The organism is Colwellia sp. RE-S-Sl-9, from assembly GCF_048296855.1.
Classification (GTDB): Bacteria; Pseudomonadota; Gammaproteobacteria; order Enterobacterales; family Alteromonadaceae; genus Pseudocolwellia.
Genome location: NZ_CP182631.1, coordinates 865,072 through 922,742 on the forward strand (window position 1 = coordinate 865,072; position 57,671 = coordinate 922,742).

50 protein-coding genes (2 of these 50 only partly in view) are annotated in these 57,671 nt (G+C 35.7%); 19 read left to right on the forward strand and 31 right to left on the reverse strand.

Annotation, left to right across the window (positions count from 1 at the left end; translation table 11 throughout):
- Together ACM9HF_RS03755 and ACM9HF_RS03760 are read right to left on the reverse strand one after the other, a co-directional pair.
- Positions 1 to 1,381: the 5' portion of a beta-galactosidase gene (locus tag ACM9HF_RS03755; protein WP_473614369.1), read on the reverse strand. 989 nt of this gene lie to the left of the window's left edge; 1,381 of the gene's 2,370 nt are visible here — the first part of the coding sequence; its start codon is at positions 1,379 to 1,381; its stop codon lies off the left edge, out of view.
- An 87-nt stretch (positions 1,382 to 1,468) separates the two neighbouring features.
- Complete coding sequence (locus tag ACM9HF_RS03760) at positions 1,469 to 2,980, reverse strand: winged helix-turn-helix domain-containing protein (protein WP_473614370.1); 1,512 nt, start codon at positions 2,978 to 2,980, stop codon at positions 1,469 to 1,471.
- A gap of 232 nt (positions 2,981 to 3,212) precedes the next feature.
- Between ACM9HF_RS03760 and ACM9HF_RS03765 the strand changes: the two genes are divergently transcribed.
- Complete coding sequence (locus tag ACM9HF_RS03765; protein WP_473614371.1) at positions 3,213 to 6,599, forward strand: ATP-binding protein; 3,387 nt, start codon at positions 3,213 to 3,215, stop codon at positions 6,597 to 6,599.
- Between the two features lie 3 nt (positions 6,600 to 6,602).
- Positions 6,603 to 7,526, forward strand: coding sequence for a response regulator (locus ACM9HF_RS03770; protein ID WP_473614372.1), 924 nt, complete (start codon positions 6,603 to 6,605; stop codon positions 7,524 to 7,526).
- On the opposite strand, the gene ACM9HF_RS03775 is transcribed toward ACM9HF_RS03770, so the two are convergent.
- From ACM9HF_RS03775 to ACM9HF_RS03835, 13 genes are all read right to left on the reverse strand, one after another.
- Positions 7,523 to 8,512 carry a hypothetical protein gene (locus ACM9HF_RS03775; protein ID WP_473614373.1) on the reverse strand — a complete coding sequence of 330 codons (990 nt, stop codon included), beginning with the start codon at positions 8,510 to 8,512 and terminating at the stop codon, positions 7,523 to 7,525. The genes ACM9HF_RS03770 and ACM9HF_RS03775 overlap by 4 nt on opposite strands.
- Positions 8,513 to 8,689: 177 nt before the next feature.
- Entirely contained in the window at positions 8,690 to 10,072 is a 1,383-nt protein-coding gene (locus tag ACM9HF_RS03780; RefSeq protein ID WP_473614374.1) for a hypothetical protein, read from the reverse strand.
- 340 nt (positions 10,073 to 10,412) lie between these two features.
- Complete coding sequence (locus ACM9HF_RS03785; protein WP_473614375.1) at positions 10,413 to 11,792, reverse strand: ATP-binding cassette domain-containing protein; 1,380 nt, start codon at positions 11,790 to 11,792, stop codon at positions 10,413 to 10,415.
- A 38-nt stretch (positions 11,793 to 11,830) separates the two neighbouring features.
- Positions 11,831 to 12,289, reverse strand: coding sequence for a hypothetical protein (locus ACM9HF_RS03790; RefSeq protein ID WP_077342878.1), 459 nt, complete (start codon positions 12,287 to 12,289; stop codon positions 11,831 to 11,833).
- A 107-nt stretch (positions 12,290 to 12,396) separates the two neighbouring features.
- Positions 12,397 to 12,939: a hypothetical protein gene (locus ACM9HF_RS03795; RefSeq protein ID WP_473614376.1), complete on the reverse strand. Its 543-nt coding sequence runs from the start codon at positions 12,937 to 12,939 to the stop codon at positions 12,397 to 12,399.
- 106 nt (positions 12,940 to 13,045) lie between these two features.
- A complete protein-coding gene (locus tag ACM9HF_RS03800; protein WP_473614377.1) occupies positions 13,046 to 13,852 on the reverse strand; it encodes a sterol desaturase family protein in 807 nt (268 codons plus the stop codon).
- Complete coding sequence (locus tag ACM9HF_RS03805; protein WP_473614378.1) at positions 13,845 to 14,537, reverse strand: CDP-alcohol phosphatidyltransferase family protein; 693 nt, start codon at positions 14,535 to 14,537, stop codon at positions 13,845 to 13,847. Before ACM9HF_RS03805 ends, ACM9HF_RS03800 begins: the two co-directional genes overlap by 8 nt.
- Before the next feature lie 5 nt (positions 14,538 to 14,542).
- Positions 14,543 to 15,181, reverse strand: a complete 639-nt coding sequence (locus tag ACM9HF_RS03810; RefSeq protein ID WP_077342886.1) for an ATP-binding cassette domain-containing protein — start codon at positions 15,179 to 15,181, stop codon at positions 14,543 to 14,545.
- 10 nt (positions 15,182 to 15,191) lie between these two features.
- Positions 15,192 to 16,952: an ABC transporter permease gene (locus ACM9HF_RS03815; protein ID WP_473614379.1), complete on the reverse strand. Its 1,761-nt coding sequence runs from the start codon at positions 16,950 to 16,952 to the stop codon at positions 15,192 to 15,194.
- On the reverse strand, positions 16,949 to 18,265 hold the full coding sequence (locus ACM9HF_RS03820) for an ABC transporter substrate-binding protein (RefSeq protein ID WP_473614380.1): 1,317 nt from the start codon (positions 18,263 to 18,265) through the stop codon (positions 16,949 to 16,951). Before ACM9HF_RS03820 ends, ACM9HF_RS03815 begins: the two co-directional genes overlap by 4 nt.
- Entirely contained in the window at positions 18,252 to 19,088 is an 837-nt protein-coding gene (locus tag ACM9HF_RS03825) for a DUF547 domain-containing protein (protein WP_473614381.1), read from the reverse strand. Before ACM9HF_RS03825 ends, ACM9HF_RS03820 begins: the two co-directional genes overlap by 14 nt.
- Before the next feature lies 1 nt (position 19,089).
- A complete protein-coding gene (locus ACM9HF_RS03830) occupies positions 19,090 to 21,261 on the reverse strand; it encodes a dihydrolipoyl dehydrogenase family protein (protein WP_473614382.1) in 2,172 nt (723 codons plus the stop codon).
- A 95-nt stretch (positions 21,262 to 21,356) separates the two neighbouring features.
- The gene (locus ACM9HF_RS03835; protein WP_473618250.1) at positions 21,357 to 23,708 is read right to left on the reverse strand and encodes a TonB-dependent receptor; all 2,352 of its coding nucleotides are present in this window, start codon (positions 23,706 to 23,708) and stop codon (positions 21,357 to 21,359) included.
- Positions 23,709 to 24,324: 616 nt separating this feature from the next.
- On the opposite strand from ACM9HF_RS03835, the gene ACM9HF_RS03840 reads away from it, so the two are divergent.
- The gene (locus ACM9HF_RS03840; protein ID WP_473614383.1) at positions 24,325 to 25,050 is read left to right on the forward strand and encodes a VOC family protein; all 726 of its coding nucleotides are present in this window, start codon (positions 24,325 to 24,327) and stop codon (positions 25,048 to 25,050) included.
- Positions 25,051 to 25,466: 416 nt separating this feature from the next.
- On the opposite strand, the gene ACM9HF_RS03845 is transcribed toward ACM9HF_RS03840, so the two are convergent.
- The 5 genes from ACM9HF_RS03845 to apbC all read right to left on the reverse strand — a co-directional run bounded on the left by ACM9HF_RS03845 (position 25,467) and on the right by apbC (position 30,695).
- A complete protein-coding gene (locus ACM9HF_RS03845) occupies positions 25,467 to 26,105 on the reverse strand; it encodes a 2-dehydro-3-deoxy-6-phosphogalactonate aldolase (RefSeq protein ID WP_473614384.1) in 639 nt (212 codons plus the stop codon).
- 4 nt (positions 26,106 to 26,109) lie between these two features.
- Positions 26,110 to 27,021, reverse strand: a complete 912-nt coding sequence (locus ACM9HF_RS03850) for a 2-dehydro-3-deoxygalactonokinase (RefSeq protein ID WP_473614385.1) — start codon at positions 27,019 to 27,021, stop codon at positions 26,110 to 26,112.
- 544 nt (positions 27,022 to 27,565) lie between these two features.
- Entirely contained in the window at positions 27,566 to 28,909 is a 1,344-nt protein-coding gene (locus ACM9HF_RS03855) for a hypothetical protein (protein WP_473614386.1), read from the reverse strand.
- Positions 28,910 to 28,952: 43 nt separating this feature from the next.
- Positions 28,953 to 29,546: a dCTP deaminase gene (gene dcd / locus ACM9HF_RS03860; RefSeq protein ID WP_473614387.1), complete on the reverse strand. Its 594-nt coding sequence runs from the start codon at positions 29,544 to 29,546 to the stop codon at positions 28,953 to 28,955.
- Positions 29,547 to 29,597: 51 nt separating this feature from the next.
- Positions 29,598 to 30,695 (reverse strand): iron-sulfur cluster carrier protein ApbC, encoded by a 1,098-nt coding sequence (gene apbC / locus ACM9HF_RS03865; protein WP_473614388.1) that lies wholly within the window; start codon positions 30,693 to 30,695, stop codon positions 29,598 to 29,600.
- Between the two features lie 136 nt (positions 30,696 to 30,831).
- Between apbC and metG the strand changes: the two genes are divergently transcribed.
- The 4 genes from metG (at position 30,832) to ACM9HF_RS03885 (ending at position 35,917) form a co-directional block, all read left to right on the forward strand.
- Positions 30,832 to 32,952, forward strand: coding sequence for a methionine--tRNA ligase (gene metG / locus ACM9HF_RS03870; RefSeq protein WP_473614389.1), 2,121 nt, complete (start codon positions 30,832 to 30,834; stop codon positions 32,950 to 32,952).
- A 107-nt stretch (positions 32,953 to 33,059) separates the two neighbouring features.
- Positions 33,060 to 33,455 (forward strand): Rcs stress response system protein RcsF, encoded by a 396-nt coding sequence (gene rcsF / locus ACM9HF_RS03875; protein ID WP_441004050.1) that lies wholly within the window; start codon positions 33,060 to 33,062, stop codon positions 33,453 to 33,455.
- A 4-nt stretch (positions 33,456 to 33,459) separates the two neighbouring features.
- The gene (tsaA, locus tag ACM9HF_RS03880; protein WP_473614390.1) at positions 33,460 to 34,209 is read left to right on the forward strand and encodes a tRNA (N6-threonylcarbamoyladenosine(37)-N6)-methyltransferase TrmO; all 750 of its coding nucleotides are present in this window, start codon (positions 33,460 to 33,462) and stop codon (positions 34,207 to 34,209) included.
- A 595-nt stretch (positions 34,210 to 34,804) separates the two neighbouring features.
- On the forward strand, positions 34,805 to 35,917 hold the full coding sequence (locus ACM9HF_RS03885; RefSeq protein WP_473614391.1) for a DUF3083 family protein: 1,113 nt from the start codon (positions 34,805 to 34,807) through the stop codon (positions 35,915 to 35,917).
- Positions 35,918 to 35,983: 66 nt separating this feature from the next.
- Here ACM9HF_RS03885 and ACM9HF_RS03890 read toward each other — a convergent pair whose 3' ends face one another.
- A complete protein-coding gene (locus ACM9HF_RS03890; protein WP_473614392.1) occupies positions 35,984 to 36,904 on the reverse strand; it encodes an FAD:protein FMN transferase in 921 nt (306 codons plus the stop codon).
- A 75-nt stretch (positions 36,905 to 36,979) separates the two neighbouring features.
- Positions 36,980 to 37,483 carry a hypothetical protein gene (locus ACM9HF_RS03895; protein WP_473614393.1) on the reverse strand — a complete coding sequence of 168 codons (504 nt, stop codon included), beginning with the start codon at positions 37,481 to 37,483 and terminating at the stop codon, positions 36,980 to 36,982.
- A 273-nt stretch (positions 37,484 to 37,756) separates the two neighbouring features.
- On the opposite strand from ACM9HF_RS03895, the gene ccoN reads away from it, so the two are divergent.
- From ccoN to ccoP, 4 genes are read left to right on the forward strand one after another with little or no spacing between them, the layout of a single operon-like run.
- Positions 37,757 to 39,181: a cytochrome-c oxidase, cbb3-type subunit I gene (ccoN, locus tag ACM9HF_RS03900; RefSeq protein ID WP_077341785.1), complete on the forward strand. Its 1,425-nt coding sequence runs from the start codon at positions 37,757 to 37,759 to the stop codon at positions 39,179 to 39,181.
- A gap of 10 nt (positions 39,182 to 39,191) precedes the next feature.
- The gene (gene ccoO / locus ACM9HF_RS03905) at positions 39,192 to 39,836 is read left to right on the forward strand and encodes a cytochrome-c oxidase, cbb3-type subunit II (RefSeq protein ID WP_076419112.1); all 645 of its coding nucleotides are present in this window, start codon (positions 39,192 to 39,194) and stop codon (positions 39,834 to 39,836) included.
- A 4-nt stretch (positions 39,837 to 39,840) separates the two neighbouring features.
- Complete coding sequence (locus ACM9HF_RS03910; protein ID WP_077341783.1) at positions 39,841 to 40,038, forward strand: cbb3-type cytochrome oxidase subunit 3; 198 nt, start codon at positions 39,841 to 39,843, stop codon at positions 40,036 to 40,038.
- Entirely contained in the window at positions 40,038 to 41,012 is a 975-nt protein-coding gene (gene ccoP, locus ACM9HF_RS03915) for a cytochrome-c oxidase, cbb3-type subunit III (RefSeq protein ID WP_473614394.1), read from the forward strand. Before ACM9HF_RS03910 ends, ccoP begins: the two co-directional genes overlap by 1 nt.
- 530 nt (positions 41,013 to 41,542) lie before the next feature.
- Here the strand turns inward: ccoP and ACM9HF_RS03920 are convergent.
- The 3 genes from ACM9HF_RS03920 to ACM9HF_RS03930 are packed head-to-tail and all read right to left on the reverse strand — an operon-like array spanning position 41,543 to position 44,342.
- Positions 41,543 to 42,478 (reverse strand): aldo/keto reductase, encoded by a 936-nt coding sequence (locus ACM9HF_RS03920; RefSeq protein WP_473614395.1) that lies wholly within the window; start codon positions 42,476 to 42,478, stop codon positions 41,543 to 41,545.
- A gap of 9 nt (positions 42,479 to 42,487) precedes the next feature.
- Positions 42,488 to 43,318, reverse strand: coding sequence for an amidohydrolase family protein (locus ACM9HF_RS03925; RefSeq protein ID WP_473614396.1), 831 nt, complete (start codon positions 43,316 to 43,318; stop codon positions 42,488 to 42,490).
- Positions 43,319 to 43,328: 10 nt separating this feature from the next.
- Entirely contained in the window at positions 43,329 to 44,342 is a 1,014-nt protein-coding gene (locus ACM9HF_RS03930) for a zinc-binding alcohol dehydrogenase family protein (protein WP_473614397.1), read from the reverse strand.
- Positions 44,343 to 44,694: 352 nt separating this feature from the next.
- On the opposite strand from ACM9HF_RS03930, the gene ACM9HF_RS03935 reads away from it, so the two are divergent.
- Entirely contained in the window at positions 44,695 to 45,378 is a 684-nt protein-coding gene (locus ACM9HF_RS03935; protein WP_473614398.1) for a putative glycoside hydrolase, read from the forward strand.
- Positions 45,379 to 45,473: 95 nt separating this feature from the next.
- Here the strand turns inward: ACM9HF_RS03935 and ACM9HF_RS03940 are convergent, their stop codons facing one another.
- Positions 45,474 to 46,250 carry an IclR family transcriptional regulator gene (locus tag ACM9HF_RS03940; protein ID WP_473614399.1) on the reverse strand — a complete coding sequence of 259 codons (777 nt, stop codon included), beginning with the start codon at positions 46,248 to 46,250 and terminating at the stop codon, positions 45,474 to 45,476.
- A 303-nt stretch (positions 46,251 to 46,553) separates the two neighbouring features.
- On the opposite strand from ACM9HF_RS03940, the gene ACM9HF_RS03945 reads away from it, so the two are divergent.
- Positions 46,554 to 48,182 carry a sulfatase family protein gene (locus ACM9HF_RS03945; RefSeq protein WP_473614400.1) on the forward strand — a complete coding sequence of 543 codons (1,629 nt, stop codon included), beginning with the start codon at positions 46,554 to 46,556 and terminating at the stop codon, positions 48,180 to 48,182.
- Between the two features lie 223 nt (positions 48,183 to 48,405).
- A complete protein-coding gene (locus tag ACM9HF_RS03950) occupies positions 48,406 to 48,819 on the forward strand; it encodes a hypothetical protein (RefSeq protein ID WP_473614404.1) in 414 nt (137 codons plus the stop codon).
- 63 nt (positions 48,820 to 48,882) lie between these two features.
- Here ACM9HF_RS03950 and ACM9HF_RS03955 read toward each other — a convergent pair whose 3' ends face one another.
- Complete coding sequence (locus ACM9HF_RS03955) at positions 48,883 to 50,016, reverse strand: S-(hydroxymethyl)glutathione dehydrogenase/class III alcohol dehydrogenase (RefSeq protein ID WP_473614408.1); 1,134 nt, start codon at positions 50,014 to 50,016, stop codon at positions 48,883 to 48,885.
- Positions 50,017 to 50,179: 163 nt separating this feature from the next.
- Here ACM9HF_RS03955 and ACM9HF_RS03960 point away from each other — a divergent pair, with 163 nt between their 5' ends.
- Together ACM9HF_RS03960 and ACM9HF_RS03965 are read left to right on the forward strand one after the other, a co-directional pair.
- Positions 50,180 to 51,046, forward strand: a complete 867-nt coding sequence (locus tag ACM9HF_RS03960) for a LysR substrate-binding domain-containing protein (protein ID WP_473614411.1) — start codon at positions 50,180 to 50,182, stop codon at positions 51,044 to 51,046.
- Positions 51,047 to 51,178: 132 nt separating this feature from the next.
- Positions 51,179 to 51,901, forward strand: coding sequence for a 3-keto-disaccharide hydrolase (locus ACM9HF_RS03965; RefSeq protein WP_473614415.1), 723 nt, complete (start codon positions 51,179 to 51,181; stop codon positions 51,899 to 51,901).
- 134 nt (positions 51,902 to 52,035) lie between these two features.
- On the opposite strand, the gene ACM9HF_RS03970 is transcribed toward ACM9HF_RS03965, so the two are convergent.
- The 3 genes from ACM9HF_RS03970 to ACM9HF_RS03980 form a co-directional block, all read right to left on the reverse strand.
- Positions 52,036 to 53,193: a DUF1501 domain-containing protein gene (locus tag ACM9HF_RS03970; protein ID WP_473614419.1), complete on the reverse strand. Its 1,158-nt coding sequence runs from the start codon at positions 53,191 to 53,193 to the stop codon at positions 52,036 to 52,038.
- 2 nt (positions 53,194 to 53,195) lie between these two features.
- The gene (locus ACM9HF_RS03975; RefSeq protein ID WP_473614422.1) at positions 53,196 to 54,566 is read right to left on the reverse strand and encodes a DUF1800 domain-containing protein; all 1,371 of its coding nucleotides are present in this window, start codon (positions 54,564 to 54,566) and stop codon (positions 53,196 to 53,198) included.
- Positions 54,567 to 54,697: 131 nt separating this feature from the next.
- Positions 54,698 to 55,405, reverse strand: coding sequence for an esterase/lipase family protein (locus ACM9HF_RS03980; protein ID WP_473614426.1), 708 nt, complete (start codon positions 55,403 to 55,405; stop codon positions 54,698 to 54,700).
- Between the two features lie 159 nt (positions 55,406 to 55,564).
- On the opposite strand from ACM9HF_RS03980, the gene ACM9HF_RS03985 reads away from it, so the two are divergent.
- The 3 genes from ACM9HF_RS03985 to ACM9HF_RS03995 all read left to right on the forward strand — a co-directional run bounded on the left by ACM9HF_RS03985 (position 55,565) and on the right by ACM9HF_RS03995 (position 56,617).
- Positions 55,565 to 55,804, forward strand: coding sequence for a type II toxin-antitoxin system ParD family antitoxin (locus ACM9HF_RS03985; RefSeq protein ID WP_473614429.1), 240 nt, complete (start codon positions 55,565 to 55,567; stop codon positions 55,802 to 55,804).
- A complete protein-coding gene (locus ACM9HF_RS03990; RefSeq protein WP_473614433.1) occupies positions 55,804 to 56,097 on the forward strand; it encodes a type II toxin-antitoxin system RelE/ParE family toxin in 294 nt (97 codons plus the stop codon). Before ACM9HF_RS03985 ends, ACM9HF_RS03990 begins: the two co-directional genes overlap by 1 nt.
- A 133-nt stretch (positions 56,098 to 56,230) precedes the next feature.
- Positions 56,231 to 56,617, forward strand: a complete 387-nt coding sequence (locus ACM9HF_RS03995; RefSeq protein ID WP_473614436.1) for an RNA-binding S4 domain-containing protein — start codon at positions 56,231 to 56,233, stop codon at positions 56,615 to 56,617.
- A gap of 102 nt (positions 56,618 to 56,719) precedes the next feature.
- On the opposite strand, the gene ACM9HF_RS04000 is transcribed toward ACM9HF_RS03995, so the two are convergent.
- Positions 56,720 to 57,671: the 3' portion of a DUF3422 family protein gene (locus ACM9HF_RS04000; RefSeq protein WP_473614439.1), read on the reverse strand. Its footprint extends 293 nt past the window's final position; the window shows 952 of its 1,245 coding nt (coding positions 294–1,245); its start codon lies beyond the right edge, outside the window; it ends in the stop codon at positions 56,720 to 56,722.

Genomic DNA, 57,671 nt, shown 5'->3' on the forward strand with positions numbered 1-57,671 from the left:
CTTCTTCAGACCAGTTTCCTAAAGATGTGTAACCCCAATCTAACATTCTGCGTAAGGTAACTTCGCGCCATGTATCTAAGTACGATTCTTTATAAGTTTCGCCGTAACGTCGCTCAAGGTTAGCGCTATAAAAGCTAAAGGTTTCACCATGTTTTAATGGTCCACTTTGTGTTTCTCTACGGTACCCAAAGTGATTACCTAGCGGCTCATCATATTTAGGTAACCATTCGTATAAGTTAGTGCGCGTTTCGTTAGCAACAAAGCGTGTAGGTAGTGCTTCGTCATTCACGCGGTTTAATGGTTGATCATCTTCTGCAATGGTCATATCGGAGGTACGTTTAGCGATAAAGTTTTGCTCGAAGTCGTAACCCGTTATGGTTGATGAGTTTGATAAACGAATAATATCAATGCCCGTTGAAAAGTATAAGTACCCTTCTGGATCTATTAATGCCCATTTACCTTCTATTTTTTGCGTGCGGAAAAAACCTGTTGCTTCAAAACGTGGGCCATTTGCCCAACCATGAAACTTTGAGCGGTCGCTAAGCTTTTCACCTTTTAACGTTGATAGTTCGTTAGATACTAATTCTTTTAGGTGTTTATCTGACTTAACTTTATTAGGATAATCAACTTTTGCATTTTGTCCGTATTTATCAATTAATCCTGTTAAAAAGTTTTTGTCCATTTCAGGGTTAGGACGTAATCGAATATTATCTATAGTGAACTGACGATCGCTTAACAAACCATTTGCGTTAAAACTTAACGCGACAATTCCAGATAAATCTAATTGTTTGTTACCCCAAAAAGAATAAACTTGTTTGTCGTTTGACTGCCAAGTTACAGGGTTTGAGCGAAAACCAGATTCAAAGTTAAATTCTGTTTTGTTGGCCCATGGTGGATCTTTTTGATCATGCCCATCCATTTTAGCGTAGTGCGTTGTGGTTTTGCCAACAGGTACAACTAAACCTCGGGTGTAAAATCCACCACTTTTATCGCTAATGGTTAAATCTAATTGAACAGATTCGGTACCATTATTTGTTAAATCGAATGCTAAATTAAAGTCTGCATAATTACTCCAATCAAAAGGAGTTTCTGGGCGAATAACAAAGTTAGCGCTATTATTTTTTTGTGTGTTTAGCTTAACTAATAATGAATGTTTACCCGCGATTGAAGATGAGCTATCGGTGAGGTTAGCTATACCGTTATTAACCTTAATTTCGGTAGGTGTTTTTTCGCTTTCAAAGTCATAGAGGATGATCTCTGACTCTATTTTTTTTGAGGTGATTTCGTCTGCGTTTTTTGTTACTTCACAGCCCATTAAAGAGAGTGCAAAAAGTGGACTTAGCCCAACCCAGTGAATATTTTTTTTTACGTGTTTTATCATTGATACACATTCCTTTTAATTTATTTACAGTAAAGGTAATGTTTTAATGAGTAAATAGGTCTTAAAATTTTCTATAAAAAACTATAATTACATTTTAAGGTCAATTTTAAACTTTGGAAGTAGGTTTTCTATTTCGTACTCTCTTACTACTTTTTTAGCTAATTCAATATGTTGCTTACTTTTTTCACTATTACCCGCAACTTTTTCGGTTTCTGCTAATAAACAATGAATACTTGTCATACCTATCGAAAAATAGATACTTTCAAACTGTTTTAAGGATTGAGTAAACGATTTTCTCGCTTCAACTAAGTCGTTTTGTACAAGATGTAACTCGCCTTCAAGTTGTAAAACGAAGCCGTTATAGTATGGGTTATTTTCAATTTTTAATTGCTTATTTATAAGCGAAGTATAAAACCATGCTTTATCTAAATCACCCAACCTGAACAAGTTATAAGCATGGCGATAATATATACCCGCTTTATCAATATTGAGCTTGTCTGCAACTCCAATTAAACGTTCACTAATGGTTAACGCTTCTTGAAAATTTTCTCGGTATTGTAGCCAATCAATAAGGACTTTTTGAGCTTGTACATTGTTTGGCTCAATGGCGATTAAACCTTTTATTAATTGAATAGCTGCGTTGGATTTTCCTGATTGAGAAAGAGCGATGGCTTCAACAAAAATCTCATGGTTAAACTTTGTTGAACTAACAGGAGTTCGTTCTACTTTATTTTCAGTTTTATATTCTGTAATACTCGCTATTATGTTTGATAATTTACTCACTAATTCATCAACCGAATTGCCAAATATAACTTCTCTAATGATTTGGTCGGTAAAATGTAATTTATATATAAGTTGATATTGGTCAAGCGTTCGTGAGATTTCAGACTCAACCACTATCCCTGCGGCTGTAATTTTAAATAAGCGAGATATTTGCTCAGTGGTATAATCTCTGTCCATATTCACATTACGCATTGATAATAATACGTAGTCTAAAGGCATCACTTTAGAATGATCTGCAGCTTGAGTGATTAAGGTATCCATAATACCAATAGAAACCCAATCAAATTTTTTGTCTTGAATATTATTTTTTGTGGGTAAAATAAAAATGGTGTTTTGTGCTTGCGCTGAATGTTGAGCCGTAGTGGCTTGCATAACATAATAAACAGACGAGCTAACCACGGCCGTTAATAATAATAAAGAGATTAACAGTAGCTTGAGCTTAAAGGGATATTTAGATGTATTGGCATCGGAATTAATATGTTGTTCTATTGGCGAAGTTACTGTGCTGCTATTTGATAACTCAATAGGCTCTACCCAGCTATAGCCTTTTCTAGGGTGTGTTTGAATCACTTTTTTCCCAGAAAACACCTTACGTATTTCTGCAACAGATTGAAAGATAACTTGTTCGTCAACATTTACGTCATGCCATATGTTATCTAGCAACGACGATTTATCAATTATATTGTCTTTATTTTCAATTAACGTTAGTAATAACTGGAAAGTTTTTGGTCTAACATCAAACCGTTGCCCTTCAACTGTTACACTATGTTCATGACAATCAATAACAAAACCATCACCAACATATTGAATATTCAAGATTTTACACCATAAATTTAATCATAAAAAAGTCGTTACCGACTAAAAGAACAAATATTATAACAACATCTATAATATGCTCAGCAATAATTTATCAATTAAAACAAAACTACGTCTATTTACGCATATGTTTTTGTTTTATTTAGCTTTAGAATATTACAAATAAAAAACGATTTATATATCCATTTTAAGAATACAAATAGTAATTATTAGCTACTTTGTTGGGAAATTAATGCAGTCTAATCAAAAAATATTACCCACACGCAGAACTTACAATAAGCTTGTTGCCAACGAGATGATGGAAGATTTTGCCTTGCGCTTTACTGCTAAACGCGCACGTCATCATTCCTTCAGTAAAATAGCAATTACCGCTTTAGGTATTGTTTCTTTTTTAGTATTAGAAGCCATAGGTGGTGCGATAACCCTAAATTATGGTTTTGTAAATTCGGCATGGGCAATATTAGCCGTTGTATTAGTTATATTTTTTAATGGTTTACCGATTAGTTATTACTCAGCAAAATATGGTGTAGATATAGACTTACTCAGCCGTGGTGCGGGTTTTGGTTATATTGGTTCAACTATCGCCTCATTGGTTTATGCGTCGTTTACTTTTATATTTTTTGCGCTTGAAGCGGCAATTATGTCGATGGCGCTTTATCTGTTGTTTGATCTTCCCTTATATATTGGCTACGTAATTAGCGCTGTTGCGGTTATTCCTTTAGTTACCCACGGTATCGCTTATATCAGTAAGTTTCAGGTATGGACTCAGCCTATTTGGGCGGTATTACAAGTACTGCCGTTATTTTTTGTTTTTAATCATGCCGATACTGACTTTCAAGCATGGTTTAATTATACCGGCAATGCAGGTGAAGCAGGTTCGTCGTTCAATCTATTATTGTTTGGTTCAGCCTCTGCTGTGTTGTTAGCTCTGGTTGCTCAAATTGGTGAACAGGTCGATTTTTTACGATTTTTGCCTGAAAAGCCTAAAAAAAGCCCATGGAAATGGTGGATAGCCTTAGTATCTGCAGGCCCAGGGTGGATAATATTTGGTGGCTTAAAACTACTATTAGGATCGTTTTTAGCTTACTTTGCTTTGCAGCAAGGGATTTCATTTGCGTTGGCTGGCGATCCCGCTCATATGTACAATTTAGCTTTTAGCTATGTGTTCGACAATGCCAACATCAGCCTGATTGTTGCTTGTAGTTTTGTGATAATTTCGCAATTAAAAATCAATGTGGCGAACGCCTATGCAGGCTCTTTGGCTTGGTCTAATTTTTTCTCGCGCGCCACGCATAACCACCCTGGTCGTGTTGTGTGGATGCTGTTTAATTTAGCCATTGCTTTGCTATTAATGGAGCTAGGCATTTATCAAACTATTGAAAAAATGCTAACGGTTTATTCAGTAATCGTATTAGCTTGGCTTAGTTCGGTTGTGGCTGATTTAATTATTAACAAACCTTTAGGTATTAGCCCAAAAGGTATTGAATTTAAACGTTCGCGCTTACACGATATAAACCCTGTTGGTGTTGGCTCAATGATTATTGCGACCGTTGTGGGTTTTACTGCGCATTTTGGTTGGTACGGCGAAACCGTTAAAGCATTAGCGTCGTTTATTGCTTTTGGTTTACCTTTTGTTACGGTGCCATTAATTGGTATGTTAACTAAAGGTAAGTTTTATCTGGTTAACAACAATATGCCTGTGATTAAGCAATCAACAAAATGTCATATTTGCGAGAACGAGTTTGAACAAGAAGACATGACCTACTGCCCTGCTTACAACAATGCCATATGTTCACTGTGTTGTAGTCTTGACGTTAGATGTGGCGATAAATGTAGGCCAGAAGCCACTATTGCCAAGCAATCCCATCATTTTTTCAATCGTTTTTTAACCACTTCAATACTTCGAAAACTCACTACTCCGTTGATGCAATTTGTAGCGGTAACCTTAAGTTTAAGTTTTGTTGGTGCTGGCATATTATTTCTTATTTATTTACAGGTGCCCTTAGAGGATGAAGGCATAAAAACGGTTTTTGCGAACACCTTAATTAAAATATTTTTCTTATTGCTGATTATTATTGGCATAGTCAGTTGGCTATTTATTTTAGCGCGCAGCGGTAACCGTGCAGCATTAAAAGAGCTAAGATCGCAAACTAATGCGTTAGCCAAAGAGATTGACGCCCATAAAGAAACCTCTCTTGAATTACAAAACTCAAAAGAAGTAGCAGAGTCAGCTAACGAAGCTAAAAGCCGATATTTAGCCGGATTAAGCCATGAATTACGAACACCGCTTAATGTATTACTTGGTTATGCTCAGCTATTAAGTCAAGACAGTGAAATACCTACAAGACAACGAGAAACCTTATCGATTGTAAAAAGAAACGGTGAACATCTAGCTGATTTAATTGAAGGTTTACTTGAAATATCTAAAATTGAAGCAGGAAGAATTACCCTGCAAAAAGACGATTTTAATCTGTATTCAATACTGATGCAGTTAGTTGAAATGTTTCAAATGCAAGCCAGCCAAAAAGGCATTAAATTTACTTATAACATTAGTAAAAACTTACCTGTTTACGTGGCTACAGACAAACAGCGCTTTCGACAAATTTTAATTAACTTAATATCAAACGCCATTAAATACACTGAAAAAGGTTCGGTAAATGTTGATGTGTCGTACCGAAATAATGTAGCTCAGTTCAGTATTACCGATACAGGTGTTGGTATATCACAAGCGAACCAAGAATTGGTTTTCAAACCTTTTGAACAAATACGAAACGCCCATACACAAGCTATTGGCGGCACAGGTTTAGGGTTAACTATCTCGCGTTCATTAGCTGAGTTAATGGGCGGAGAAATCACCTTAACCAGTGTTATTGGGCAAGGTTCTACCTTTAAATTACGTTTATTGTTATCGCAAACGAAAGAAAACCAAAAACAGCCTGAATACGCTATTACTAAAGCTGTGTCTTATACGGGAGCAGAAAAAACGATATTGGTGGTAGACGACGATGCAAACCAACATCGATTAATGCAAGACTTGCTTCAGCCATTAGGTTTTAAAGTGTTACTCGCGCCCAATGCAGCAGCAGGCTTTACCGTACTCGAAAATAACACCGTTGATTTAATGTTACTTGATGTAAGAATGCCAGAAACAAATGGTTGGCAAATGGCAAAACAAATTAGGCGACAAAAATATGTACTACCTATTATTATGGTTTCCGCTAATGCCAGAGATATAGAAGCTAGCCAACAAGCTAAAGCTTTTCATAACGGCTACATAGCTAAACCCGTTAACATAGATTCATTATTAGGAAAAATAGCCCAGTGTTTATCTATAGAATGGCAATACGAAAACATTCAAAATAACACTGAAAACAACGATAATGACCCAGCGATAAAAGTTAACTCCACAGTAAATGCAGAGCATTACCAGTCTTTAATCGCCATTGCTGAAATAGGTTATTTATCAGGATTTAAAGAACAAATGACCAAAATAGACAATGAGTTTTTTTTACCCAATAACGTAAAATCACAGTTGAATGAATATGTTGCACAGTGTAACTTTCCTAAAATAATTCAATATCTTAATGAGCTCATTAACCAAACTAATGATAAGAAGTAAGTAATGAACAATAAAATGAGTGATGTAGTATTAGTGGTTGACGACTCACCAGAGTCATTAGGCATGTTAAATGTGGCGCTGAATACTCAAGGCTATACCGCGTTAGTCGCACTTAATGGCTTGCAGGCGCTTTCTATTGTTGAAAAAGTACAGCCAGACGTTATTTTACTTGATGCCGTAATGCCTGAAATGGACGGCTTTGAAACCTGTAAAAAATTAAAAGAACTACTCCCCAACACCCCTATTATTTTTATGACGGGTTTAACCGATGTTGAAGATGTAGTAAAAGGCTTTAACGCAGGCGGTGTTGATTATGTGACTAAACCTATATCTCCCGATGAAGTTATTGCGCGCATTAAAACACATGTAAATACCGCGAAATTAGCGCTAAGTGCACAAGATGCGTTAGATCATGCAGGTAAAAACGTGTTTTGTGTAAGTAACGAAGGTCGTTTAGCTTGGGCAACGCCACAAGTACACGAAATAATAGACGAGCTTGCACAAGACGATATGACACCTTGGAGCACACTCGCAGAAACCATTAAGGTTTGGCTAAACACCACGGTTGCCACAAACCTTCCCGACAGTTCGGCTGACAACACAAACAACAACTTGTTGATTAACTGTTTTGCATCACCTTTTAATATTTCGTATGAACGCGAGCAAGACAACTTACATTTATTAAGAATTGTTCAAGCCAACGTACAAAAATCACCTGAAGATTTAAAAGCTAAACTACCGATTACCAAGCGTGAATCAGAAGTGCTTTATTGGGTGTCGTACGGTAAAACCAGCTGGGAAATATCGCAAATATTAGCAATGAGCCCACGTACAGTTAACAAACACTTAGAGCAAATATTTAAAAAACTAGGTGTTGATAACAGAACCTCAGCCGCAGCTATTTCAATTAGAATATTAGAGGGTTAATTTATTTCGCCAACAGCCTCGATAATTCGCTCTTTTAGTTCAGTGTTGGTTACTGTTTCAATCCAATTAATGTAAACATCAGGGGTTTGTTTAGCAAGCTCTTGAGCAGTACCATAAACAGCCATAAAACGCTGTTCATTATCTTTTATTGCTAATGCCAACTCCATCACCTTTTCAGGGTTTTGATCTTTATATTGATGTACATATTGGCTCACAACCCTGTCGTATGCAGGCCTATGTTCATGTAAATCAAGGTATTCAAGTAAACTGTCAGGATCTTGTTTCAACCACTGTTCTAATGCCCCATAAAGTAAACTTTCTTTGTTTTCAATATCAGGCATGGCGGTAATATTATCAACAACAAAGGCTTTATCACTTTCGCTTTCCATCATTTGCCTACCTACATCAGGCATTGCTTTTAACGCAATAACTGAATTTTTTTGCTTAGACAAAAACTCCACAACACTCCCTGTATCTAAATGACTTGAATGTGATGCTAGTAAACCTGCTGATACATCTTCATAAAGAAAATGAGCGGCACTATTTTCAAACATTGTTAACTTATCAATAGTGTCAAAAACATCTGAGTATTCAGCAAAATATTCGACAAGAAATGAACCTATACGGCGCCCGCTAAATTTTTCATAATCAAGATTTTTTAAGGCACTCAATACAGCCTCTTCATTAATTAATATAAGATCTCTGAGTGTAGAAAGTAACTCATTGTCTGAGCCTGATTTAGAAAGCTGATTCAAATAATAAGCAGAGTCACTTTGAATAATAGGTTGAAGCGTTTTATCTGTTTTTTGTGTTTGAATTAAATATGATGGTAATACTTTTTTTGTCGCCGGACTAGTTACAGCCTCTGAAGATAAAGTATAAGGAGATACATCGTTTTTATTGTTTGATTCATAAAATGCAATAAGAGCAACAGCTATAATCACAGAGCTTAAAGCCATAATATTTTTTTTATTCAGTATTTTCATTTTTCAACGGTTCACTTTTTATATTTACCAAAAGAGCCGCATATAATTCCAGCTGCATTCTGAGGTTGCATGGGGATATATGTCGGCTCCTATTCTCATTAATGAGTGTACCTGTAGCTATTTAAGATGCCACTTTCAGTGGAAACTAAAATATGCGGGTTAATAGCAAATAATAAATTATGGTTCTCCCCAGCCATAAAAAAACTTACCAAATTTATTTCCTGTAGTCCAAAAATCATTATTAACTTCAGTACCCCAAAGTTTATGCTCTGCAACAGACTCACTTATATCTATAGTGCGTACATATACGCTCGCATTTAAACCTCCTCCCAAGCTAACCTTCTCGTCTTGAAATCTCCAGTCTTGAATATTAATACCAACAAGATGACCTGATGGGAATCCCATGTATTCGTTATTTTTAGCAAGTACTGTAGTCGTGGCTCCTTTAGTTTTATTACCAAAACCGGCCCAAATATGACTTGAGTTCGTAACAGTCGCCCCATCCACTTGATTAATCGTTAATTTATTTTCTATGATATTGATATTGCTAGATTTAGCTTCAAAATGAATAATGTTGATATAGTTGGTTCTATATCGACCTATTTTTATTGTATTACCTTGATTAGTCTTACCAATATGAACATTTTTAGTACGGTTAAAATCAACAGCAAATGTTGAATAAGCATCAAAAGTATTGTTTATCACTTCACTGTCTAAAAAATCAATTGGCCCAGGACCAACAAACGGATCTGCACTATGAGCATAATTGCCATAGTCAAAGGTAAGGCCGCGAGCAGAACAAAAGTTTTTAGCTTTCCATTGGTAGGCTACAAAATGATTATTATCAATAACCATTTTACTTTCAAGAGAGGTATCCGCAGGAAATGCTGTAGTGCTTTCTGCACTATTTATAATTCCTCGACCACCAGTAATAATACTATTTTTTAGAGTTAAACCATGTGGAAGTGCATCTCGATCGTAGTTTATAGCAACATTTACTTTATCTATTTTGACATCTTCAATCGTTAAGTTTTTTCCTGAATCAACTCGAATCCCCATTTCTACACCCGTTGCAACTCGAGTCCCCTCTCCATCAGTACTTGAAACATTAGCTTTTAGTAATGGCCAATTACTCGCCGTAAGGTAAATATTCTTAATCGTTACATCATCGGTAGCAATTCTAAAAATAGACGAATTAGGTGCTTGTGGATCTATTTTTTGGCTGTCTGTAACAGGATTAAAATCATCCCAAGCTGTTGGTACTGAGGTTATATAATTAGCATGAGTTTTTGTAAATTGGCGTTGTCCCGTCGGACTATCAATGCCTATAACCGTAATCCCTTTATTATATATTACAAGGTTATGAGTCGTTGTAAGCGTTTGATCAAATTTAATAGTACCATTATTACCTGCGACATCTTGCGCACTATTAAACTCCGCTACTGTTAGTATTCCATCTCCACCACTGTAGTTACTTATATTTACTGTGGCTGCATTAGCTGTATTTACAAAAAAATAACTGGCTAATATACAAGTAGTTTTAATCATTGTCTTATTCATTTTTTCCCCGTTTTGCTTGTTGTTTATCGTGTATTTAATTTTTCCAGACCTTTAAATCTTTATCATCCCAAATGCTTTACAAATAATTATCATCTTTTATATATGAAACTATAGTATGAAAAACACCATAATGCCAAGCCAATAAAACTTTTACTAAGTTTTAAGCCAGTTCAATAATTAAATTTACCTATATCATGCGATGAAATAATGCGAAAAAAATAATAAAAAATAAAAAGTGCTTTATAAGTAATTGTTATTACGTAATAAAACACACTTCATAACTTCAATAAAAAAAGTGGAGAATTAATTAGTAGGATGGTTCTAAGTTTAAACTTATATATTAAAGCTTTATATGCTGTTTAAATATAGGTAAAAACTCATCTTCTCTATGGCTGACTAATAACATAGTGCTATGTTGTTGCTTGTCTAAGTGCTCTAAAAAGTTGAGTAATCTATGTCGATTTAATTCATCTAGACCTTGGGTTGGTTCATCTAAAATAATTAAGTAAGGTGATTTAACCAAAGCGCGAGCAATTAATGCTAAGCGTTGTTCACCATAACTTAAGCTGTTAAACATACTGTGTTGATGGGCTAACAGACCGATTTTTTCTAACCACTGGCGAGCAATAATCACTTGTGACGGGCTTGGCTGTTCGTACAAACCAATAGAGTCGTAAAAGCCTGAAAGTACCACAGTTAATAAATCGCAGTTAACGCGGTATTGTCGATGCATTTCTGAGCTTACAATACCCATTTGTTTTTTAAGTTCCCAAATGCTTTCGCCAGAGCCTCTTTGGTAACCGAGTACCTGTATATCGTTGCTATAACATTGCGGACAATCTCCGGTAATAAGCTGCATTAAGGTTGATTTACCACTGCCGTTTTTACCCGTAATTAAAGTGTGCTGTAAGGGTTTAATAGCAACGTCTAAATTTTCAAAAACATTAACGCCACTATAATGAACTTTACCTTGGTTTAATTTAACTAAGTAAGGATGCTGGTAATCTGACAACTGTTTAGTGTTTTCAGGCCAAGTTGTTTCATCAGGAATGGGCGCTAATAAAGCGTCTAGTTGATTTTTAGTTTCAGTGTTTTCTAGCTTACCAATAACATCAAACTGCCCTCGCTCAATAAAGGCTATGTTATTACACCAGCTTGGAATATCTTGTCGGTTACTTAACATCAATACTATGCTAATACCGTTTGAAGATAAACGCTCTAAGGCTTTCGATAAAGCATCACACGACTCTACATCTAAACTATCAAATGGGTTGTCGCACACTAAAAGCTCAATACCATTAAAAATGGCTTGTAGTATTAAGAGCTTTCTCCCCTCACCTGTACTTAATTGGCGATATCCAGTTTCAAGGCGATGACTTAAACCAAACTCAGCAATTAAGGGATCGTTCCATTTGCTTTCAGGTAAAAAGTCTTTCGCTTGAGTACCAATGTCATTCGCGTTAATAAAGTCGCTAGCGTCTATTTTCAGCTCATGCTCGTAAACCTCTTGCTGAGTTTCAAACGAGATCATACCGACTTTATTTTTATCGGGTAAGGTGAGCTGCTCTGCAGAATAAGGCGATAGATCACCTGTTAAGAGTTGATCTATGTATTGTTTTCCTGAGCCATTTCGCCCTAATACACACCAACTTTCATTTTTATTGAGTTGCCAATTTTTAATGGTTAACTTGTTATGTTCAAAATTTACAATGTTTATCATGATACGGTTCAATATAATTTAATCATTAAGTAAAAGGGCTACTTATACCAACTCTTTGGATCTGAACTAAAGTCAGAGGCAACTAGCCGGTTTAAATAGGTAAAGTCAGATTTATCTTTTACTTCGTTATACACTTCTTTAAACGAAGGTTTTGCTAGCAGCAGCTTTATTCCCATAGACCAAGAGGCCCATGTATGTTTTGAAACACGGCCTTTCGCTCTTAAATAAACTTGCTCGTTTGATAAATCAAGATAGTTAAAAATAAGCTCTCTGACTTTATTTCTTTCACTTTCTTCAATGGGTTCGCCTATCAGCACGTTAACGGGTAGCTCCATTGATAAAGTACGATATTGTTGATCTAAACTGTCTTCAAACGCTGCCTGTGCTTGTTCTTTACCTACTCTGATTTGCCATGCACCAAACCCTACACCTAATGCAGTAACTAAAGAACCAACCGCTGTAGCAGCAGAACTCACTACCCCCCAATCAATAACCACGATTTTTATTCCTTCTGTTGAAACAAATAAAATTGGTAAATGTATAGAAATAATAACCTAATATAATATTTATATTTGAAATCATGTAGATATTTACAATAATATTTTTATAGACATACTCTCAATTGATTTTCTAATGTATCAAGCCAATCCTCAAAGCATTTTTTATTTACATTTCCACCGAAAGACATTCTCTCACTTTGACTTACAAGAAAGCGAATTAAACGAACCATCAATATAATAAAATCGAAAAGTTCTTTAAAAGTAAAAATATATAAATCAGGCTGCTGATGAATAAATGTATTTCTAATTTTCTGAATATTTTTTATCTGATTTAATTCATTTTTAGGGATTATTTTACTACCTGTATAAGGGAGGAATTCAGGCTTTTGAAGTTTTTGGTATAACCATTCAATATTATCTAAATCACCTGCATCCTCTTGATAAAAGCTTTTATTTCGGACGAGAAAAGATGACGTTGTAATTAATGATAAACACATAGTACTTTGTAAAGCAGTATGACCGAATATAAATGCCCACTTCAAATAACTATCTCTACCATTTTTTATTTTTTTTAATGATGAAGAAAGATTTTCTAATGCCATTAGCAAATCAGTTTCTAATTCAAAACTTATTATTTTTTCTGGCATATAAACTCCAATAAATAATGTTACTACATACACTCAAATAATTTTTTAAACTACTAACCAAATATATACATGTTTTATAAATATGCTAGGAATAGACCGATTGTATTTATTTGTTTTTAAACGGCATAATTAATAATCCCCAAAGCGAGGCGTTTTGTTTAGCTTGAGGGTATTGGCTTAATCCGATATCAAGATCACCATCACTTTTAATGGCTGAATCTTTATAACTGCCAAATAATTTATCCCACCAAATAACACTAAAACCGTAGTTTGAATTAGTTTCTTTAACCACTTGGCTATGGTGAATTCTATGCAAAATTTGCGTCATTAATACGAGGCGTAATGGTTTTTCAATCGCTTGAGGTAAGCGAATGTTAGCATGGTTAAATAACGCTAAACCATTTAGAGTAATTTCAAATATAAGTACGGCAATGGCAGGTATACCTAACGCGGTAACAACAAGTAGTTTGATAACAATACTTAATACGATTTCGATAGGATGAAAACGTAGGCCTGTACTAGTATCTACATGCGCATCAGCATGATGAACACGGTGTAAACGCCATAGCATAGGAACGACATGGAATAACCTATGTTGCCAATAAATAATAATATCTAATATGAATAGGCCTAGTACAACTGTTAGCCAAAAAGGTAAGTTTACATTGATATAAAATGTTTGGTTAAACAAACCGATAGCATTTTCAGTGTTATAAAGCGCAACAGCAGTTAAACCAATAGGTATAATTAACCGAGCGAAAATCGACGAAACAAACACCAAACCAAAATTAGCGGTCCAACGTTTAGCTTTAGTAATAGAAGATTGTCGTGCAGGTTTGTAGCCTTCAAGCAACATCATAACCACTAAAATGCTAAAAAAGCAGCCAAGTCGCCACCATACTTCGTTAGTCATTTTTCGTCTCAGTACTTACTTCAGTAGCTTGCTTTGCTTCGTTTATTAATGCTTTACTTTTCATATCCGCTTCTTGTTGTTTTAGGGTGTGATAGCCACCGTGTATACGAGTAAAAATAGTGATCATACAAGCAAGTGAAAATAACAAAGCTAACCATGGAAACGATTGTGGCCAAATACAAAAAGCAATAAATAAAGCTATAGTTTCCGTACCTTCGGTTAAACCATTAAGATAATAAAAGCTCTTATATTTGAATTGTGGTTTATCAATTTTAAATTTTTCAGCGGCAATCGCAAAAGCTAAAAAGCTTGAACCTGTACCAATAAATGTTGCTAGTAAAATTGAACCAGCGATGCCATTAAGTTCGGGATCAGAAAAAATAAAGCCTAACGGAATAGCCGCGTAAAACAAAAAGTCTAAGGTGATATCTAAAAAGCCCCCCGCACTTGAGCTTTGCTTAGCATAACGAGCAAGTGCTCCATCTAACCCATCTAAAATACGGTTTGCTATAATCGCAGCCAGTGCCCAATACCAAAGCTGAAAAGCTAATAATGGCACCGCTAACATACCCACTAAAAAGCCATAAAATGTTATTTGATCGGCAGTAATTTTGCGTTTGTGTAGCAACATGACAACAGGCGTTAACAAAGGTTTTATAACCGGCGTGATATATTTATCTAACATACAACTTACTCTGTTTTATTTAAGGTGATAACTTTACCACCAGCGGCTTTAGCGTCGCTATGATCATGTGTAACCATAAGTGCCGGTAGTTGATGATAACGAATTTGTTCGAAAACTAGCGCTCTGGTATCTTCACGCAATTGTGAATCAAGTTTACTAAAAGGCTCATCAAGTAAAATAGCTTTAGGCTCGCTCAGTAAAACCCGCAATAACGCGACACGAGCTTGTTGGCCACCTGAAAGGTTATCGGTGTGGCGGTCAGCTAAACCTTTTAAGCCTAATTGCTCGAGTGCGTCTTCAATTTTTTCAAGCCGCTGTTTTTTATTACCAGCAGGCATAGCAAAAGCAATATTGCCGGCTACAGATAAATGAGAAAACAATAAAGCGTCTTGATATAACACGCCTACATGGCGTAAATGTGCCGGCACTTGAGTAATGTTGTTATTGTTTAACCATACCTCACCTTCCGCAGTAAATCCTGTAGGAAGTGCACCTGTTAACCAGTTAAGTAAGCTTGATTTACCACTGCCAGATGGCCCCATAAGTGTGAGAATTTCACCACCATTAACTTGTTCGTTTAAACGCAGCAATAACTCGTTTTGACGAAACAGTTGTAAATTTTTTATCTGTAAAGATGTTTGCATTTAAGACCCTTTAACGACGTGCGGCTTTGTAAATAAACTTAGGTAAAACCCACGCTAATATAAAACCAATAAGCGGTAATAACATTTGCATAAGTGCATATACAGCGCTGGTGCGTCGGCTTGCGCCATTAGCAAGTGCAATAGCTTCGGTTGTAATGGTGCTAATACGTCCTCCTCCCGCCAATAATGTTGGTAAGTATTGGCCAAAACTAATCGCTAAACCTAATGCTGATGCGATTAAAATAGGCACAAATAATTGTGGTAGTTTTACTTTAAAAAACACTTTACTAGGCTTTGTACCTAAGCTTGCGGCAACAATAGCAAAACGAGGATCTAATTGCCTGTAGCTGCTCGCTAGCGATAAAAACACATAAGGTAATACAAACAATAGGTGCGCGATAATCACGTTAATATAACTAATAAAACTTACCTGCACTGTGATTAATTGCTGTATCCACACAAGTCCAAATAAAAAAGCGATACTAGGCACAAGTAAAGGAATATAAATAATTAAGCTGGTAAAACGCGAAAGTAACTTACCTTTTATTTGTTCATATTCTAAACAAAGCAGTGTTAACGCAATAGCCAGTAACGTCGTTATAATACCAATCAGTAACGAGTTGAATAAAGGTTCGCCTATTTGCATCACGGCACTTTGCCAATGAATTAACGTGAACGAGTCTGGCAATGTGGCAGGAAAGCGCCAAAAGCCAGCAACTGACCATAAAACTAATCCCACTAGCGCTAGTGCAATAAACACAATAACTAAGGTGGTCACAATTGCAGTAATGATTTGCCAATAAGTACCGCCGTATTCACGTTTACCATTGGTTAACGATTCACAAAATAAGTACTTAACCGTTTTTTCACCTAGTAACCAAAGTACTAATAATCCGCCTGTTAATGCTAATTGTAATAACGCGCCAGCAGAAGCTTTTATACGAAGATTTAAATCAACATCGTTGAACCACTGCATAATAGCAACGGCAAGTGTTGGTGGTGTATTAGGGCCTAAAATTAACGGCATTTCTACACTTGAGCTGGCATAAGCTAATACCGCTAAAAGAGGTAAACGTAACAACGGATATAAACTCGGTAATACCACTTTAAAAAACGCTGTTATTGGGCAATAACCTAAATTAAGTGCCACTTTATGTTGTTGGCGTAATTTTTTCCCTAACTCGGGTTGAGCCAATGCACCTAAGGCCATAAGCAACAAAAACGGTAACTCTTTTAACGTTAAACCTAACATAATACTAATGCCATAAGGGTCGTGAGGGAAAATACCATGAGGTGCTAACTCCCAACCACTTAGCCACGGAGAAAACAAACGAGAAACCATACCCGATGGCGCAATTAAAAAGCCTACCGCAATCGCTGCTGCCGCATGAGGAATAACTAAAATAGGACTCAAGATTTGTTGAATACGGTCAAGCCAAACACTGTTAAAAAATGCCGCTAAGATCATCAGAGTAATAACAAAAGCGAGTACGGTGCTTATTAATCCGGTAGCAATACTTAAGCTTATCATTTGAGTAAGACCTAACGTTTGCCAAAGCGCGTTGAACCCTTGTAGCCCTACGCTGTACTGATTAAGTGCAGGCGCCCAGCCAAATGCTGGTAATAACACGCCAATTAAACCACCAAATACAGGAACAATTAAAAGCAGCAATAAAAACTTAGGGCTAAAGGTAGCCACACGCGTAAACCAATCGGTAGAATGATTGACACCCTGCGTTTGGTTAACTTGCACCTTGTTAGTGACTGTCATGGAGTGACCCCATAACGTGTTTGCCAACCTTGAGTTATTGCTTCAACCCAACTGGGATGGGGTTCGCTTAAGGTACTTTTTATGCTGTTAAAAGGTAGCGCACTTGGGTGAGGTTTTTGTGTTTTAAACAAGGCTTGTTGTTCGCTATTTAATGTTGATGAAATAAGTACGCTGCGATCGCCCCAAATATTCGCTTGTTGTTTATACGCTTGAGCTTTTGGGCTTAATAAAAAGTTAGCGACAAGTTGTGCACCTTGCTGATGGCTAGCGTTATAAGGTATTGCGACAAAATGCGTATTACTTAAACTGCCATCGTCCATTGCATAACTACGAATGCTATAAGGTAAATCGTAACGCTTTACGGCTGCAGGAACTTCTGGCCCAGAAAAGGTAAACGCTAAACTCAACTCAGTATCATCCACTAAACGACGCATTTCTACACCACTTTGCATAAAGTGCTTACCTTTACGCCATAAATTGGGGTGAAGTTCATCTAAAAACGCCCACAAAGGCTTTAATGTTTGTTCTGTATTTTGGGCTGTTGCTTGTGAATAAAGTTGATTTTGAGCTAATAAGCTGTTTTGTTGATGTAACACCACCAACGCATATTTTAGAAAACTCATGCCTAAAAAATCAGGGGGTTTAGGATAGCTAAAGCGTCCGGGATTTTTCTTACTCCAACGAAGTAATTCATACAAACTGCGAGGCGGATTATTTGACGCCAACTGGTCGTAATAAAAAGTGAGTGATGCTTGTCCCCAGGGGGATTCCATACCTTGCGTTGGTACACCAAAGTCTAGTGTTACTGCAGGATTATATTCAGGATCTGTGTAAATAAAATTAGGCTGTTTATCTGCCCAACCTTTTAATAATAATGAGTGCTGAGCCATGGTGGCAAAGTTAGCACCGTTGATCCACACCAAATCAACATTGCCTTGATTATGATTATTTGCCGATTTTTCAGCTAAAACTCGGCTAACCGCTTCACTGGTATCCGTTAACTTAACATGATGTAAAGTGATCTGGTATTGCGCTTTAACCTGTTGTGCAACCCACTGTATGTAGGCATTTATTTGTGGGTCTCCGCCCCACGCATGAAAGTATACGTTTTGGTTTCTTCCTTTTTTTTCAATTTGTTGCCAGTGTTCTTTTAGGTTTATTTCACTTATTTGGCTTATATCGTTTTGTGGTTCAACTGAATAAGCAAAGGCGGTGTTAAATAACACAGTAGAAAACAAGTTAATACAAAAGCAAAACGCGACACTACAAAAGCAGTATCGCGTTAAAGCTTGCCAACACTTAATGTTGTGCATTTAGATCCCAGTTATATTTTAAAAACTGTATTTTCATATCACCCTCTTTAAGGGCTTTTTGTTGAACAGGCGTTAAATTAAGTGCTTCAGGATACTGCAACATAAACTCCTCTAACGAATGCGTGTTGTTATAACCTTTTTCAAAATCCTCGCCGTACCATTTAAAAATTGACGATAAACTTAATGAAAAACTCTGCGCAAAATTACGTGTGGTATCCGACAAAAAACGTACAGTTTGTTGCTCAAGCTGCTGTAATAATTTATCAGCAGTGTAAGCCTCTTCACGCAATGCAGGACAACCAATACTCGCACAGTTTACCGCAAAATGAATACGAGGGTCGTTATACTTTGGCTTACCTTCTTCGTTAACCGCGCCACGAATTAAGTCGTGTTCAATATTGTCTAAACTACGTGTTTCCCCTAATAACGGAATAAACTTTTTACTCCATGGCGAACTAAAAAATCCGCCTAAATCTTTTATTGATTTAAGGTCTGAACCGTCTTTAGATAGATTTGTTACAATCAGCTCGACAGTCCACGCATTGTAAGCATTAATTAAAAACGCCAGTTGTTTTGTTTTTCCCCAACCGTCAAATTCATTTTGGCTTACTGCCGACAACATCTTTAAATACGTAGTTAATTCGCTGTGTTGCGCTTGCATAGCCGCATAATTAACAACGGTACTATGGCCATTATTAATAGCCACTACGTTTTGATTTACCAACTGATCCCATACCTTGTGCATGTTTTCAGCATAACTAACAAACGATGCAGCAAGTAAAGTAGAACCTAATAATAGTGTTTTAAAAGAACCTTTAAACATATTAACCTCGACGCCATGTGTGATATTTTTCAAGCCAATTTAATACGGTTTCTGGTGCATGCGCTCTTTTCCACTCGCCTGCCGCATACTTGTTGCCTTCTGCCCACGTTGGGTAACTATGAATAGTTCCTAATATTTTGTTTAAACCTAAACCATGTTTCATGGCTAAAACAAATTCAGCAATTAAATCACCCGCATGTTCAGACACTACCGTTACACCTAATATTTTGTCTTTGCCTTTAGGTGTAATCACTTTGATGAAACCTTTGGTTGCGCTGTCTGTTATGGCGCGATCTAATTCTTCAAATTCAAAACGTGTAATTTCATAATCAATACCTTTATCAATAGCATCTTGTTCATTAAGTCCAACACGCGCTACTTCAGGGTCAATAAATGTTGTCCATGGAATTACACGATAATCCACTTTGAACTTTTTAAGATGACCAAATAAACCGTTAACTGCTGCGTACCAACCTTGATGCGCTGCAACATGGGTAAACTGGTAAGGACCCACAATGTCACCTGCTGCAAAAATATTAGGGTATAAGGTTTCTAAGTATTCGTTGGTAACAACGGTGCGGTTAGTTTCGATACCTAATTCTTCAAGTCCGTAACCTTTAAGACGTGCACTACGACCTACGGCACATAATAACTCGTCGTATTCAATTTCTACTTCTTTATCCTTTCCTTCGTTATTTGACAGGCATTTAACAATAATAAATTTCTTACCATCGCGAGCTTCACAACGTAATGCTTGATGCGAAGTTAAAATGTTAACGCCACTTTCAGTTAATGCTTCGTGTGCAAAGGTAGACACTTCAAGATCTTCTTTGATCATGATGCGCTCTGCCATTTCGATTTGTGTAACGTTCGAACCTAAACGAGAAAAACTTTGTGCTAATTCACTACCAATTGGCCCACCACCTAAAACAACAAGTTTTTTAGGTGCTTCGTCCATTTCAGCAAACTTGCTCCATAATGTATCACTGGTTACATAACCTGTTTCTTCAATACCTGGTAAAGGCGGAATAAATGGACGTGCGCCTGTCGCAATAACAATAGTACGCGCTGTTAATGTTTGTATGCCACCATCATTCAGTTTAATTTCAACCGTCCACGGGTCAATTAACTTACCGTAGCCTTTAACCACTTCTACACCTAAATTTGTGTAACGTTCAACACTGTCGTGTGGTGCAATGTCTGCAATCACTTTATGAACACGCGCCATCACTTTTTTAAATGAGAACTGTGGAGTCGCATTTTCTAAACCGTAATGCTCACCATGACGAATTTGTTCTGCTACTTTTGCACTTTTGATAATCGCTTTACTTGGAACACAACCGTAATTTAAACAATCACCCCCCATTTCTCCAGCTTCAATAAGGGTAACTTTGGCTTTTACTGCAGCAGCAATATAACTTGTTACTAAGCCACCAGCACCAGCACCAATCACAATCATGTTACGGTCGAATTTTTTAGGTTTTGAATAATTTTTGTATACGCGACGTTTTTTAAACATGTTAATGATTCCTTTTGCAATGAGAGGAAAAATACCTAATAAAGCGAACGATAAAATTAAGTTGAAAGATAAAATACCCGACAAACTTTCAATTTGTGCAAGCTGAGTGCCTGCATTAACAAATACAAAAGTACCTGCCAACATACCCACTTGGCTTACCCAATAATAAGTCCATGACTTGATAGACGTAACGCCCATTAATAGGTTTATTAAAAAGAATGGAAAAACGGGTACTAAGCGTAAAGTAAATAAATAAAATGCACCTTCTTTCTCTACACCTTTGTCAATCGCGGCTAAACGCTCAGGAAATTTTTGCTTGATAGAGTCACGAAGTAAGTAACGCGATACTAAAAATGCTAATGTAGCACCTATGGTTGAAGCAAAAGAAGCAAGTAATAACCCCTCAACTAAACCAAATAAAGCTCCCGCCGCTAACGTTAAAATAGTAGCACCAGGTAAAGACAGTGCAGTAACTAGTACATACAATAAAAAGAAACCACCAATAACCAACACCGGTGATTGCTCACGCCATTGGCTAAACTGAGCCATTGAATCTTTCAAGCCTTCCAGTGTCAGCAATTGATGTAAATTGAAATGAAAAAACAGACCAACAGCAACAGCTGCGATCACTAATAACAATAATTTTTTAATCATATTTGTCTCTTTTAAATACTTTATGAAAGCGCTTAAAATTAAACGCTTTATCTTTAAAGTGTGTTTTTAAAACTTGTTGTTATATACCCGTACTTTTAGAAAGAATGAGTAAGGGTTAACTTGGCGTTAATGGGTAATTCAGGAAATACTAAGGTTGCGCCAAAGTAACCGCCTTCAAATACTGGACGCCAATTCTTTTGATTAGTCACGTTATTTACGTCAAAACGTAATTTTGTACTTGGCGTAAAGGTATAGCTGGTATTAACGTTTAGGGTGTATTGATCTCTAATATTAACCGTTGCTAAAAAGTCTAATGGATAACTCTTGGTATATAGACCAGAGAAACCCGCTTGCCATTGCGCACTAATTGAATATTGGCCATTAACACTAAAAGATTGCTCAGGAATACCTTGTACTTGCCTATTCGACGGAGCAAAAGAAGTAAAGCTTGGTGCACCAACACTTGTACCTGCAATAATGTCTGGACGTGAATTATCAAACGCATCGGCTATTTGAGCAGAGTCTTGGCTGCTTGCTGAATTGTCGTAACTTGCATCAATATAGCTGTAACCTGCACTTATCCAATAAGGATAAGCATCGTAAAACACTTGGCTTTCAAAACCTTGTGTACGAATACCGGTATTACTACCGTCTCTATTACGTAAACTACGACGTTGACTAAATACAGCGCCATCAGCATACCAATCGCTATCAGTGGGCGCGTATTTCAAACCAACTTCAACTAACGTATTTTCAGTAGCAAAATTTTGCTCACTAATAATGTTACCACCACCTAATGCGGTACCACCTGCCATACTGTTTGATGTCGCTTCGTTATAACTCGCTGTACCATAAGCAGTAAAGTCGCTGGTAAGCGTATAATTAAAGCTTAAATGCGCTGAATGTAATACTTCATGAATGCTGTCGCTTGCTGCAACTTGACCTTCTGGTGCTATAGGATCACTTGCTTTAACATCATAAAAGTCTGCGCGGTAGCCAACAGTAGTATGTAAATTAGTAGTCCAGTCTGAATCGTGTTGAATGGCTAAACCTGTTTGTATAGAGCGTGAATCGGTAGTATCTGACAAATTAAAGTCGCCCGTACCATCGTTATTCGTATCGTATTGCGCACCTGGTGAAACAAAAACACCGGGGCGAAGCTCAACTAAACGCGCTTGTTGTTCTGCGGTTAAAGGAATACGACGATTTGAAATGGGGCCCGTTAAATCAATAGGTGAATCAGCTTCAGTTGTAAATTGACTGTAACCTAATACTTTGTTGTAGCGCACATCTAAAGCAAAAATAGTTTGCTGATCGCTATTCCATAAATAACTAAGTTCTGTTCTATTTTGTGCAGTATCTGCGCCATCGATAATTTCAACAAAACTGTTTTGTGAAATTTCTTCACGTTGTAAGTGTTGAAAATACGTTGTGTTTTTAAGCAACAAGCTTGGAGTCAGTTCACGTTTATAAACACTGTGTAATAAATAGGTAGTGGCTTCGTTTTGATTGTCTGGATCTGTTAATACCGTGCTTCTATCTAATTTAACTTGCCCTGTTGGAGAAACAATTGAACCTGCTGCTGGTACAGTACTGCCATTGCTTTGAACGCCTTGACCTGTAATGTACAAACCATTGTCAATCAAGGCTTGTGTTGGGCGATTAATGCCCGCGTTGTCGGTAAATTCAACTTGGAATAATTCAAAGTTTATATCCCAGCTACTTTTATCGTCAGGTAAAATACGTAATGCAGCATATAAGCTGTCGCTTTCCATACCCGCGTAATCATAAAAACTGCCGTTATCTATATGTTCAGCACTTATTCTAAAGCCGACTTTATCTTTAATAATAGCGCCCGTGTAATCAACTTGCGCTCGATATTGATCCCAACGTGCTGCCGATAAATTAACTTTGCCTTTGCTTTCATCTGTTGAAGCGGTTTTAGAATGTAAATTAACAAAACCACCATTACGTTGGCTTGAGCCGAATAACACCGGTGGAGCACCTTTCACTACATCTATTTGTTCTACCGAGTTAAATGATAACGGTACACCAAAACCATTGTTACCTGCTTGACGTCGAGTTCCGTCTTGAAACAGTTCACCTAACTGACCACGAATAGTCGGTAAACTTGGCGCACCAAAGCCACTAGCCGAGTATGTGTTTGGGCTAACCGCTAAAACATCTTGTAATGTCGTAATGTTAAGTTGCTCAATTAACTCACTGGAAATAGGCGTAACAGAACGTGCGATATCTTTTAGCGCTAAGTTATCACCAAATGGGCCATCAATAGCGGCATCTTTAACTGATAAGCCTTGGGAATTATTTGCTTGTCCTAGCACTTCAATCACTTCTAATGCATTATCTTTTGATTCTTGTGCGGCATAGCCAACAAAAGGGATATTTAATACGGTGGCTATTGATAAAGCCAAATGTGCGTGCTTCAAACTTTTACTCACTATTATTTTATCCCCTTGCTATATAAAGATATGAGTTGCAACTATAACCTGCATATTGAATAACAACGGGGATATTATGTTATTGATGGGCATTAAGACCTTGAGCCACCTAAATAACTTTCACATAATTTATATGTTTTGATCTTTTAACTAGCGTACCGTAAATTTCTGGAGCAAGTCCTCATGCTGGATGAATATTTCCACACAGTATTTAATAGACTGTATCGTTCTCCGATGAAAGCGACCATTCAGAAAGTTAAATATAATGACGATATTGAAATAATCGAATTAGAAATACCAAAAGATGGTATTCATATAGTGAACAGCGGAGTTTCAAAGCAACCACATAGAATAGTTACCATCAATAATAAGTGTTACTAAAGCCTCCCAGATTTGTAAAGTGACATATTAACTTGATGTGTTTAGTATATATCCCCTTCGTAGTGCTTTTTATAAGGGAACGACCATTATTACAAAGCATTGCCTTGAATTGATATCGCTCAAGTGCTCTGAAATAGCCTCTTGATTGGTAACGGGTATATAATCGTTCTCAATAAACGATAATTTTGGGGCGTTTAAATTTCGTATATAAAAGGTGATAATTATGTCAAGAAGTAATCTGATAGTGTTATTAACATTTATGTTAAATAGTTTTACGGTTTGTTCTGTGATGGCACAGAGTTATTCTGACAAAATAAAGGATAACGGTAGTCTGCGTATAGATCATATTGTTGTTGCTGCTTCTGATCTAAATAAAGGAAGCAAGCAAATTAAGGACATAACTGGAGTTGATACCGTCTTTGGTGGATTGCACCCTGGAGGAACTCAAAACTCTCTAATATCACTTGGCCCGCAAACATACTTAGAGGTGTTAGCACCTCAAGAAAAAAACAAAGTACCCAAGTTAGCAGAGTGGCTTTTACCTTTTGATCATGCGACTCCTATGCGCTTTGCTGTTTCAACAAAAGATATTAAGACGACTAAAAGTTGGCTTCAAAAACATGGTTACCATACAACAGATCTAAAACCAGGAGGACGTACTTTACCAAACGGAGATACCTTGATGTGGACTTCGATGACCATTAAGGATCCTGTAATTAATGGTTCTCCATTCTTCATTCAATGGGATAAACGATCGCCACATCCAGCCGCTACATCTCCAATAGGTTGTGAGTTTCATTCATTAATGGTGATTAGCTCTCAATCAGATGAACTCGAAACACTCTTTAATATCTTGGGACTGGAAATTATCGTTGAAAATTTAGATGGTCGTAATCCCACAATGCAAGTATTGCTCGACTGCCCCAAAGGACGAGTACAATTAAAGTAAACAGTATCTAAATGTAGAATTTGATAAAACCACAACAATCGTAATTTCTGGAGCAGCGATATTTAATAATAGATTGCAGCAGGAATAACCTTTTACAAGCGCAACGACTATTAAATAAAATGATTACAAATAGGTTACTTAGTTTTAACTAGAGTCTGTTGATCTTTCATGTTTAAATTTTGTTTGAATTAAATACTTGTTGCTCGCGGCGCAAGGGATCTAGCATAGTTGTGCTATGTAAATTCATTGCAACAATGAGCAACAAGCATTTAAACGGATCTGTAGAACAGCGTTTATTTGCCATTTATACAACATTATCGCCTATTAGAGTAGAATAGAAACATATCCTCTGCCTTGTATAAAAGGCTAACGCTGATGTAAAAACAATCAGCAAATCTCAACAGACCATAGTTCAATTATTTAGAGGTGAGACTTTTAAATGTTTCAACAAATTGCTTTGCATTTGCACGTACTTGCTCATCTGTCATATTAGGTTTATATAAAGATGAACCTAAACCAAAACCGTTAGCACCAATATCTAATAAAGGTTTCATACTTTCTACAGTAGGATCAATTCCGCCAACAGGGAAAGAAAGTGTTTCGGGAGGTAATACAGATTTTAATGCTTTGTAACCATCTAAACCTAAAGCTGAAACAGGAAATAACTTAATGCCTGTTGCGCCAGCAGCTATGGCATCAAATGCTTCAGTTGGTGTAACTATACCTGGAAAAGTTGCACAGCCAGCAGCAACAGAAAGTTTAATTACTTCTGTATTCATATTAGGTGTAACCACTAAGTTAGCGCCTGTCGCAATTACGTCTTTAGCTTTTTGTGGCGTAGTAACCGTACCAGCACCAATAAGATATTTATCACCAAAAGCGTCAACTAGCTTTTTAATACTGACTAATGGATCAGGGCTATTTAATGGCACTTCAATCATTGTAAAGCCTTCATCAATTAAGATTTGGCCAATGCGCACGACGTTTTCAGGTAATACGCCACGAATGATGGCTATTAAGGGAAGATGCTCTTCAAGTTTGTAACCTTTAGTCATTATTTTAACCTTCATTTAAAACGGTGATTAAATCTGCCATACCAGCAAGAAAACACTCGTCACCACTGATATAAGTTGAAAATATTGAGAGTTCGGTACAAGCTGTTTTGTATCTTTCACACAAACTTTTACCACCCACTAAAAATACGTGGTTATTCTTCAAACTTTTTAATTCGTTACCAATTAATAAACCTGATAAATAATCTAATACTTCATTTTCTTCAATATTATTAAATAATCTGTGTGTTCTTGCAGCAAATAAGGTACTCGTTAAACTATTGGTTAACTGCCCTTCTTTTACGCCTCGAGTAAAAGCGACTTGGCTATCAACCTGTTCCGGTAAACCTTTACCTAAGATGGTATATTTTGAAATAACTGAAAACAGCTCGCCTGTCATGAATGATGAAAAACTCGTCATTTTACCATTAATAAAATTAGCATGTTTGCTGTGTGTACCAGGTAAAATAGCATCTAAAGAGCTTTGTTTAACTATTTTGGCTAAACCAAAAAGTTGAACTTCTTCACCACGCATTACATCATAAGCGCCTGTTTCAGATTGATGGCTTACTCCTGGAATAATGACCGCTTGTGGTCCCCACGGTAAATCAAAACGATGTGCTTTTTTAAGTAAGCCTGCTTCGTCAATCGAAGTGCTTGCATATTCTACGTTAACCCAACCTAATTGAGATCCAACCATACCAGCCATATAAATAGGCAATAATTCAAAATGTTCAATCCAGCCATTTAAAACACTTTTTAATGCTTTAGCAAAATTACCGTCATCAACTTGTAACAAGCCCATAGGTAATTCTTTTTTATCTAGCATCTTACCCTTTGCATTCATTACAAACGCACGAAAATTTGTCGTACCCCAGTCCACAATTAAGTGGCTTGCTGTTTTATTTATATCACTCATTTATATTACAACTCATATTTATAGCCATTTCACTCATCAATGAAATAGCTATTACAGAAAAACATTTCCCAAGCTAACCTAGGATTTTCATTAAGATCTTACTCATTCTTATTCCAGTGCTTCAATCTAATTAATTAACCTCAACTCGGGTTAATGAATGTTAGTGAATGAATTAAAGCTATTACTTATCAACAATTTAATATATATCGTTATTTTCTTAAGCTATATTAGTCTCTCAACATTGATATTTTTGTGTATAACAAGGCGAATTTTTCTATCTAATAGCAGGCTATTAGTCATAAATTCAACGAAGTTAGGCATAAAAATAGCTTGTTGAGTAACTTTGCTTATCCCGAGCTGAGGTTAACTAGCTAAGGTATTAGGAATATTTTATACACCTAAGTTTACATATTAATGTTAACAATCAAAAGACACCATATTTTAAATAAATAGACAATGTTAAGAATGATTTTTATAGTTATACGCGAACCCTTCAAGATGCCGGTTTCAGTGGGACCTTGAGTGGTAATGGGTATATCACAATCTAATCGTACAAAGTTAATTCTGCTAACCGTTCATCAAGAACCGAAATCATTTTTTTATATTCTATTGAATCAACATCTCGGTAATCAAGATTGAATGTATCCGCTGAAATACCTTCTGGTATGCCATGAATTTCAGGCATGAAGTCACTTTCTTCAATATTTTTACTGAATAGTTTTTGTAATCGAAGTGCTGATGCCTCTGACGTTGTTGCTAGTTTAGCTAAACGAGTTCCAGCCCTATCAGCCATTAAGTCTGCAAAGCTGAAACCACTACCACCGGGGTTACTGTCTAGGAATTCTTTTATTTCACCAATGGCATCACTTGCTGAGCTATTGCCAAACAATTGTAAAGCAACAGAATAAATAAAGTGTTTTTGTAAGTCTATACGGTTACGTAAAGTCACTTTATTTCTTAAAAAGTTTCGTTTCCTTATTTGTGCTTCATTTAAATTTGAAACATCGCCAACAAGTAATTCAAAAGTGTCAGAACCAAAATAAAGAGCCAACGCCATTAACGCTGAGTAGTTTTCTTGTACCGCACGCTTTTTACTTTGTGATTGGCTGGTGTTCGCTACAGATGTTTGCTGATGTGCTAACGTAAACATAAACTGAATGTAGTAAGCGAGTTTTCTATTTTTACTGGCTGGGTTTTCTAGCTGATCTAAATGCTCAGCTAAAGCATGATGATAAAATTTTATTTTAGGTACATCACCAAAAAGAGCAAGGTTATCTCTTAAGGCAAAAAGTGCCGAAGAACTTTTATTTAACTCATTCATTTCTTGTGGAATAAATAAGCTTGTACGTATATGTTGATCGTTTAGCTTAACCCATTGCACCATAGAAACTAAATTTGTTCCTAGCTTATCTTGTATAAACCAATCAACAAACCAACGGCTAAAAGATACCAGTTGATTACCTGAAAATGTTAAGCCACCTACATTAACATCGCCGAGATTTATACCGTTATTAGAAGGATGCAGATCACCAGAAATATTCAAATATTTAAATGTCTTAGGAAAAGGCAATTCAATCGACACCTTAATTTTAGCTGCTTCATTTAGAATAATAACATCAGATGAAATTTGTGGAAAAGCTCGATTTAGCAAGGCATTCAAACCATTAATTTCAGTTTGAGATAAAGACAATAAAACAGGCTGTTTCTTATTTTTTAAAGAGTCTATAAAACGTTTCGCTGCCGCTTTGCTTTGGGTAGCCGCTTGCACATTAACAGCATTGTAGTTTTTAAATTGAGGTTGGGATTGCAGTGCAAGAAAGCTCACAATACTAATAAAAATCATACTAGTAATAATGAGCAGTCCTAATATTTTAAATGCTAATTTCAAGAAACACCTAACAAAACAAGTAATAAAATATGATAAAAGTTAATTATTCAGAAGTATCGTCTTGACTAATACGACTCGCCACAGCCCCCTTCTGACCTTTATATTTAGCATCATCTCTTTTATTGTATGGACGTAACGCACTGCTCGACATCGTTTCAAAGTTTAATGCTGCTATTTTCATTTTAGGACGTAAAGCTAAAGGTAATTTACCGCTATTATAAAACTCTAAAACGATTTGACCTGACCAGCCGGGATCAATTCGATGTGCTGTAACGTGTACCATTAACCCTAAACGCGCTAATGACGAACGACCATCTAACCAGCCTACAATATCATCAGGTAAAGTAACTGACTCATACGTTACTGCTAAAGCAAGTTCACCGGGGTGTAAGAAAAAAGCATCACCATCTGCAATATGAATTTCGTCACTCATTACCGAGTTCATAGCTTCTTGCATTTCAGCTTTAGGACCACTTAAATCAATATAGGGGGCTGTATGTTCTTTAAAAACTCTAAATTCGTTGCCTAGTCTAATATCAACACTTACCCCTGAGATCATTGAAACATCAGGCATTGGATCAATACAAATTTTTCCATCGTTAATAGATTGTTCTATATCTTTATCAGACAGTCTCATACTTTTTTTCTTCTATAATTATGTGGCAGTTATATGTCTGTTATCTAAAAATTATTCGTCGCTAAAACATATATCTGCTGTATTCGGGCTTCTTGCATCAAGTTGATAAAACAACTCAGCTGCTACATTGCGCGCTAGTTTACGGTATAACAGGGTTATATCGCTAGTGCTATTTTGTAAAACCGATGAGTTACCATTATCTGCATCTTGTCTTATTTGAATATTTAAAGGAAGTTGACCTAAAAGGGGAATGTTTTTATCTTTTGCGGTATGTACACCACCATTTTCACCAAAAAGATGTGATTGATGACCACAGTTTTCACATACGTGGTAACTCATGTTCTCAACTAAACCTAATACCGGTACTTTAACTTTATCAAACATAGTAATGCCTTTGATAGCATCTGTTAGCGCTATATCTTGAGGCGTTGTAACCACAATAGCCGCGGCAACAGGCACACTTTGCGACAAAGTTAATTGAATATCACCTGTACCAGGTGGCATATCGACAATAAGATAATCAAGCTCTGGCCATAAGGTTTCATTTAATAATTGGCTAAAGGCTCTACTTGCCATTGGGCCACGCCAAACCGTTGCATCTTCATCTCCCACCAAAAAACCTACCGACATAGCCGTAAGACCATTAGCGTTAAGTGGCATTATTGATTTACCATTGCTCGACGAAGGTTGCTGCCCTTTCAATCCCAGCATGGTAGGAAGTGACGGCCCGTAAATATCGGCATCTAAAATCCCCACAGTGCTTCCCTCTGCAATTAGTGCATAAGCAAGATTAACGGCTGTTGTAGATTTACCCACACCACCTTTACCTGAGGTAACCGCAATAATATTACTGATACCTTTTAAGGAATGTTGTCTAACGGGTTTAATTTGATAATCAGGTTTAATAATAGTGGTTTGATTAAGCAACTCAGTTAATGCGTCACTCATCTCATCTAATTCACCATCACAAGGAAAAGGTAAATCAACGTTAATAACGATACAACCATCAACTAAAACAATATGAGGAACCGAGCTAATTTTAAGTATTCCATCAGGAAAAGAATCGCTGTGGTATTCAGTTAAAAAACTCATAATCAAATCTTGCGATTCTTGAGGTACGGTTTTACTAGAAAAAAACTTAGAGAACATGGTTTTCAGACACTTTATCGAACTAATACCAATAAGATTAATTAATTGGTCACTTAGCGAGAATTATTAATGAAAAGTATCTGTAAATTCTGTACCATTCTCCCCATAATTACCACCTTAAATATGTAAACTTTATATGTCTGAATCAAAGTCATCTCAGCTAACGACTGAAAAACGAAAAATATTAGCAACATGTGCCCTACCTTACGCCAATGGTTCTATCCATTTAGGCCATTTACTTGAACATATTCAAACAGATATTTGGGTACGTTTTCAACGAATGCGTGGTCACGAAACTTATTTCGTTTGTGCTGATGATGCACATGGCACACCAATCATGCTTAAAGCACAAGAGCTAGGTGTAACACCTGAAGAAATGATTGCAGGTGTGCGTGAAGAACATATGGCTGACTTTGCTGGTTTTTATATCAGCTTCGACAACTACCATTCAACTCACAGTGAAGAGAATGAAACCTTTGCTCATGAGATTTACAATACATTACATGCCAATGGCCATATAAAAACACGTGTTATTTCGCAATTATATGATCCGGAAAAAGGTATGTTTTTACCTGATCGCTTTATTAAAGGCACTTGTCCTAAATGTAAAAGCGAAGACGAAAACGGCGATAGCTGTGATAACTGTGGTGCTACTTACTCACCTACTGATGTTATTAACCCTCGTTCTGTTGTATCAGGCGCAACTCCGGTATTAAAAGATTCAGAACATTACTTTTTTGATTTACCAGCGTTTGAAGAAATGCTACAAAACTGGACGCGTAGTGGCGCGCTACAAGAAGAAATGGCCAACAAACTTGCTGAATGGTTTGAGTCTGGGCTTAATCAATGGGATATCAGTCGTGATGCTCCATACTTTGGTTTTGAAATTCCAAATGCTCCTGGTAAATACTTTTACGTTTGGTTAGACGCACCTATTGGTTACATGGGTAGCTTTAAAAACTTATGTAATAGATCAAACATCGACTTTGATAGCTTTTGGAATAAAGATTCTGATGCTGAGCTTTATCATTTTATTGGTAAAGACATCATCTATTTCCATAGCCTATTTTGGCCTGCCATGCTAGAAGGCGCTGGTTACCGTAAACCTACTTCTGTTTTTGCTCATGGTTTTGTTACCGTTAATGGCGCTAAAATGTCTAAATCAAAAGGCACCTTTATCAAAGGTCGTACTTATTTAGAACATTTAAACCCTGAGTACTTACGTTATTACTACGCGGCTAAATTAACCAGCCGTATTGATGACTTAGATTTAAACCTAGAAGATTTTGCACAGCGTGTAAATTCTGACTTAGTTGGTAAAGTCGTCAACATCGCTTCTCGTTGTGCTAGTTTTATATCTAAACGTTTCGACGGCATGTTATCAACCAATATTGATGATCAAGCGTTAGCTGACGAAGTAATGAATGCTGGTGACAGTATTGCCCAACATTACGAAAATCGTGACTTTAGCCGTGCTATGCGTGAAATAATGGCATTAGCCGATAAAGTTAATGAATATATTGCGATAAAAGAACCATGGCAGTTAGTTAAAGACGAAACTAAGCAGCAAGAAGTACAAGATATTTGTTCGCTTGGTATTAACATGTTCCGTACGTTAATGATCTACTTAAAACCGGTTCTACCTAAGCTTGCAGAAAGCACTGAAGCATTTTTAAACGATGAGTTACTTTGGGAAGGTCATAAAGTTTTATTAACGAATCACAAAATTAATAAGTTTAAAGCCTTATTACAACGTGTTGATATGGACAAAATCAATGCCATGACAGATGCATCGAAAGATAACCTAGCGGCGAAAGAAGAAGCAGCTAAACCAGCAAAAGAGAAAAAGAAAAAACCTGCAGCGGTTGAAAAACCTAAAATGGATTTCAACAACCCACTTGCTTCAGATCCTATTTCTCCTGAAATTAGTTTTGACGACTTTGCTAAAATTGACTTACGTATTGCTAAAATTGTTAAAGCTGAACATGTTGAAAAAGCCGATAAACTATTAAGACTAGAACTTGCTTTAGATTCAGTTGAAGGTGGTGAAACTCGCCAAGTATTCGCGGGGATAAAATCAGCTTATCAGCCTGAAGATCTTATTGGTAAATTAACAGTTATGGTTGCTAACCTTGCTCCTCGTAAAATGCGTTTTGGACTGTCTGAAGGCATGGTATTAGCAGCAGGACCTGGCGGTGAAGACTTATGGATACTCAATCCAGAAGATGGCGCTCAACCTGGTATGCGAGTTAAGTAAACCTAATACTTAATCATTATTTAGATTAGATAATTTATAAAGGCGAACTTATGTTCGCCTTACTTGTCTTTACAACTAGTATTGTCAAAAAACTAAATGGAAATGCAATGAAAAACACTCTTTTAACCATACTCGCCTTATCATTGTTAACAAGCTGTAGTAGTAAATTTGATACAAGTACAAATTTAGATGCTGAAAACTTTACTAACTACTTTGCGCCATCAAAAGTTAAAATCTATGCGTCTGCTGCTGATATTACTGGTCCACATAAATACCTAGGTGTAGTTGAAGGTGAAGATTGTCAACTTAAAGCACATCATGCAAAACCAAACGAAATTATTGCACGCACAGACGCGAGAAAAAAAGCCAGTGAACTAAAAGCTAACGCAATTGTATTCAGTGGTTGCACTATGCTTACTGGTGGCAGTACAGCAAAACAATGTATTGCTACAACAGTTTGTTATGGACAAGCTTATTACTTAAAACCTACTTCTACGAATTAAAAACATGCCAGACAGCATAGCGTTAAATTACATTGGCAAGGTTTCCTCTCCTTATAAAGAAAAGTTTGCTATACCTCGACAACCCGGTTTAGTCAATTCGGCTAAAGGGAGTATTACGCTTTTAGGCGATGCAAATACCGTAGAACTTGTTCGGGGATTAGAAGCTTTCAGTCATATATGGGTGATATTTGTTTTTCATGGCACACAAGCTCAAGGCTGGAAATCTTTAGTGAGACCACCACGCTTGGGCGGTAATGCTAAAATAGGCGCTTTGGCTACACGCTCTACTTTCAGGCCTAATCCTATTGGTATGTCTGTTGTTAAACTCGACAGCATTGAAGTAATTAATAATCCAGAAAACACCACACAAGCTAAAAGCGTCATACTGAATATCTCAGGACTCGACTTATTAGACGGCACTCCTGTTCTCGATATAAAACCTTACATTCCTTATTCTGACGCTATTGTTGACGCGCAGGCAAGTTACGCACAAGAAACACCTAAAAAAACAATTTCTATTAGCTTTAATGATGAGGCTAAACACTCCCTACAAATTTTAAACAAAAAGTACCCAGAACTAGAAACATTTATACGCCAGATACTAGAACAAGATCCGAGACCTGCTTATAAACAAAATAAGAAAGATGACAAAATATATGGCATGGCGCTTTATAACTTAAATATTCAATGGCAGTTCGTGTCTTTATACGACATTAGCGTAACGAGTATTAGCCATAAACATGATGAAGCTTAAAATCCCCCCAATCTATTAAACAACCAAACTCACCTACTTTCTTAAAAGGATATTTACGGAAATACAATCAGAAAAATGCTAATAACTGATAAGGAAAAACCACACATTATTCAATTTTTTACTGTTAAGAATATCAATAATTTGAGTAATAAACATAAAAGTAGAAGTGGTTTTATAAAGAAAAACATTATTATATACATATATGTTTTAATTTATATTCATAATAACGGTATTTTATAAACCACTATATACATAGTGATTTAAATTGGGTATAAACATTAGGTTGTAATAGTACAGTCATAAAAATGAAGTATTATATTCACATAGAAATTCATTATTTGAGTAAGACTCTTTTGGTGAATAAACATAATAATAAATTTATGTAATACAAATTCTGTTAATAAACAGCGCTATTTTAATAATAAAAATAACCAATAAAATTAATGGAATAGGTATAAGTCCTGTTTTGAATTATAAATAGGCAAACAAACAACAGTAAAATCTAAGGTTGATTTAAAACAAATATTATTTGTAATAAATTAGCCATAATGATTTCTTATAATCGAACTAATGAAATAACTTAAGGGATTTTTAAATGTCTTCATCTCGAATGAGAAATGCACAACACAAAGCATTTATTCCATCGTCTGCTCGTGAGAACCAGTATTTATTAGCTAAGTTTTATGTAACCGATGAACTTATTGCTAAATTTTCTGATGCGTCAGAGAAAGATTCAGATCAACCTTACTTGTCTTTTTATAAAAAACTTTCAAAAATCTTTTTTGATATTAACGAAGAATTACACATTGAAAGTGGTCAATTTGTCGGTAACGATAAATTTACTCGTGTACGATTTAGCCCTGAAAAGATAACAGCGCAAACTAATCAACAAATACTATTTTTATATAACTCATTATATCACCAAAGTGAGCATGCTTATTTCGATGGTAGTAAAAGAGCGAAAAAAATAACATTAGTATTTTTATCGAATGGTTCAGATATTCGTCAAGATTCGGCTAAATTCCATAGAAAAGTATTAAAAGCAGTAACCCAATTTGCAGAAAAAACGGGAATTGGAAAAGAGCAATTCCGCGTATGTGATCACCAGCACTTAACCTTTGATCTTTTCTCTAAAGAAAAAGGCGACGAAGGCTTACAAGTACACAAGCTTAGACCATTAAGTAAAAGATATTTAACTGATGACGTTGTGCTACCTGAAAACGATAGCGCATTAACTTACGCTGTAGCAGATATTCGCTTTAACCGTAGAATTAAGCAACTGGTTGATAAAAAAGAATTAGATAATGAAAACTATAACGCACTTTATAGCTTAATTGCTGATGCATTTATAAGCTCAGCTAAACAGTTTAATTTAAACAACGGGGCTGTAATTGCCAATGGTTTAGTACCAATTGTAAGAGTTACAGATGAAGAGTTTGTTGCTACAAATGGTGAACTCATTAACTTAGGCTACAATCCTGAACATGATGCGTGTGGTTATACTTGTAAGTGGAATGCTGACAAACTGGTTGATAAAATTCAATTTGTATTTGTTGCCACTAAAGCAGACAGAACGTCTCACGGTTATGGTAAGTTTTTAAACCAAGTTGAAGATACACTAGAACTCTTAGCAAAAAAATTAGACTTTGTTAAAGATAAAGAACAACTTATTGTTCGTATCCATCAACATGTTGGTTTTAATTACTAGTCATTCATACTAGATTTGAACAAAACGCCATTTAATTTTTAAATGGCGTTTTTTTATATTAAATTTTTACCTTACAGCCCAATATTTTACTTCCTGATCATCTAAATAAGCTTCTGCATTTTCGCCTTGTAATAAAGATAATGTTGCTAAAATACCTGCCTGTACACATTGCTCGGAAGAAACTGTGATTGATCGAGGAGCATTAATAATTGACCAACCCGTTTTAGCATTAAGAATATGGCTATAACGCACACCATCTTTTAATAAAAAACGCTTAGCATTACCACTGGTTGCTAATGCGCCTTGATATAGCGAAACCACCATATTAGTTTTATTCTCAAAACCGGGATGTTCGACACCAATAACCCAAGGCTTATTATTCTCTCTCGGTTTTGTAGCAGCTAAGTCTCCCCCCAAATTAATTAAAATAGGATATTCTGTTATTTCTTTAGCTAAAAGAATACAACGATCTACTGCGTATTCTTTACCTATACCACCAAAATCAATCTCCATGCCGTTTGGCAACGTAATAGCTTGTTGACTAACCTTAACTTTATTCCAACCAATAAAAGGTAAAATAGCTTCAACCTGTGCTTTATCAGGAATATTATCACTGCCATTGAATGTCCATACTTTACGTAAAATACCTGATGTAATATCAAATAACCCATCACTCAGTTCGTAACAAACATGAGCAAAGTTCAGCAATAAATATGTTTCTTGATCAATTGACACAGTTTGCCCTTTACTATTATTAATAAGGCTACAAACACTACGAGAGTCGTATCGGCTGTATTTGTCTTCAATTCTCCAAACTTCATCGGTGATCACTTTTGCTAATTTATTCACCAATTCATCTATTTTTTTAGATGTATGTAATGCACTAGGAATTTCCATTAATACTTCACAAGGACTTGCCATTGCAGAAAACAAAAGTCGATATTCGTTTTTATCTTTTTCAATAATAAATTTTCTAGAATTTTGCACGTTATGTTTACTCACATAAAAATAAAAACCACACGTTACGCGTTACAATAAAAATATCACCGTGTCAGTAAATCACTATTGTTCATTAAAAGCTTGCACACTATCAAATTCAACAGAAAAACGTTCAATAATATTTTTCCCTTGGGGGGTATCTAATATAACTTCAAATAATATTATCCAACGCATGTTCTCTTCACTGCAACTTCCCAGCATAGTATTCGCCACATAACGCATTTTTTGCCCTTGGTAATAAGGCTCATTTTCCGCTAACTTAAGTTCAAAAAATAAAGGGATTTTCCCCATAAACATATTTTTCCCTTCCATGTAAGCAGATACTTTTTGAATCGAGTATTTGCTTTCTGAAATCAAAACAATATCGAAAGGGTTTTCGGTAACTACAGGTTCAATATTAAATAAAACAGAAAAATTACCTGAAGGTGATTTGATCAAACAAGGTGTTTGAGTTGAAATACACTTAAGTTCTCTCATCTCTATTTTTGCTTTTTTATTTTGTTCACAACCAAAAAAACAAAATACGAGAAATACTAATACAAATGGAATTGTTTTAATTTTAATCAAAATTCTTACTACTTATTATCACTATAATTAATAATTTACGCTATTTTAGCCTTGTTTTTAATCGTCAATCGTTTTTTTTATGATTTAGAACAATATTTCAACCTTTGAGTAATGACATTAGTCGATTAAATGTCTATCATTTCGCCCAGTTTTCTATGGATTGTGTAAATTCTCATTTCTAGTCTATAAATACTAGTTAGAAGTACGTAATATTTTATTTATACATGATAAGAAACGTCAAAATAATTAATAATTTAAATGTGGAACCAAAACATGAGTCAAAGTAATACGTCGACAGTTGATTACAACATGAATGTTGTTCGTCAATTTACTGTTATGACTGTCATCTGGGGATTCGTAGGTACATTAATAGGTGTTCTTATCGCTGCGCAATTAATTTGGCCAGCTTTAAATTTTGAGACGCCTTGGCTTACATACTCCCGTTTACGCCCTCTTCATACCAATGCTGTAATTTTTGCATTTGGTACTAGCGCCTTATTTGCCACTTCGTATTACGTAGTGCAGAGAACCTGTAAAGTAGCCTTATTTGGTGGAAAACTTGTACCTTTTACTTTTTGGGGCTGGCAAGCAGTTATTATATTAGCCATTATTACTTTACCTATGGGTTACACCAGTAGTAAAGAATATGCCGAATTAGAATGGCCGATTGATATTTTAATTGCTGTTGTTTGGGTTTCGTATGCCACTGTATTTTTCGGTACGGTAGTTAAACGAACAACGTCTCATATTTATGTAGCTAACTGGTTTTTTGGTGGTTTCATATTAACAGTTGCTGTTTTACATATTGGTAACAGCATGGTTATTCCTGTATCCATGATGAAATCTTATTCCATATACTCTGGTGCTATCGATGCGATGATGCAATGGTGGTACGGACATAATGCCGTTGGATTCTTATTAACCGCTGGTTTCCTAGGTATGATGTACTACTTTGTTCCTAAACAAGCTGAGCGTCCTGTTTATTCTTACCGTTTATCTATCGTGCATTTTTGGGCTTTAGTTTCGTTATATATTTGGGCTGGTCCACATCATCTTCATTACACAGCTTTACCTGATTGGGCTCAATCAGTTGGTATGGTTATGTCTATCGTTTTATTCTTACCTTCATGGGGTGGAATGATAAACGGTATTATGACGTTATCAGGCGCGTGGCATAAACTTCGTCACGATCCTATTCTTCGTTTCTTAATTGTTTCATTATCTTTCTACGGTATGTCTACGTTTGAAGGTCCTATGATGGCAATTAAATCAGTTAACGCACTTTCTCATTACACCGACTGGACTATAGGCCACGTACATTCAGGTGCTTTAGGCTGGGTTGCTATGGTATCTATTGGTGCTATGTATCACCTAATTCCAGTGTTATTTAATCAAGGCCGTATGTACAGTATTCGTTTAATCAACATTCATTTCTGGATGCACACTACAGGTATTGTTCTTTATATTGTAGCTATGTGGATTTCTGGTGTAATGCAAGGCTTGATGTGGCGTGCTGTAAATGCTGACGGTACATTGACGTATAGTTTTGTTGAAAGCTTAACCGCTTCATACCCATTCTACTTTATTCGTTTTGTTGGCGGTGTTTTAGTGGTAGCAGGTTTTGGTTTAATGATTTTCAACATGATTAAAACAATCTACGCACCAGATAACAGTCTTAAAAAAATAGAAATGGCATAAGGAGGCAGTAATGAAAAACAAACATGAAAGTTTAGAAAAAAACGTTGGTCGCTTCTTTATCTTCACTATTATGGCAATTAGTATCGGTGGTCTAGTTGAAATCACACCGTTATTTTTCCAAAAAGCGACAACAACACCTGTTGATAACTTAAGAGCTTATACTGCGCTTGAAATGGAAGGTAGAGACATTTACATCCGTGAAGGTTGTAACGTATGTCATAGCCAAATGATCCGCCCTCTTCGTGCAGAAACAGAACGTTACGGACATTATTCTGTTGCAGGTGAATCTGTATGGGAACATCCATTTTTATGGGGTTCAAAAAGAACAGGACCAGATCTAGCTCGTGTTGGTCAACGTTATAGTGATGACTGGCACAAAGCGCATTTAATTGATCCTCGTTCAGTTGTTCCAGAATCAAACATGCCAAGCTTTAAATGGTTAGATGAAAATTACTTAGATGGTAATTTAACCGCTAAAAAATTAGAAACATTTAACTTTTTAACAAGAAACCGTAGCCATAAAGATGAAAATGGTAATGCTATTCCTCTTTATACTCCTGAAGAAATAGCCAATGCGAAAGCGGCTGTTAAAGGCAAAAAAGAGATAGATGCACTTGTTGCGTATCTTCAATCTCTTGGCCATGCGTTGAGATAATAGTATGGATTACGGAACGCTTCGAGGGGCTTTTGCCCTACTAATTTTGGCACTATTTATCATCATAGTGGTTTGGTCTTACAGCAAAAAAAGGAAATCAGCATTTGATGATGCTGCAAATTCTATTTTTGAAGAAGACGACGTAAAAACAAATGTATCGAACCAAAATGTTGAAAGTAAACAAGCAGGAGACAAAAACTAATGTCTAGCTTTTGGAGTATATGGGTTACAGTTCTTTCCCTAGGCACGTTGGTATTTATGTACCTTATTTTACGTATGTGTTTAAAGAACTTTGCTGGTGTTCCTGAAGGTGAGTCAATGGGACACACTTTTGATGGCATCGAAGAATTAAACAACCCTCTTCCTAAATGGTGGAGTACATTTTTCTTAGCTACCATTATTTGGGGCTTTGGCTACTTACTTCTTTACCCTGGGTTAGGGAATTGGGAAGGTTTATTAGGCTGGAAAAGCTCTAACCAAGGCATATTAAACCTAGAAGAATCTAAAGCTAAAACAGCTGAATATTTAAAAGAAGGTTCAAACGTTTTAGTACAATACGATCGTGAAATACATGCTGCTGATGAAAAATATGGTCCTATTTTTGAAGCTTACGCTGCGCGCAGCATTGAAGAGCTAGCTGCTGATAAAGAAGCATTAAAAGTTGGACAACGTTTATTTTTACAAAACTGTTCACAATGTCATGGTTCTGATGCTCGTGGTACAACAGGCTTTCCTAATCTAGCAGATAAAGACTGGTTATACGGTGGCTCACCGGAAGCAATTAAAACCACTATTTTACACGGTAGAAAAGCTAACGGTATGATGGCATGGGAAACAGCTCTTGGCGGCGATAAAGGCGTTAAAGAAGTTGCTGCTTATGTAATGAGTTTAAGTGGCAGAGAAGTTGACCCTACCCTTGCTTCAGCAGGTAAACCTAAGTTTCAAATGTGTGCGGCTTGTCATGGCCCTGAAGGTAAAGGTAGTTTAGCTATGGGAATACCATTAGGCGCACCTAACCTTACTGACAATATCTGGTTATATGGCGGCTCTCAGCGTGTTATAGAACAATCTATTAAAAATGGCCGAGCAGGTGTTATGCCAGCTTGGGTTAATATTTTAGGTGAAGAAAAAGTTCACGTAATTAGCGCTTATGTTTATAGTTTATCTCAAGACTAGTTAACAATATCCATCATTTGAAATAAATACAGTTTATTTCACTAAAAACGCTTAATGTTCTGCATTAGGCGTTTTTTATTACCCTTCTCTTTCTCATGCTTTTCTTTATTTTTCTAATATTAATAGATGTTCTAAACTGGGTTTAAGAGATACTTAGCGGATTGAAATATAAAAATAATTTTATTTAGCCTTTAGCTTTATAGTTTTTCTTAATTCAAGGCAAATTTCGCGTCAACAACTGGTCTATTGCAAGTAAATTTAACGTAGAAATTAGGGGAAATAGCTGCTAGAGAAGCATTTGTTAAGTAGAGCTTTTAAATGAATTGGCTAACATTCATTAACCCGAGATGAAGTTAAATACTCTTAACAAGAAAGAATGTAATGAAGAAAAGTGCATACGAATAACACAATTCAAAAGAGAGTTAGGCTTTAGTAGGAATGTATATCGAAGGAATGAGAATAGGTGTTAAGAGTGAAAAATACTCAAAGCTTCTACTAAGTTGAAACTTTGAGTATGGATGTAAAGATAATTAATCTTGATTTTCAGGGTAACCTGATGGCCAAACAACAGGTACATTATCAAATAACGTTCTAATTTCTTTAACTAAAGCTTGGTTTATCGGCTTTTCTGCCCATTCAATGTTTTTAACAATATTAACAGGGTTGGCTGTTCCAACTAAAGTTGATGATATTGCAGGATGGTCTATCGCGTATTGCAAAGCAACTTCTGTAATGTCTACACCTTGGCTTTGACAAAGTTTTACGGCCTTTTGACAAGCAGCAAGCAATTGTTGATTACCTGGATGCCACTCTGGCGCACCTCGATTTGTTAATAACCCCATACCGGTAGGTGAAGCATTAATGATACCTACACCTTTTTCTTCAAGTGAAGGAATGATATTAGCTAAAGAATTATCGTACAAAGCATAACGGCAATAAGTAAGAATACAATCAATATCGGCCTGTTTAATGGTTTCAGAAAACATTTTTAACGGGTAGCCGGTTACACCAATATAACGTACTTTGCCTTCTTGCTTTAATGCTTGTAAGCAAGGTAAAGCTTCATTAAATATTTGTTCTAAATTACCGAATTCTATGTCATGTAAAAATAAAATATCTACGCCATCAACACCTAAACGACTTAAGCTTTCATCTAAACTGTTTCTTATTCTTTTTTCAGAAAAATCAAAATCAGCATATTCAGCGCCATAGCGTCCTGCTTTGGTCGATAAAATATATTTATCGCGTGGTATACCTTTTAATGCTTTTCCTAAAACAGTTTCAGCCTTAGTTAAACCATAATACGGTGAAACATCAATCAAGTTAACGCCCATATCAATTGCCGTATGAACAGTTCTGATCCCATCGTCTTCACTAATATCTCTAAAAACACTACCTAAAGGTGAGGCGCCGTAACTTAAACGTGAAACGTTAAGATCAGTTTTACCTAGTTTTCTATATTCCATAATAATTTCCTACGTTATTCGATAAAAGGCTAACGCATTATTACCGAAAACGTCTTCAAAATTGTCTGGATAGTTCACCAAAACAAAGTCTTCAATAATTTGTTTAATTTGGGCATATTCACCAGCAAGTAAACACACCGGCCAATCAGATCCAAACATGACACGTTTAACACCAAAAGCATTAAAAACTACCTCAAGGTATTGAGTAAAGTCTTCTGCTTTCCAGTTGTGTATATCAGCTTCAGTTACCATGCCCGACACTTTGCAATATACATTAGGCTTTTCCGCCAATTTAAACATGGCTTCCTTCCATTGCTCAAAGCCTTCTCTAGCTAAAATAGCAGGTTTAGCAATGTGGTCTATAACAAAGTTTAATGTTTGAAATTGATTAACTAATTCAATAGTTTGAGGGAGTTGATTAGCAAACACTAAAAGGTCATAGGTATACCCTTTTTCTTCAAGAATTTTCAAACCGTTAATAAATTCAGTTGTAAGCATAAAATCACTATGCTCACCTTGAAGTACATGCCTAAAACCTTTAAGAACAGTAAAGTCTGTATATTGTTCTAATTGTTCAGCTAAATCAAAACTGCGTAAATCAATCCAACCCACAACAGCTTTTATAATATGACTTTGTTTAGAGAGTTCAATTAACCATTGCGTTTCATGAGTTGTTTGCCTTGCTTGTACAACAATACAACCGTCAATATTATTTTCGTTTAAAATAGGAGATAAATCTGAAGGTAAAAAATTATGTTTTAATACCAGCTCTGAATCACCTATCCAATCATACTCTTCAGGGCTGTACTGCCAAAAATGCTGATGTGCGTCTATTCTCATAGTTAATCTATTAATCCATCTCGACAACGGCTTTAATAACACCGCTATCTGGTTTTACCCAGTCATCAAATATTGATAAAAAGTCACTAAATTTAGCCGTGTGTGTTACAAACGACCCACTTTTTGCTTTACCATTTTTTAAGCAAGCTACAACATGTTCAAAATCTTCTAAGGTTGCATTTCTACTACCCAGTAACGTGGTTTCACGTTTATGAAATTCTGGGTCTTCAAAGGTTATAGGCGATTTAATTACACTAACAAATACAATACGCCCACCATGAGCTAAATTAGTAAAAGTAGACTCCATCGCTTTAGCATTACCCGTACAATCTATAATAACCGTAGGGAATTGGCCATCAGTTAAATCGCTAAGTTGTTGAGTTACGTCACCGAGTGCATTCACGGTACCGTCAATCCCATACTCTTTTACACAAAAATCTAATTTATCTTGCATAACATCAGAAACAAACACTTTTGCTCCTGCTATTTTAGAAAATTGAAGTGCACCAATACCAATGGGCCCAGCACCTAACACTAAAACAGTATCTTGCTCGTTTATTTGTGCTCTTTTAACAGCATGAGCCCCTATAGCTAAACACTCTATTAATGCCATATCGTTAAAGCTTACACCTTCAGTAACAACCACAGCAGACTCAGGAACAGCAATATATTCACACATTCCACCGTCACGATGAACACCTACAACTTCAATATTTGTACAACAATTTGGTTTGTTATTACGACAAGCAATACATTCACCACAATGTAAGTAAGGAATGATATAAACAGATGAACCTAAAGGTATATCAACACCGCTGCCTACTTCATCAATAATACCTGATAATTCATGCCCTAATATTCGAGGATAACTAAAAAAAGGTTGATTACCACCGTATGCATGTATATCCGTGCCACAAATGCCAATAGATTTAATCCTAACAAGCACCTCCCCTTTTTTAGGAACAGGCTTGTCCAAAGTCTTTGACTCTAAAATTCCAGGCTCTACACATATTATTGTTCTCATAATCGAACAAACTCCAAATAAACAAGTGGTTTTATATTTGATTTTATTCTACCACCATATTTACAAAAATATACTTATTTTTTGAATATGAATGCACAACTTCATATTTAAGTTATCTTTATGAAATACTAAAGATGAGTATAAACAAGCGTATTTAACGGAACTTTAATGAGGTAATGTTCCATTAAAGGTATTGCATTCATTATAAAAATTGGTATATTTTTTAATAGATGTAATAATTAAATGTTATAAATTTACCTAAAATACCGATTAAATGCAGATTCAATCATTTAAATTTAAATAATTGATTAATAAAACTAACAAGGATTGTATTAATAAATAGGAAAACAGCATGAAACAAAACGCTCTAACCACTAATAAAATGATGCAATTAGCCACTCTAGTTTGTGCTTCATTGTCATTTCAAAGTTTAGCTTTCAATGACGACCCATTAACAACTTATATAAAAGACGGTCAATTTGTTGGTAAATGGAAAGGAAATTTAAGTAATGGTCTAAATTGGAATATCCCTTTGGTCAATCAAACCGGAGAGACAGAACGTGGTAATTTGGTTGTTGCTCCAGCGACAAAAAATAAAGAAAATGACGCTCTACACTTGAAATGGAAAGGAAAAACAGTAAAAAATCAGTGGGGTGGTAATTTACTTAACGACTCAAATTTCACTATCACTAAAAACATGATCAATATTGCATCTGTTGAAAACCAAGCGGCATTAATGATTGAACTAAAAGTAAACCGATCTGCAAAAGATAACACAACCATATCAATGCAATGTAATTACTCTAATAAATGCCTAGGCAAATTTCCGGTTAAGGCTATTATTAATAGATTACCAAAAGATGAATGGACACAACTCCCTATCCCATTAAATTGCTTTAATAAAGACGGTAATTTTGACTTTAGCAAAGTAACCTCAATATTTTCAATCGGAACTGAAGGTAAATTAGATATTGAAATTGCTAATATTAGTTTAGTTGCACTACCAGCAGGTAACAAAGGATGTAAAGCGGATTAAAACAAAAAAGCCATCACTTTGAGGTGATGGCTTTTCTTATATTTTTCTACCTATACCCGTTAGATAATTTATATCTTAACTATAATGATCTTCAACTAAATCTTACGAACAATACCATAGGTTAATGCTTTAGAAAGCTCCTCAGCAGCATGCTTTAATTCTTCAATCACTTGATCAATATTCATTGATTCTGGTATCCGCTGAATAAAAGGTATAGTCAGTGTTGCCACAGCATGATCATTATCTATAATAGGAAATGAAATATCCGTTACACCTTGAACATAAGCACTATCGCCCTTAAAGTAACCTTGCTTACTTACTTTTTTACAATCATTAACAAAGTGTTTAATTTCATCTTCAGAATGATGTTTATTTAAACGCTTAAACATTGATTCTTTTTTATCCGGATTTTGAAAGGCAAATAATATTCTACCTGATGCTGAAAATAAAATAGGTCTTCTGTAACCTACCCTAACGGAATAAGACATAACACTAGGCGTTTCAACTCTTGAAATAACAACAATCTGCTCTTGCGACTCTACAGCTATATGACAAGACATTGCTGTTTTTTCAGCCAAATCACGCATAATAGGTTGAGCATATTCTAAAATATCTTTAATAGGTTCATGTTCCGTACCTAATTGAAGCAATTTACGAGTAACTTGGTACCCGTCAACATCTTCACTTTTTTCAATATACCCACGTTGTTCTAGTACGAGGATCATACGATATATTTCAGCATTTGAACGACCTAATATTTCAGCAATAGCTGACGTACTATAAGCTGTAGAATCTTTAGATAGTAACTCTAGAATATCTAAGCCTTTTTCTAAAGCCGGTGCTGAATATTTTTTTACAGGTTTGGCATCCATAAAATTTTACCTATTTTGAATTAAAGACTTAAACTAAGCCTATAAAATATAATGTCTACTTTCTGATAAACTAATTTACTCTGCATTAAGTAGCGATGTATTATCTGTTATTATTATTGTTTATCCATGAATATTAACACCTTAATACCCCTTCTCCAATAATAAAAAAGCTTTAAAACGTGTTTTTTGTTTTTTCATATATAAATATAACAACATTATCTTCCGTATAACAATTTACCTCCTATTGACATACTTTAAATATAAACACATAATTTTACATACAACAAACATTTCGAGATATTAATGAAAAAATTATCTATAACAATCAGTATTTCAGCGATCCTATGTTTATTGGCCGCTTGTAATTCAAATATAAATTTAAACAATAATACTCAAATTGAAAAAACAAAGCCTTTAAATGTACTTTATATAATGACGGATGATCATGCAGCTCATGCTGTAGGTGCTTATGAAGGTCGATTTGCGAAGCTAAACCCAACTCCAAACATTGATAAATTAGCTGATGAAGGGATGCTTTTCACTAATACTTTTGTAACAAACTCTATATGTACACCAAGCCGAGCCAGCATTTTAACAGGTCAATATAGCCAAACAAATGGGGTTTTAGATTTAAGAGGCAGTATAGAAACTAAAAATCAGCACTTACCTACTCTCATGAGTAAAGCGGGATATCAAACAGCTATAATAGGTAAATGGCACTTAAAAAAAGAACCAGGGGCTTTTGATTATTACCAAGTGTTAGAAGGACAAGGGACTTATTTTGATCCTACCTTTAGAGTTCAGGGCGATAAAGCATGGCCTAAAAACGAAGTTAACTACAAAGGTTATTCGTCTGATGTGGTTACCGATTTATCTATTGCATGGTTAAAAAATAAAAAAAGCGACAAACCTTTCTTTTTAATGCATCAATTTAAAGCACCGCACGACATGTTCGAATACGCTCCTCGCTATGAAGACTACTTAGCCGCAGAAACCATTCCAGAACCAACCGATTTATATGGTGTAAAAGCAACATTTGGTTCTATCGCCACTCGTGGTGTTAACGATAAACTGATTAAAGATATTGGCACATCGGTTTCTAAAAGACATAACCGCAGAAGCATGGGAATCGATCTTGGTGTAGATCCTTCTTTACCTGAAGAAGAATTTACCAGACAAGCATACCAAAAATATGTAAAAGCCTACTTACGCTGTGTTAAAGGTGTAGACGATAACATTGCACGTTTACTACAAACATTAAAAGACCTAGGCGAGTACGATAACACTATTATTATTTATACTTCAGATCAGGGGATGATGTTAGGCGAACATGATTTTCAAGATAAGCGCTGGATGTATGAAGAGTCAATCAGAATGCCTTTTATTATTAAAGACCCACGTATGACAACCCAAGGTCAAAAAAGTGATTTATTGGTGAACAACACAGACTTTGCCCCATTAATTTTAGACTTAGTTGGAATTAAAGTACCTGAATATATGCACGGCAAAAGCTTTGCATCGGCTTTACAAGGAAAAACCCCTGATAACTGGCGTACGGCAAGCTACTACAGATACTGGACACACAGAGCTTATCACGACGTACCAGCACACTTTGGCTTACGTTCTAAAGACTATAAACTTATCTTTTTTTACGGTGCTAACTTTATGGAAAAACCTTTCCCTTTTTATGATAAAAAATGGGTAGCTAAAACAGGGCTTCACAATAGTGCTATTAATACGCCAGCAGCTTGGGAGCTTTACGACTTACGCAAAGATCCTACAGAACAAAACAACGTTTATAGCAACCCTGAATATTTAAAGGTTGTTGATGAACTTAAAATTGAATTAAAACGCCAACGTAAGTTATACAATGAAACAGATGAGAAATATCCTCATCTTCAAAAAATTATTGATAAACATTGGAACGATTAACCTCTGCGATATCATCACTAAAAACGGCAATTTAATTGCCGTTTTTTTACATTCATAATTAATTTTCTTATTATAAATTATTTCAATTTTTGTTTTTAATACTTTGAGAATTAAAGTTATTGGAGTAAATTATACGAGTTCAATGGATAAATTAAGCTCTTTTATACTTAGCTATTATTTGTGAAATAAATATCAAAATAGTTAAAAATTTTAACTCATAAAAATGATTAATTTATTAAAAGAACTATTATTAAAGATAGAAACATCTACAACCCCATTATTAGCGACACTTATGAAATTTATTATATTAAAAAACTTGGAAGCTTATCTCGTTAAAGAAAGAGTTCCTACAGAATATAAAAGTTTGGCTTTAAGCTGTGAATCTCAACTAGGAGAACTAACGACACTCATCATTTTTCCTCATAATAAAAAAGATATTGTGAAAAGTTCTCTCGTTAAAAAAGCTTTAAATAAACTCGGTGAATTAACAGACCATAGTTTGGTGGTTGTGGGAGGATGTTTTAGTGCTGAATCAGTTGAACTTCTCCATCAACAAAATGCCATCTTTCTCTCTTTATCTGAAATTCATTGGACTGATTCAGGAAGTAGTAAATTACAAAAACAACATAAGTTTTAATTTAATATACGATCAAACACTGCTATTAACTCTCATCAATAGCAGTGTTTTATAAAATAATAATTACGACTTATCAAAATGAATAACAGTTCGAATACTCTCGCCTTTATGCATTAACTCAAATGATTCGTTTATATCTTCTAAGGTCATTGTGTGAGTAATAAAATCACTCAATTTAAATTCACCAGCCAAATAACGCTCAACGTAATCAGGCAATTCTGAACGCCCTTTAACACCACCAAAAGCCGAACCTCTCCATACGCGTCCAGTAACTAATTGAAATGGACGAGTTGAAATTTCTTGTCCTGCGCCAGCAACGCCAATCACTACAGATTCACCCCAGCCTTTATGACAACACTCAAGCGCTGAACGCATTAAATTCACATTACCAACACATTCAAATGAATAGTCAACACCACCATCGGTTAGTTCAACAATAACGTCTTGAATCGGTTTATCGTAATCTTTAGGGTTTATACAGTCAGTTGCTCCTAATTTTTTCGCTAATTCAAATTTACTTTCATTAATATCAATCGCAATAATACGGCTTGCTTTAGCCATAGTTGCGCCAATAACCGCTGACAAGCCAATACCACCTAAACCAAATATAGCAACCGTTGCGCCCTCTTCCACTTTGGCTGTATTCATTACCGCGCCCATACCTGTTGTTACACCACAACCAAGTAAGCACACCTCTTCTAACGGCGCTTCTTTATTTACTTTAGCTAAAGATATTTCAGGTAATACTGTGTATTCCGAAAAAGTTGAACAGCCCATATAATGGAAAATAGGTTGACCATCTTTATAAAAACGCGTGGTGCCGTCTGGCATCAGCCCTTGACCTTGTGTTTCTCTAATTTTCTGACACAAATTAGTTTTACCAGACAAACAGAATTTACATTCGCCACATTCAGGCGTGTAAAGCGGAATAACATGATCCCCAACTTGTACGCTAGTCACACCTTCGCCTACTTGTTCAACAATACCGCCACCTTCATGACCCAAAATAACAGGAAAAATCCCCTCAGGATCCTCACCAGATAATGTAAATGCATCTGTATGACAAACTCCTGAAGCAACAACTTTAATAAGGACCTCACCTTTACGGGGTAACATAACATCTACTTCTTCAATAGATAATGGTTGTTTAGGTCCCCAAGCAATAGCAGCTTTCGATTTAATAAATTTATCAGACATATTTACTCTCAATTTTAAATTAATAAGGTTTAATTGATTCTGTTAATACAACAATAACAGTATTCTAATTTTAATGCGTTATACCCAATAGCCTATTATAGTTATTTCTAAAACAATGATAATATATTAATTTGTAAATCACTATTACATATAGGTAACAATAATGCAGTGGGAAGGTATTAGCGAATTTGTCTACGTAGCTGAAAATGAAAGCTTCACTCTCGCCTCAAAAAAAATGGCAATATCTACAGCTCAAGTTAGTCGGCAAATAAGTGCCTTAGAAAAGCGCCTCAATATCAAATTACTTTACCGAACAACACGAAAAGTATCGCTAACCGAAGAAGGTCGTGTTTTTTATCAACACTGTCGAAGTGTCTTAGATGCTTTAAATACAGCCGAACAAGCCGTTACCCACTTACAAACCAAGCCGCAAGGTAAAATAAAACTTACCGCATCGGTCACTTATGGTGAACAACAAATATTACCGTTAGTTAATAACTTTATGATGCAATACAGTGATATTGAAGTAACAGCATATCTTAGTAATCAACAACTCGACTTAATAGAAGGCGGATATGATTTAGCGATTCGATTAGGTAAATTAAATGATTCATCGCTAATGGCAAGAAAACTAGGAAAAAGAACAAACTATGTTTGTGCCTCCCCCACTTACTTAAGCAAATATGGCGCACCTCATTCATTGCCTGAACTATCCAAACATAGTTGTTTATTAGGCACTTTAGATTATTGGCATTTTCAAGAATCATCTAAAGATAAAAACATTCGCGTTACAGGTAAGTTACGCTATAACAGTGGAGTTGGTTTAGTTGATGCCGCATTAAAAGGACTAGGTATAGTTCAGCTGCCTGATTATTACGTTCAACAACATATAGAAAGCGGAGCACTGATAACCTTATTAGATAATTACCGTGTACCCGATGAAGGTATTTGGGCAATTTATCCACAAAACCGTCATTTATCACCCAAAATTAGACTACTTATTGATTATTTAACCAAACAATTGACATAATTTATTTATTACCCAGTAAAAGTCCCTGCTAAGATTAAAAGCACAAATAAATCAGTAACTTTATATATAAAACACTTTAAATTTAAGTTAATCTATTTTCATATATTAAACAGATAATTTTATAGGTGCATTATGAAAAAAATTTATTTATCCATTTGTTGTATCTCTGCGAGTTTTTTGGCTTCAGCTGAAAAAAAAATAGATCCTAAATTAACTGAGCAATGGACTCCTATTCCTGAGATAGTCACACCCTCACCTGTACCTTCTGACGCGATTGTTCTATTTGATGGTAAATCAACCGAAAATTTAGAACATGGCGATGGTAGCAAAGTAAAATGGAAAGTAGAAAATGGTAACCTCACCATAGAACCGGGTACCAAAGGGATTTTTTCAAAAGAAAAATTTTGTGATATACAACTGCACATTGAATGGAAATCACCAGAAAAAATCGCAGGTAAAGCAGGGCAAAAATTAGGTAATAGCGGTTTATTCATACAAAGCCGCTATGAGGTGCAAATTTTAGACTCTTATGAAAATCAAACCTATGCTAACGGTCAAGCCGGATCAGTATATAAACAATCAGCTCCTTTGGTTAATGCGATGAAACCAACAGGCGAATGGCAAACTTATGACATTATTTACCATGCGCCAAAATTTACTGAAAAAGAGCTAAGTAAACCAGCAGATATAACCGTTTTACATAATGGTGTATTGATACAAGATCACTTTATTTTAAAAGGTGGAACTGTATATAGAGGGCAACCAAAATATAGAGCTCATGGTTGCGACCGACTATTGTTACAAGATCATAACGACAAAGTTAGCTTTCGAAATATTTGGGTGCGTAAACTATAACGCTCTTAAAATTTTATTTTTTAATGTGCTGAGTTCTCAATATTTGGATATAACGTTAAAAATATAAAAATTCATGAAGATCCATTAGTAAAGTCACCCTGCTGATGTATCTTCACTCATTTTATTAAAAACGATTAAGCGACAATTTTTATTGTCGGCTTATGCTCAATAAATTCAGCAGAAAACACATCATTAAGTTGATCATCCGATAGCCCCCATTGCTCTCCTAGTACATGGGCTATCCAAGAAAAACTATTAGATGTAGGCGTTAAATCTCGCTGTTCAAACAATTGCGACTCACTTAATCCCGGCCAATCACCTAAAACCTTACCCCCTTTAACACTTCCACCCGCAATAAACAGATTTGAAGCGGTACCGTGATCAGTCCCCCTTGTACCATTTTCTTTTGCTGTACGACCAAATTCAGTGGCAACTATCACTATAGTGTCTTTCCACGTTTCACCTAACCCTTCTTTTAAGCTTTCAAGGCCGTTATCTAATTCGGTAAGTTGCTTATTTAAACGAGTATGTTGATTATTATGAGTATCCCAACCTCCAAGTTCTAACATGGCACAATCAATTGCATTGTTGTTTTTTAATAGCTGCGCACAAGCTTTAGTTAAATCGATAAACTTTCCTTTACGTTTTTCTGATACCGCAGAACCCGCCATATTTTGAGTGTTTAATCCTTCTTTTAACCTTGACGATAACAACGCATCCTCAGCATATAATTTACCTAGTGCAGCATACACATCATCGTCAGCATCTTTCAACGACGAAGGATACCAAGTACTGGTATTGTCGTTACCGCGTAAGCTAACAGGAGTAGAACGCGATACCGCTAACGCTTTTTTATTTTTGTGCTTTAACGCTCTCGCTAACCAACCTGAATCTTCATTTATGGTTATTAAGCCTGATTCTAAAAAATCTTGTCCGTCAAAGTGCGAACGTCTCTTATAGCCCGAACCAACAGCAACCACTGGCATAAGTTCTTTATTTTTATACCAAGTGTGTAAATGTTGAAGCGCAGGATTAAAAGCAAAACCATTGTCTAATGGCAATAATTTATCTTTAACGCTTCTATATAACGAAGGTCTTAACTTAGCTAAATCAGCCTCAAATGTGGGGACTATTGTATGCAATGAATCTAATCCGCCTCTTAATACTACCCACACAATTTTTTTAGCATTAATTTGGCTTCCCGTTAGTGCTTTAGCTTTACTGGCAAAAGCTGCCCCTTGAAATAAAACTAAACTTGCGCCTATAGTTTTTATAAAGTGACGACGTTTCATTTTTATCTCCTTTGAAATTCAGGGCTCATTAACAACAAGGTAAAAGCCTGCTGACGACTTTCTGCTCTTATTACGCTGTTATAGGTTAGTTCACTGGCACTATCGCTTAAAGTATTCATTAACACTTTCTCAGCATTAGGTTTTCTTCTAGCAGCATATTGTGCCGATAGCTCAATTCTAGACATAATGGCACTCGCGCCATTCCAGTCTTGTTGATAATCACTATATCCGGCTGGAGAACCCGCATTAAAAGGTCTTTGCCCTAAAACAGTTAAGGCTTTTAAAACTTGTTTACCTTGAATGTTATTTTGTCCTACCCCTCTAAAGGTAGAAATAACAAACTCTCTCGGCGATTTAAACTTAAAGGAATGTTCCGACCACGACTCTTCAGCATTTATCATTTCAATAACAACGTCTTTAATTTTTCCGTTGCTCAATTTCCAACGCTTTACCATTTTTTCAACAAGGATTTGAGGGGGGGCGTCTGCAATAAAATGACGTGCTAACTTAAAACATAGGTGCTCAGCAGTAGCAGAATGACGAGCCAAATACTTAAGCATACTTTCCCCCTGCTTTAGCCCATTATTGTTAAAACTCGTCCCTAATAATTTTCTCGTATTAGGTTCATGCCCTGTGCCCCTATAGGTAAAGCCAACGCTTTTATCTTTTGTAAAATTAGATACACTCCACCCCGTAATACCCTTAGCAAGTTCAGTAACGTCTTGTTGAGAATAACCGCCATTAACACCTAGCGTATGAAGCTCTAATATTTCTCTGGCGAGATTTTCATTCAAACCTTTACCTTTTTTACCTAACTTAGACGCGGGACCAAAAGACTTTTCATTGTTCAAATAAATTAACATTGCAGGATGTTGAGTGACCGCTAACAACATATCTTCAAAAGAGCCTAATAAATGTGGTGCAATAGCTTCGCGCTCTAAAGTAGGTGCTAACGCCGTCATTACTTGACCTTGAGCCGTCACACTAAAGTGGTTAGAAAAAAAGTCTAACAACCGCCAGTTCAAGCTATTGTCTGATTGAATAGCTTGAACCAAAGTATCGCTAGATAAGGTTAGATAAACGTTCCGAGGATATTTCTGTAGTTTTTTCAGCTTTTCTTGATCAGTTTTACTTACAAGGCTTGCGCTTCCATTGGCATTTTTTTTATTTAAACTTTTTTTGAAAAGCCTTAACTCAGTTAATGCCTCTGCTATTTCATCAGAGGTAGGTAAATCATCGTCAAAAGATACAGCGGGGGTTGTATTTAATTGATTAATTAACCAAGCCTTCGGGTCTTTTTTTACCTCTTTATGCTCATTTGGCTTAGCTCCCAAACCAAAACGATTAGTGGCAATAACCGCTTGAATAGACATATTACTTACCTCAAATAAAACCAATAACTTACAATAATAGCAAGTATCAACTTATGCTAATTATTTTACGTATCTTTACATTAAAAAATTGGAACCGAACCAACGGCTAAAAGTATTACGTGAATGGTTTGTTAGGGCGAAACGACATTATGTTGAAACTCCCCTGTTTTTAGGAATTTTTTAACTTGTCTAATGACTTCATCATTCCGCATAATAAATGCGTGTGAAACGGGTATAATTATGTGATCAGACATACCTTCCACCTTTGTGTTTTCGACTGAAACTTTACCATCATCAGGGTTTGGAAGCATTTGAGAAAGTATTGGGTTAATCGTTGAGCTGCCAGCTATTATTCCTACTGGGTAACTAACTGCCCCAAGTAAATTTGGAACACTTGATTTATCAGTACCTAACTCCAAACCTGCGGGGCCATTAATAAATTCGTATCCTGGAACGTTTTTAAGTTTATCAACAATCTCACTTCCTTTATTTGGCGGGCCTAGCATTACCACACGCCCAAGCAGGTCTAGTGTGTTATCCCTTAAATATTTACGTAATACAATTCCGCCAAGAGAATGAGTCACAAAATTTATAATTACATTAGGTTTACATTGAGCTACTGCGTTAGGAAGGTAATATTTAGCAATACTTTCTATATTATATTGCGTTGAGGGATAGTCAAAATTAACAACGGTATAACCTACTTCTTTAAGTTTATTCTCCATTTTATTCATAGAGCTATCGGAACGAGCCATCCCATGAAGCAATATAACGCACTCTTCAGACATAGAAAAAGCACTCCATAAACACAGAATTAAATTAAATAATTTTATTTTCATACGGCACTCTAAAATTCCTAACACCTCACTAAGAGGCAAATAATTGTTGGCTAAAATGTGAAGCTAAACCAGTCAACTATTTTTTGTCCATTTAATTGCCTTGTTAAATTTTTTATACCATAATCCAATATATATTGGTACTTGAAAAGATTTTACAATATGGCTAAAAATACAAGCGTAACATTGGGCGAACATTTTGATCAGTTTATAAACCAACAACTTAACACTGGTCGTTATGGCTCAGCAAGTGAAATTATTAGAGCTGGATTAAGAGCTTTGGAAGATCAAGAAGCTAAGCTTTTAAATTTACGTAATATGTTAATCCAAGGCGAACAAAGTGGTGTTGCCGAGTACAGCTATGAAAGCTTATTAACTGAATTAGATAAAGATAACCATTAATGGGTAAGTTTGTATTATCTTCAAAAGCCAAAACAGATTTAATTAAAATAGCTAAATATACCCAAATAACTTGGGGACTATCTCAACGGAATGATTACCTAAAAATATTAGATAGTACGTTCCATTTGTTAGCTAGTGATCCCGATCTAGGAATTAACTGTGAGTCTATTAGAGAAGGCTACAGTAAATATCCACAAGCTAGTCATGTGATCTATTACAAAGAGTATAAAAACAGTCAAATATTTATCGTGCGAATATTACATAAAAGTATGGATGTTAACTCCGCACTCTAGAAAAATACCAACGCCCCATTAAGAGGCAAATACTAATTGGTAGTTAAGATGCTATTAATTATGGGATTGGTATTATAAATTTTATGATAAACTAGCGTTATTATTACAACTCCCTGTTTATAGAGAAAACTCAATGTCTGACGACTACCCTACGGTTTCTATTTCATATCAACCGATAGAACTATGTAAATTATTAAAAATAGCCAATATGGTGTCTGGTGGCGGCGAAGCTAAAATAGTGATCGGCGAAGGTTATGTTTATTTAAATGGTGAAGTTGAATTTCAAAAAAGAAAAAAAATATACAATAACGACATTATCGAATTTAATGGAGATCTAGTACAAGTAGTATGTAGTAAGCCTGCAAGTACTTCTGAAGAGGTAAAAAAGGCAAAGGTTCAAAAAGCTAAAGTAAAAACGGCTCAATCGAAAAGTAGCAATAAAAACACCCAACAACATGCTATTGCGCAGGAAACGCCAATACCATCAACGCCAGCAAAAAGACGCCCTATTTCATTTTAATATACCCATTATCACTCAATATGCGTATTTCAGACTATATTGAATGGTTACGGAATATGACTTAAAGATAAGGTAATAAAATAAATACCTTATCTTTATGCATTACTTTTTACTTAATTTTCTTTTTTTCAAAAAATCTATCAATAAAAACGATACGGCTATACTGCTTGGTATCGTAATAGACATAAACAAAGGTATATTTATATTAACCCCCTGCTCAGTTAACGACTTTAAAAACATATGAATTAATGCGCAACTATTATAACTAATTGCCACAACAGCAAACGCTTCTATTGTTTCTTGTAATACAATTTGTTGTTTATTTTGGTCATTTACTGACGCTAACAGCTCATTATTCTGCTGCTCTGTTGTAGAACGAATACGGGTAGACAATAACGAAATAGCACGGTCAATTCGCGTAATAAATACATTTAAACGATTATTAGCAGCTTCGCACGTTCTGAATGTGGGCATGGTGTTTCGGTTTAAAAAGTTGGAAAAAGATTGATAGCCTAATACCTTAGTTTCATCTAAATGCTGTAAACGGTCTTCAATTAATTTTTTATACGCTGATGTTGCTGAAAATCGATGTCCTGTATTACTTCTCCAGTTTTCACTGATTACCGATAAGTCTAATAATTGATGAAGCAATTTTTGTTGTGACATGGTGTCACTCACTTCAGAGATATCTTTTACGATAAGTGAAAGATCTATTTCTTTTGTTTCTAATTCAAAAACAATTTCTTCTGCTATCGGAAATGCAATTTCTGCCACACTTCTATAATTTTCTAATTCTATAATGTTTTGGCTTAAGCGCCCTCTGCGCTTTGGCCCTAACGAAAAATCTTCAATATACACTCTAAATAATTTATGTTGCTTATCGCCATAATAGTCTGTCCAAATACGCGCTGAATCTTGTTCAACCATGTTACCGATTAATTGATTTTCACCAAAAACAGTATGTAATTTTTCTTTGAAAGTTGATGTGGGCGTACAGGTATTAAAGGTAATAAGTATTTGTGTGAGCAGCTTTCCTGGAAAAGAGTTTAACCAG

Coding starts and splice junctions, on each gene's coding strand:
- ACM9HF_RS03965 (WP_473614415.1), top strand. CDS start 51,179: ATGAAAAAAATTTATTTATCCATTTGTTGTATCTCTGCGAGTTTTTTG.
- ACM9HF_RS03930 (WP_473614397.1), bottom strand. CDS start 44,342: ATGAGAACAATAATATGTGTAGAGCCTGGAATTTTAGAGTCAAAGACT.
- ACM9HF_RS03825 (WP_473614381.1), bottom strand. CDS start 19,088: ATGTTTAAAGGTTCTTTTAAAACACTATTATTAGGTTCTACTTTACTT.
- ACM9HF_RS03960 (WP_473614411.1), top strand. CDS start 50,180: ATGCAGTGGGAAGGTATTAGCGAATTTGTCTACGTAGCTGAAAATGAA.
- ccoP (WP_473614394.1), top strand. CDS start 40,038: ATGTCTAGCTTTTGGAGTATATGGGTTACAGTTCTTTCCCTAGGCACG.
- ACM9HF_RS03795 (WP_473614376.1), bottom strand. CDS start 12,939: ATGCCAGAAAAAATAATAAGTTTTGAATTAGAAACTGATTTGCTAATG.
- ACM9HF_RS03765 (WP_473614371.1), top strand. CDS start 3,213: ATGCAGTCTAATCAAAAAATATTACCCACACGCAGAACTTACAATAAG.
- ACM9HF_RS03910 (WP_077341783.1), top strand. CDS start 39,841: ATGGATTACGGAACGCTTCGAGGGGCTTTTGCCCTACTAATTTTGGCA.
- ccoN (WP_077341785.1), top strand. CDS start 37,757: ATGAGTCAAAGTAATACGTCGACAGTTGATTACAACATGAATGTTGTT.
- ACM9HF_RS03780 (WP_473614374.1), bottom strand. CDS start 10,072: ATGAATAAGACAATGATTAAAACTACTTGTATATTAGCCAGTTATTTT.
- ccoO (WP_076419112.1), top strand. CDS start 39,192: ATGAAAAACAAACATGAAAGTTTAGAAAAAAACGTTGGTCGCTTCTTT.
- ACM9HF_RS03845 (WP_473614384.1), bottom strand. CDS start 26,105: ATGACTAAAGGTTACAAACTTGAAGAGCATCTTCCCTTAATAGCCATC.
- ACM9HF_RS03775 (WP_473614373.1), bottom strand. CDS start 8,512: ATGAAAATACTGAATAAAAAAAATATTATGGCTTTAAGCTCTGTGATT.
- apbC (WP_473614388.1), bottom strand. CDS start 30,695: ATGTTCTCTAAGTTTTTTTCTAGTAAAACCGTACCTCAAGAATCGCAA.
- ACM9HF_RS03975 (WP_473614422.1), bottom strand. CDS start 54,566: ATGTCTATTCAAGCGGTTATTGCCACTAATCGTTTTGGTTTGGGAGCT.
- ACM9HF_RS03980 (WP_473614426.1), bottom strand. CDS start 55,405: ATGAAAATAAAATTATTTAATTTAATTCTGTGTTTATGGAGTGCTTTT.
- ACM9HF_RS03770 (WP_473614372.1), top strand. CDS start 6,603: ATGAACAATAAAATGAGTGATGTAGTATTAGTGGTTGACGACTCACCA.
- tsaA (WP_473614390.1), top strand. CDS start 33,460: ATGCCAGACAGCATAGCGTTAAATTACATTGGCAAGGTTTCCTCTCCT.
- ACM9HF_RS03830 (WP_473614382.1), bottom strand. CDS start 21,261: ATGATTAAAAAATTATTGTTATTAGTGATCGCAGCTGTTGCTGTTGGT.
- ACM9HF_RS03925 (WP_473614396.1), bottom strand. CDS start 43,318: ATGAGAATAGACGCACATCAGCATTTTTGGCAGTACAGCCCTGAAGAG.
- ACM9HF_RS03970 (WP_473614419.1), bottom strand. CDS start 53,193: ATGAAACGTCGTCACTTTATAAAAACTATAGGCGCAAGTTTAGTTTTA.
- ACM9HF_RS03840 (WP_473614383.1), top strand. CDS start 24,325: ATGTCAAGAAGTAATCTGATAGTGTTATTAACATTTATGTTAAATAGT.
- metG (WP_473614389.1), top strand. CDS start 30,832: ATGTCTGAATCAAAGTCATCTCAGCTAACGACTGAAAAACGAAAAATA.
- ACM9HF_RS03985 (WP_473614429.1), top strand. CDS start 55,565: ATGGCTAAAAATACAAGCGTAACATTGGGCGAACATTTTGATCAGTTT.
- ACM9HF_RS03785 (WP_473614375.1), bottom strand. CDS start 11,792: ATGATAAACATTGTAAATTTTGAACATAACAAGTTAACCATTAAAAAT.
- dcd (WP_473614387.1), bottom strand. CDS start 29,546: ATGAGACTGTCTGATAAAGATATAGAACAATCTATTAACGATGGAAAA.
- ACM9HF_RS03850 (WP_473614385.1), bottom strand. CDS start 27,021: ATGAGTGATATAAATAAAACAGCAAGCCACTTAATTGTGGACTGGGGT.
- rcsF (WP_441004050.1), top strand. CDS start 33,060: ATGAAAAACACTCTTTTAACCATACTCGCCTTATCATTGTTAACAAGC.
- ACM9HF_RS03935 (WP_473614398.1), top strand. CDS start 44,695: ATGAAACAAAACGCTCTAACCACTAATAAAATGATGCAATTAGCCACT.
- ACM9HF_RS03810 (WP_077342886.1), bottom strand. CDS start 15,181: ATGCAAACATCTTTACAGATAAAAAATTTACAACTGTTTCGTCAAAAC.
- ACM9HF_RS03990 (WP_473614433.1), top strand. CDS start 55,804: ATGGGTAAGTTTGTATTATCTTCAAAAGCCAAAACAGATTTAATTAAA.
- ACM9HF_RS03800 (WP_473614377.1), bottom strand. CDS start 13,852: ATGACTAACGAAGTATGGTGGCGACTTGGCTGCTTTTTTAGCATTTTA.
- ACM9HF_RS03815 (WP_473614379.1), bottom strand. CDS start 16,952: ATGACAGTCACTAACAAGGTGCAAGTTAACCAAACGCAGGGTGTCAAT.
- ACM9HF_RS03940 (WP_473614399.1), bottom strand. CDS start 46,250: ATGGATGCCAAACCTGTAAAAAAATATTCAGCACCGGCTTTAGAAAAA.
- ACM9HF_RS03885 (WP_473614391.1), top strand. CDS start 34,805: ATGTCTTCATCTCGAATGAGAAATGCACAACACAAAGCATTTATTCCA.
- ACM9HF_RS03920 (WP_473614395.1), bottom strand. CDS start 42,478: ATGGAATATAGAAAACTAGGTAAAACTGATCTTAACGTTTCACGTTTA.
- ACM9HF_RS03805 (WP_473614378.1), bottom strand. CDS start 14,537: ATGTTAGATAAATATATCACGCCGGTTATAAAACCTTTGTTAACGCCT.
- ACM9HF_RS03955 (WP_473614408.1), bottom strand. CDS start 50,016: ATGTCTGATAAATTTATTAAATCGAAAGCTGCTATTGCTTGGGGACCT.
- ACM9HF_RS03950 (WP_473614404.1), top strand. CDS start 48,406: ATGATTAATTTATTAAAAGAACTATTATTAAAGATAGAAACATCTACA.
- ACM9HF_RS03995 (WP_473614436.1), top strand. CDS start 56,231: ATGTCTGACGACTACCCTACGGTTTCTATTTCATATCAACCGATAGAA.
- ACM9HF_RS03820 (WP_473614380.1), bottom strand. CDS start 18,265: ATGCACAACATTAAGTGTTGGCAAGCTTTAACGCGATACTGCTTTTGT.
- ACM9HF_RS03945 (WP_473614400.1), top strand. CDS start 46,554: ATGAAAAAATTATCTATAACAATCAGTATTTCAGCGATCCTATGTTTA.